The organism is Caulobacter zeae (assembly GCF_002858925.1).
In the GTDB taxonomy this organism is placed as follows: Bacteria; Pseudomonadota; Alphaproteobacteria; order Caulobacterales; family Caulobacteraceae; genus Caulobacter; species Caulobacter zeae.
In genome coordinates this window covers 57,672-115,342 of sequence record NZ_PJRS01000034.1, presented here as the reverse complement: position 1 = coordinate 115,342, position 57,671 = coordinate 57,672, and the positions used below count along the sequence as shown (strand labels likewise).

The 57,671-nt window shown below is 70.9% G+C and carries 39 protein-coding genes (2 of these 39 cut by a window edge); 11 read left to right on the top strand and 28 right to left on the bottom strand.

Annotated elements, in window-relative coordinates:
* Nucleotides 1-386: the start of a glycoside hydrolase family 30 protein gene (locus SGCZBJ_RS16870; RefSeq protein WP_101719155.1), read on the bottom strand. Its footprint begins 1,813 nt before the window's first position; the window shows 386 of its 2,199 coding nt (coding positions 1-386); its start codon is at nt 384-386; its stop codon lies off the left edge, out of view.
* Nucleotides 387-929: 543 nt separating this feature from the next.
* Between SGCZBJ_RS16870 and SGCZBJ_RS16865 the strand changes: the two genes are divergently transcribed.
* Nucleotides 930-1,655: a FadR/GntR family transcriptional regulator gene (locus SGCZBJ_RS16865; RefSeq protein WP_101719154.1), complete on the top strand. Its 726-nt coding sequence runs from the start codon at nt 930-932 to the stop codon at nt 1,653-1,655.
* A 31-nt stretch (nt 1,656-1,686) separates the two neighbouring features.
* Here SGCZBJ_RS16865 and SGCZBJ_RS16860 read toward each other — a convergent pair whose 3' ends face one another.
* Together SGCZBJ_RS16860 and dgoD are read right to left on the bottom strand one after the other, a co-directional pair.
* Entirely contained in the window at nt 1,687-2,418 is a 732-nt protein-coding gene (locus SGCZBJ_RS16860) for an SDR family NAD(P)-dependent oxidoreductase (RefSeq protein WP_101719153.1), read from the bottom strand.
* A gap of 2 nt (nt 2,419-2,420) precedes the next feature.
* Nucleotides 2,421-3,608, bottom strand: a complete 1,188-nt coding sequence (dgoD, locus tag SGCZBJ_RS16855) for a galactonate dehydratase (protein ID WP_101719152.1) — start codon at nt 3,606-3,608, stop codon at nt 2,421-2,423.
* Between the two features lie 346 nt (nt 3,609-3,954).
* On the opposite strand from dgoD, the gene SGCZBJ_RS16850 reads away from it, so the two are divergent.
* Together SGCZBJ_RS16850 and SGCZBJ_RS16845 are read left to right on the top strand one after the other, a co-directional pair.
* Nucleotides 3,955-5,382: a sugar porter family MFS transporter gene (locus tag SGCZBJ_RS16850; RefSeq protein ID WP_165799349.1), complete on the top strand. Its 1,428-nt coding sequence runs from the start codon at nt 3,955-3,957 to the stop codon at nt 5,380-5,382.
* A gap of 39 nt (nt 5,383-5,421) precedes the next feature.
* Complete coding sequence (locus SGCZBJ_RS16845; protein ID WP_101719150.1) at nt 5,422-7,881, top strand: beta-galactosidase; 2,460 nt, start codon at nt 5,422-5,424, stop codon at nt 7,879-7,881.
* 35 nt (nt 7,882-7,916) lie between these two features.
* On the opposite strand, the gene SGCZBJ_RS16840 is transcribed toward SGCZBJ_RS16845, so the two are convergent.
* The 22 genes from SGCZBJ_RS16840 to SGCZBJ_RS16740 all read right to left on the bottom strand — a co-directional run bounded on the left by SGCZBJ_RS16840 (nt 7,917) and on the right by SGCZBJ_RS16740 (nt 40,742).
* Nucleotides 7,917-8,981, bottom strand: a complete 1,065-nt coding sequence (locus SGCZBJ_RS16840; RefSeq protein WP_165799348.1) for an eCIS core domain-containing protein — start codon at nt 8,979-8,981, stop codon at nt 7,917-7,919.
* 77 nt (nt 8,982-9,058) lie between these two features.
* Nucleotides 9,059-9,940 (bottom strand): hypothetical protein, encoded by an 882-nt coding sequence (locus tag SGCZBJ_RS25280; protein WP_117590385.1) that lies wholly within the window; start codon nt 9,938-9,940, stop codon nt 9,059-9,061.
* Nucleotides 9,940-11,871, bottom strand: a complete 1,932-nt coding sequence (locus SGCZBJ_RS16835; RefSeq protein WP_101719148.1) for an ATP-binding protein — start codon at nt 11,869-11,871, stop codon at nt 9,940-9,942. Before SGCZBJ_RS16835 ends, SGCZBJ_RS25280 begins: the two co-directional genes overlap by 1 nt.
* Nucleotides 11,868-13,415, bottom strand: coding sequence for a hypothetical protein (locus SGCZBJ_RS16830; RefSeq protein WP_101719147.1), 1,548 nt, complete (start codon nt 13,413-13,415; stop codon nt 11,868-11,870). Before SGCZBJ_RS16830 ends, SGCZBJ_RS16835 begins: the two co-directional genes overlap by 4 nt.
* A 10-nt stretch (nt 13,416-13,425) precedes the next feature.
* Nucleotides 13,426-16,335, bottom strand: coding sequence for a hypothetical protein (locus SGCZBJ_RS16825; protein WP_101719146.1), 2,910 nt, complete (start codon nt 16,333-16,335; stop codon nt 13,426-13,428).
* The gene (locus tag SGCZBJ_RS16820; RefSeq protein ID WP_101719145.1) at nt 16,332-17,543 is read right to left on the bottom strand and encodes an Ig-like domain-containing domain; all 1,212 of its coding nucleotides are present in this window, start codon (nt 17,541-17,543) and stop codon (nt 16,332-16,334) included. Before SGCZBJ_RS16820 ends, SGCZBJ_RS16825 begins: the two co-directional genes overlap by 4 nt.
* The gene (locus SGCZBJ_RS16815; protein ID WP_101719144.1) at nt 17,540-19,906 is read right to left on the bottom strand and encodes a phage tail protein; all 2,367 of its coding nucleotides are present in this window, start codon (nt 19,904-19,906) and stop codon (nt 17,540-17,542) included. Before SGCZBJ_RS16815 ends, SGCZBJ_RS16820 begins: the two co-directional genes overlap by 4 nt.
* 2 nt (nt 19,907-19,908) lie before the next feature.
* Nucleotides 19,909-22,176 (bottom strand): putative baseplate assembly protein, encoded by a 2,268-nt coding sequence (locus SGCZBJ_RS16810; protein ID WP_101719143.1) that lies wholly within the window; start codon nt 22,174-22,176, stop codon nt 19,909-19,911.
* Nucleotide 22,177: 1 nt separating this feature from the next.
* Nucleotides 22,178-22,576, bottom strand: a complete 399-nt coding sequence (locus SGCZBJ_RS16805) for a GPW/gp25 family protein (protein WP_101719142.1) — start codon at nt 22,574-22,576, stop codon at nt 22,178-22,180.
* On the bottom strand, nt 22,573-24,996 hold the full coding sequence (locus SGCZBJ_RS16800) for a hypothetical protein (protein WP_101719141.1): 2,424 nt from the start codon (nt 24,994-24,996) through the stop codon (nt 22,573-22,575). The genes SGCZBJ_RS16805 and SGCZBJ_RS16800 overlap by 4 nt, the downstream gene beginning before the upstream one ends.
* Complete coding sequence (locus tag SGCZBJ_RS16795; protein ID WP_101719140.1) at nt 24,993-25,694, bottom strand: phage baseplate assembly protein V; 702 nt, start codon at nt 25,692-25,694, stop codon at nt 24,993-24,995. Before SGCZBJ_RS16795 ends, SGCZBJ_RS16800 begins: the two co-directional genes overlap by 4 nt.
* On the bottom strand, nt 25,691-26,785 hold the full coding sequence (locus SGCZBJ_RS16790; protein WP_101719139.1) for a phage late control D family protein: 1,095 nt from the start codon (nt 26,783-26,785) through the stop codon (nt 25,691-25,693). The genes SGCZBJ_RS16795 and SGCZBJ_RS16790 overlap by 4 nt, the downstream gene beginning before the upstream one ends.
* Nucleotides 26,782-26,967: a hypothetical protein gene (locus SGCZBJ_RS16785; RefSeq protein WP_101719138.1), complete on the bottom strand. Its 186-nt coding sequence runs from the start codon at nt 26,965-26,967 to the stop codon at nt 26,782-26,784. The genes SGCZBJ_RS16790 and SGCZBJ_RS16785 overlap by 4 nt, the downstream gene beginning before the upstream one ends.
* A 3-nt stretch (nt 26,968-26,970) precedes the next feature.
* Nucleotides 26,971-28,254 (bottom strand): CIS tube protein, encoded by a 1,284-nt coding sequence (locus SGCZBJ_RS16780; protein WP_101719137.1) that lies wholly within the window; start codon nt 28,252-28,254, stop codon nt 26,971-26,973.
* On the bottom strand, nt 28,251-28,733 hold the full coding sequence (locus SGCZBJ_RS16775) for a phage tail protein (RefSeq protein ID WP_101719136.1): 483 nt from the start codon (nt 28,731-28,733) through the stop codon (nt 28,251-28,253). The genes SGCZBJ_RS16780 and SGCZBJ_RS16775 overlap by 4 nt, the downstream gene beginning before the upstream one ends.
* Nucleotides 28,730-30,811 carry a phage tail sheath family protein gene (locus SGCZBJ_RS16770; protein ID WP_101719135.1) on the bottom strand — a complete coding sequence of 694 codons (2,082 nt, stop codon included), beginning with the start codon at nt 30,809-30,811 and terminating at the stop codon, nt 28,730-28,732. The genes SGCZBJ_RS16775 and SGCZBJ_RS16770 overlap by 4 nt, the downstream gene beginning before the upstream one ends.
* Nucleotides 30,812-30,815: 4 nt before the next feature.
* Complete coding sequence (locus SGCZBJ_RS16765) at nt 30,816-31,271, bottom strand: phage tail protein (protein ID WP_101719134.1); 456 nt, start codon at nt 31,269-31,271, stop codon at nt 30,816-30,818.
* 31 nt (nt 31,272-31,302) lie between these two features.
* Complete coding sequence (locus tag SGCZBJ_RS16760; RefSeq protein ID WP_101719133.1) at nt 31,303-33,171, bottom strand: phage tail sheath subtilisin-like domain-containing protein; 1,869 nt, start codon at nt 33,169-33,171, stop codon at nt 31,303-31,305.
* A gap of 21 nt (nt 33,172-33,192) precedes the next feature.
* Entirely contained in the window at nt 33,193-34,035 is an 843-nt protein-coding gene (locus SGCZBJ_RS16755; RefSeq protein ID WP_101719132.1) for a hypothetical protein, read from the bottom strand.
* Nucleotides 34,032-34,598, bottom strand: coding sequence for a Pvc16 family protein (locus SGCZBJ_RS16750; RefSeq protein ID WP_101719131.1), 567 nt, complete (start codon nt 34,596-34,598; stop codon nt 34,032-34,034). The genes SGCZBJ_RS16755 and SGCZBJ_RS16750 overlap by 4 nt, the downstream gene beginning before the upstream one ends.
* 151 nt (nt 34,599-34,749) lie before the next feature.
* Nucleotides 34,750-35,583: a hypothetical protein gene (locus SGCZBJ_RS16745; RefSeq protein WP_101719130.1), complete on the bottom strand. Its 834-nt coding sequence runs from the start codon at nt 35,581-35,583 to the stop codon at nt 34,750-34,752.
* A complete protein-coding gene (locus SGCZBJ_RS16740; protein ID WP_101719129.1) occupies nt 35,580-40,742 on the bottom strand; it encodes an eCIS core domain-containing protein in 5,163 nt (1,720 codons plus the stop codon). The genes SGCZBJ_RS16745 and SGCZBJ_RS16740 overlap by 4 nt, the downstream gene beginning before the upstream one ends.
* A 509-nt stretch (nt 40,743-41,251) precedes the next feature.
* On the opposite strand from SGCZBJ_RS16740, the gene dusA reads away from it, so the two are divergent.
* Both dusA and SGCZBJ_RS16730 read left to right on the top strand, forming a co-directional pair.
* Entirely contained in the window at nt 41,252-42,256 is a 1,005-nt protein-coding gene (gene dusA / locus SGCZBJ_RS16735) for a tRNA dihydrouridine(20/20a) synthase DusA (RefSeq protein WP_101719128.1), read from the top strand.
* Nucleotides 42,257-42,324: 68 nt separating this feature from the next.
* Nucleotides 42,325-42,996: a hypothetical protein gene (locus tag SGCZBJ_RS16730; RefSeq protein ID WP_101719127.1), complete on the top strand. Its 672-nt coding sequence runs from the start codon at nt 42,325-42,327 to the stop codon at nt 42,994-42,996.
* Here SGCZBJ_RS16730 and ybaK read toward each other — a convergent pair.
* Nucleotides 42,993-43,466 carry a Cys-tRNA(Pro) deacylase gene (gene ybaK, locus SGCZBJ_RS16725; RefSeq protein WP_101719126.1) on the bottom strand — a complete coding sequence of 158 codons (474 nt, stop codon included), beginning with the start codon at nt 43,464-43,466 and terminating at the stop codon, nt 42,993-42,995. The two genes, SGCZBJ_RS16730 and ybaK, sit on opposite strands and share 4 nt — an antisense overlap.
* Before the next feature lie 109 nt (nt 43,467-43,575).
* On the opposite strand from ybaK, the gene SGCZBJ_RS16720 reads away from it, so the two are divergent.
* Nucleotides 43,576-44,721 carry a pyridoxal phosphate-dependent aminotransferase gene (locus tag SGCZBJ_RS16720; RefSeq protein WP_101719125.1) on the top strand — a complete coding sequence of 382 codons (1,146 nt, stop codon included), beginning with the start codon at nt 43,576-43,578 and terminating at the stop codon, nt 44,719-44,721.
* A gap of 114 nt (nt 44,722-44,835) precedes the next feature.
* A complete protein-coding gene (locus SGCZBJ_RS16715; RefSeq protein ID WP_101719124.1) occupies nt 44,836-47,598 on the top strand; it encodes an exo-rhamnogalacturonan lyase family protein in 2,763 nt (920 codons plus the stop codon).
* 159 nt (nt 47,599-47,757) lie between these two features.
* Here SGCZBJ_RS16715 and SGCZBJ_RS16710 read toward each other — a convergent pair whose 3' ends face one another.
* On the bottom strand, nt 47,758-49,803 hold the full coding sequence (locus SGCZBJ_RS16710) for an ATP-binding protein (protein WP_101719123.1): 2,046 nt from the start codon (nt 49,801-49,803) through the stop codon (nt 47,758-47,760).
* On the bottom strand, nt 49,800-50,534 hold the full coding sequence (locus tag SGCZBJ_RS16705) for a response regulator (protein WP_101719122.1): 735 nt from the start codon (nt 50,532-50,534) through the stop codon (nt 49,800-49,802). The genes SGCZBJ_RS16710 and SGCZBJ_RS16705 overlap by 4 nt, the downstream gene beginning before the upstream one ends.
* A gap of 404 nt (nt 50,535-50,938) precedes the next feature.
* On the opposite strand from SGCZBJ_RS16705, the gene SGCZBJ_RS16700 reads away from it, so the two are divergent.
* From SGCZBJ_RS16700 to SGCZBJ_RS16685, 4 genes are all read left to right on the top strand, one after another.
* Nucleotides 50,939-51,958: a LacI family DNA-binding transcriptional regulator gene (locus SGCZBJ_RS16700; protein ID WP_101719121.1), complete on the top strand. Its 1,020-nt coding sequence runs from the start codon at nt 50,939-50,941 to the stop codon at nt 51,956-51,958.
* Between the two features lie 321 nt (nt 51,959-52,279).
* The gene (locus SGCZBJ_RS16695) at nt 52,280-54,469 is read left to right on the top strand and encodes a TonB-dependent receptor (RefSeq protein WP_101719120.1); all 2,190 of its coding nucleotides are present in this window, start codon (nt 52,280-52,282) and stop codon (nt 54,467-54,469) included.
* 82 nt (nt 54,470-54,551) lie between these two features.
* On the top strand, nt 54,552-56,528 hold the full coding sequence (locus SGCZBJ_RS16690; RefSeq protein WP_101719119.1) for a glycoside hydrolase family 3 protein: 1,977 nt from the start codon (nt 54,552-54,554) through the stop codon (nt 56,526-56,528).
* 13 nt (nt 56,529-56,541) lie between these two features.
* Nucleotides 56,542-57,671 carry the 5' portion of a beta-glucosidase family protein gene (locus SGCZBJ_RS16685; RefSeq protein WP_101719118.1) on the top strand. Its footprint extends 1,066 nt past the window's final position, so the window shows 1,130 of its 2,196 coding nt (coding positions 1-1,130); the start codon lies at nt 56,542-56,544; its stop codon lies beyond the right edge, outside the window.

Below are 57,671 nucleotides of genomic sequence, written 5' to 3'. Positions count from 1 at the left end.
TCCTCGCGGGTGTGCATGTGGCTGGGCATTGACCCCTGGGTCGAGTTGCCGTCGCCGGGGATCTCGGCCAGCAGGGCGCTGACCGAGGCGCCGAACTTGGGCCTGTACAGCAGGTCGAGGATCTGGCTGCGTTGCGGCTCGGGATAGTCCTTCAGCAGCACGGCCGTGGCCCCGCCGCCGTTGACCACGCCGATGCCGTCGAACCGTGCGCCGCCGGCGTCGCCGCGCAGCCTGATTGCGTGGGGCGAGGCGGATTGGGCCAGGGCCCGGCTCAGCGGCGCCAGGCACAGCAGCGAACCGGCCGCCAGCAGGTGCCGGCGGCGCGACGGGTCGAAATCGCCACGCCGATCAGCGGCCGCTTGGCCGCGCGCGCTCACGCGCTCCATTGTTCCCTCTCCCAATTCTTATGTCGTGAACGCCGAGCTGGCTCGGTGTTCGCCGGTCTCCATCGACGTTGATCGCGATGGTGCATCCCGAGTGTTTCGCGCGGCGCGGGCCGTGAAAAACCGTCTCGCCCCTGAGGGTGTATGACCAGCTTATTGCACGCTCTAAGTGAGTGGGCAAGCCATTCATAGGACAAATGCTATTGTTATCCCAGGTCTCAAGTCATGAGATAAAACAGAAGGATAACGCTGTCATTTTTGGCATTTTCTGAGAGCGCGAGCCCTATCTTCAAGAGGCGGATAGGCGATCGCACGATGCAAAATCGGCGAATTTCTGAAGCGCCAGAGATGTAGTGGTATGACCAATAAGCCTGTCCTGAACCCTGCTCCCCGGCCCGCAGGTGGTCGCTTGATCGGGCTGCGGGTTTCATTCCCTCTGGCGGGGCGGCCGGGGTGGTGTTCGGCCTTGGCCAAGAATGCTGAAAGCCGGCCCGCGTGCGGCTAGAAAGAAGCAAGCCGCCAGCCGGGAGCACAGAGATTCGGACCATGCGGGCAGCGACCCCCCACAAGAGCGTCACCGACACCATCGTCCAGGATCTCGGCGCGGCGATCGTGACGGGACGCTACGACGGCGCGCCATTCCCGACCGAGCAGGAGCTGGCCGACAGGTACGGCGCGGCGCGGACGGTCACTCGTGAAGCCGTCAAGATGCTGGTCTCCAAGGGCCTGCTGTCGTCCCGGCGCCGGCGCGGCATCGTCATCGAGAGCGAGGACAGCTGGAACCTGCTCGATCCGGACGTGATGCGCTGGATGTTGCAGCGGGAGTTCTCGCTCGACCTGCTGATCGAGTTCACCGAGATCCGCCTGAGCATAGAGCCCGGCGCGGCGGCGCTGGCGGCCAAGCGCGCCGATGGCGACCAGCGGGCCGCCATCGACCTTGCGGTCAAGCGCATGTTCGCCGCTGATCAGGGGGAAGACGATCCATTGCTGTCGGATATCGCCTTCCACGTCGCGGTGCTGCGCGCTAGCGGCAACCGCTTCTACCGCCAGCACTGCGAGCTGATCGACACGGCCCTGCGCTTCAGCATCCGCAAGACCAACGATCTCAAGGGCGTACGCTTCGCCAGCGCCGAGGATCACAAGCGCGTCGCCGACGCGATCCTGGCGGGCCACGTGCGCGAAGCCGAGACCCGCATGCGCGATCTCATCGGCGGCGCGCTCGATCTGATGCAGCGCAGCCGCGACGAGGAGCGTCGTCGGGAGCGGCGCTGAGGGCGGGAGGAGGGCGACGCGCGCCCATCGCCTAGAGCTTCGCCAGCCGCCCGCCGTCGGCGATCAGTTCCGCGCCCGTGACGAAGCGGGCTTCGTCGCTGAGCGCGAAGGCCACGAGCGCGGCGATGTCCTCCGGCTGGCCGACGTCCTGGGGATCGAGGACCTCGAGGCCCGACTTGATGTTCGGACTGTCGCGCAGCATCGGCGTGTCCACCGCGCCGGGCAGGACGCAGTTGGCGCGTATGCCGCGGGCGCGGCCCTCGATCGCCGCCGTGCGGGCCAGCGAGGTCAGGGCCGCCTTGGCCGCCGCGTAGGGGCCGACCAGGGCCGAAGTCTGGCGGGCGTGGATGCTCGAGACGTAGACGAGGCCGCCGCCGTCCTGCATGTGGTTGAAGGCCTGCCGCGTGAAATAGGCCGCGGCGTAGAAGTTCACCGCCATGATCCGCTCCCAGTCCTGGCCGGTGAGCGCTTCCAGGCCCTTGTAGATCATCGCGCCGGCGACGCTGACCACGCCGTCGACCCGGCCGAAGCGCTGGATGGCGGCCTCGAAGGCGGCCGCGGCCTCGGCCTCCACGCTGACATCCTGCGCGCGAACCAGCAGCCGCTCTGGGGCGGCCACGGCCGCCTGGGTCGCGGCCAGCGCCCCGGCGTCACGGTCGATCAGCACCAGGTTGGCGCCTTCGTCGTGCAGGCGTCGAGCGCAGGCCTGGCCGATGCCGCCGCCGGCGCCGGTGACGATGATGGTCTTGCCCGAAAAACGCATGCTCACCACTCCCGTAGGCCGCCGTCAGGGCCGCGCCACGCCGGATTGCGCCAGGCGGGCGCGTCGCGGCTGAGGCGGCGGACCTTTTCTTCGTCGATCTCGACGCCCAGGCCGGGGCCGGCGAACGCCTCGACCGTCCCATCCTTCACAGCGAAGATCTCGGGGTTGAGCATGTAGGACAGAAGATCGTGGCCGTCGGTGTTGTAGTGTATGCCCAGCGACATCTCCTGGATCACGAAGTTGGGCGTCGTCAGCGCCAGCTGCATGCAGGCGGCCAGGGCGATGGGGCCCAGCGGGCAGTGAGGGGCGATGGCGACGTCATAGGCCTCGGCCATGGCCGCGATCCGGCGAACCTCGGAAATCCCGCCGGCATGGCTGAGATCGGGCTGGAGGATGTCGATCGAGGCCGAGGTCAGGAACGGCTTTACGTCCCAGCGGCTGTAGAGCCGCTCGCCCAGCGCGATGGGCACGGCGGTCTGCAGGCTGAGCTGGGCGATGGCCTCGGGGTGCTCGCTGAGCAGCGGCTCCTCGACGAACAGGGGGCCCAGCGGCTCCAGGGCCTTCACAAGTTGCCGGGCCATCGGCTTGTGCACCCGGCCGTGAAAGTCGACCCCGGCGTCCAGGCCTTCGGCGCGCACGGCCGCGAGGCAGTCGACCGAAGCTGTGAGGGCGCCGGGGCTGTCCAGCCAGCCCAGGTCCTCGACGCCGTTCATCTTGACTGCCTTGAAGCCCTGCGCCTTGCGCACGCGCGCGGCCTCGACGACCTCGCTGGGGCGGTCGCCGCCGATCCAGGCGTAGACCGGGATCCGATCGCGGACGCGCCCGCCCAGCAGTTGGTGCACCGGGGCCTTCAGGGCCTTGCCCTTGAGGTCCCATAGCGCCTGATCGAGACCCGACAGGGCCGACATCAGCACCGGGCCGCCGCGATAGAAGCCGAGGCGATAGGCGGTCTGCCAGATGTCCTCGATGCGGTCTGGATCGGCGCCGATGAAGCGGTCGCGCAACGAGGCGAATGCGCCTTCGACGGCTTCGCTGTGACCTTCGAGCGAGGCTTCGCCCCAGCCGACCAGGCCGTCGTCGGTCTCGACGCGCACGAACAGCCAGCGGGGCGGCGCGGGGAAGGTCTCGATGGACCTGATGGCGGCGCCCGGCGTTGCTTGCGCTCTGGCGTGTGCTGGGTCGTGGAGCATGAACGTCCTCGCGGGAGTGGCGCGAGAATGCGCCGGACCCCCCTTGTCGTCGCTTGAATGGCGAGCCTGGTTGTCCTCTGTCAAGAATATATAATACAAATAAGACGGCGAGGGGATCTGGAGATCGGCTTGGAGGCGTAGTCTGGCCGGTAGGTCCGGGCTCGAAGTCCAGCCTTGGCCTCCTGCATTGCCTGAAGCTGAGTGACGGGAAACGCTACTGGGTAAAATAAGTAATACAAATAGGTTGACGGGGAAGCGACCTCGCGGATTATGACCGCGAAAGGCGGGCCCGTCGCGACTCCGACGGTTACACGCCAGAGCAAGGGGGCGCGTACGGATGCACACAATGTCGAGCGGCCGGGATGAGCAGGCTGCTTCCGGCCAGCTGAACCTCGCCTACATCTGGACGATCTCGAGCGTGGCGGCGCTGGGCGGATTGCTGTTCGGCTACGACTGGGTGGTGGTTGGTGGCTCCAAGCCGTTCTACGAGCCCTACTTCAACCTGACGAGCGAGGCTCAGGTCGGCTGGGCCAACAGCTGCTCGCTGCTGGGCTGCCTGCTGGGCTCGGTGTTCAGCGGCCTGGTCAGCGACCGGATCGGCCGCAAGAAGCTGCTGATCATCGCTGCGGTCCTGTTCGGCGTATCGTCGATCCTGACCGGCTGGGCGCAGGGGTTCTCGACCTTCGTGCTCTGGCGGATCGTCGGCGGCGTGGCCATCGGCGTCGCCTCCAACATCTCGCCGACCTATATCGCCGAGATCAGCCCGGCCGCCTGGCGCGGGCGACTGGTCACCCTCAACCAGCTGACCCTGGTGGTCGGAATCCTGGCCGCGCAGGTGGTCAACATGCTGATCGCCGGGGATGTCGGCGGCGCGATGAGCCACGCGGCCATCCGCGACACCTGGCAGGGGCAGTATGGCTGGCGCTGGATGTTCACGGCCGTGGCCGTTCCCTCGGTCATCTTCTTCTTCTGCGCCTTCCTGGTGCCGGAAAGCCCGCGCTGGCTGCTGAAGGCCGGTCGCCGCGACCGCGCCCTGGCCGTGCTGCGCAAGATCGGCGGCGAAGCCTATGCGCGCGAGGCCTTGGCCCAGATCGAGGCAGGCCTGGAGCGCGAGCGCGCCGAGACGGGCTCGGCCAACGAACTGTTCGCGCCGGCCGTGCTGGGCGTGTTGCTGACCGGCGTCGGCCTGGCGGTCCTGCAACAGTGGAGCGGCACCAACGTCATCTTCAACTACGCCGAGGAGATCTATCGCGGCGCGGGCTACGACCTTGGCGGGGTGATGTTCAACATCGTCATCACCGGCGCGATCAACCTGGCCTTCACCCTGGTGGCGACCGCCACGGTCGACCGGCTGGGACGGCGCACCCTGATGCTGTGGGGCGCGGCGGCGATCGCGGTGATACACGGCCTGCTCGGCGCGGCGTTCTTCCTGGGCATCCAGGGCCCCGTCGTGCTGCTGCTGACCCTGGGCGTCATCGCCGCCTACGCCATGTCGCTGGCGCCGGTGACCTGGGTGCTGCTGTCGGAGATCTTTCCCAACCGTGTCCGCGGGGCGGCGATGTCGATCGCCGTCTCGGCGCTGTGGATCGCCTGCTTTGTGGTCACCTTCACCTTCCCGATCCTCAACCAGCGCCTGGGCGCGGCGGGGACCTTCTGGTCCTACGGACTCGTCTGCCTGGCGGGCTTCATCTTCATCGCGCTGCGCGTGCCCGAGACCAAAGGGCGAACCCTCGAGGAGATCGAGGCCGGCCTGTCACGCCGCCGCGACCGCTGATCCGCCCGCGCCAGAACAGACACCATCAGGAAACGAGCCATGTCCCTTCGCATCCGGACCATCGCCCTGGCTACGGCCTCGGCGCTCGCAGCGGCGATCGCGGCCCAGGCCGCCGACCTGGCGGTGGATGCGACCCGTCCGCCCGCCGCCGTGCGCTCCGAGCACCTGCGCATGGGCGCCGCCACCGCGCCCGACGGCCAGACGCTGGGCGTCAACAACCGCTACCTGACGCGCAACGGCCGGCCCTGGATGCCGGTCATGGGCGAGTTCCACTACACGCGCTATCCGCCCGAGCACTGGGGCGCCGAGCTGGCCAAGATGAGGGCCCAGGGGGTCGACATCGTGGCCACCTACATCATCTGGAACCACCACGAGGAGCGCGCCGGCCAGTTCAACTGGGCAGGAGATCGCGATCTCAAGCGGTTCGTCGAGCTGGCCAGGGCCAACGGCCTGTTGGTGGTGATCCGCATCGGTCCCTGGGCGCATGGCGAGGTGCGCTGGGGCGGCACGCCCGACTGGGTGGTCAACGCCATGCCCACCCGGCGCGACGACCCGGTCTACCTGACCTATGTCGAGCGTTACTGGCGCGAGATCTACAAGCAGGTCGAGGGCCAGCTCTGGAAGGACGGCGGCCCGGTCATCGGCGTCCAGCTGGAGAACGAGTACAACATCGGCGGGCCGGGTGCGGGCGCCGGGCATATCGCCACCCTCAAGGCCCTGGCGCGCAAGATCGGCTTCGACGTGCCGCTCTATACGGTGACCGGCTGGGACAACGCGGTCTATCCCAAGGGCGAGGTCATTCCCGTCTTCGGCGGCTATGCCGACGAGCCGTGGAGCGCCAGGCAGGGCCGGCTGCCGCCCAAGGAAGTCTATGCCTTTCGCTTCGGCAGCAGGGTCGGCGGGGATCTCGGCGCGCAGACGACCTCGCGCAATGCCGGCACGATCGAGAGCGACATGGACGACACGCCGTTCCTGGGCGCGGAGTTCGGCGGCGGCGTGCCGATCATGTATCGCCGCCGGCCCTATCTGTCGCCCGACGACGTGGCGGCCATGCTGCCCGTGCAACTGGGCTCGGGCGCCAATCTCTACGGCTACTACATGTTCCACGGCGGCCGGAACCCGCAGGGCCACACCACCCTGGAGGAGGACGACCGCCAGGGCGGGTACAACGGCATGCCGATCGTCAACTACGACTTCCAGGCGCCGCTGGGCCAGTATGGCCAGGTCCATCCCGTCGCCGACGCGGTGCGCCCATATCACCTGTTCATGAAAGCGTTCGGGGCCAGGCTCGCGCCGATGGAGGTGCAGCGGCCCGCGGCCAGGCTGAGCGGCCGCGACGACGTCGCCACCCCGCGCTGGTCGGTGCGCAGCCAGGGCGACCGGGGCTTCGTGTTCTTCAACAACCACGTGCGGCAGTTCGATACCCCGGTCCAGGCCAAGACCCGCTTCGAGGTCAAGCTGCCGGGTGGTTCGGTCACCTTCCCGAGCCGTGCGGTCGACATCCCCGCCGGCGCCTATTTCATCTGGCCGATCAACCTGGATCTCGACGGGGCCAACCTGGCCTGGGCCAGCGCCCAGCCGCTGACCCGGCTCGAGGACGCCGACGGGCCGCTTTACGTCTTCTCAGCCACCAAGGGCGTGCCGGTGGAGATGGCGTTCTCGGCCGATGTCGAGGTCACGCTGAATGGCAAGCGCCTGAAGGCGGTCGACGGTCGGGTGGTCACCCCGACCCTGACCCCCGAGGGCATGCGTGAACTTTTCGTGCGTCCCCCGGGGGGCAAGCGGGTGCGGATCGTGTTGATCAGCGCCGAGCAGGCCAGGCAGGCCTATGTGCTGCCGTTCGGCGGCAAGGATCGGCTGGTGCTCAGCGCTGACCCGATCTTCGCCGACGAGGCCGGCTGGTCCGTGCGGTCCAAGGCCGATGCGGGTTTCCGGCTGGCGCTGCTGCCCGCGCTCGACGCCGCGCCCCAGGCGAGCCTGCCGCTGCGCCGCGCCAAGGGGCAGGGGCCTTTCCAGGTGTTCGAGGCCCAGGCGGCCACCAAGGCCCTGAGCGCCGAGATCAAGCCGCTGCGCGAGGCCAAGACCTTGCCGCCTTCCGAGATCGGCGGCCGCGCCAAGGCCGTGCTCCAGCCCTATGCCGAGCAGTATGGACGCTCTGGCGCATGGACGCTCAGCCTGCCGAAAGGCGCGCTCGAGGGCTTGAGCGAGGCCTGGCTGGAGATCGACTACGCCGGCGACGTGGCGCGGCTGTTCGACGGCGTCGATATGCTCGACGACCAGTTCTACTACGGCCCCAAGTGGGAGGTCGGTCTCAGCCGCTTCGGCGACCGGCTCGATCGCGATTGGACCCTGACCGTCCTGCCGCTGCGCGCCGACAACCCGCTCTACATCCAGCCCGAGTTGAAGGCGGCGATCCCGGCTGGCGGCCAGGTGGGCGAGGTGACGGGCGTTCGCATCGTTCCCGAGTACGAGCTGCGGCTCACTGCGGCGCGCAAGTGACGGCCAGGCGTTCGTCGCCCGTCCCGGCCGCCGCGCTATTTCTGCCGCCGAGGCGGCGCGCCCAAGGCCAGGCCGATGGCATCGGGCAGGAATGACAGTTTCAGCAGGTCGATCGTGATGAAGAACCCGGCCCCGCCGAGCGGCGCGGGCTGGGCGGGCTGGGGGAAGGCGGCGTAGGGCGCCATCGGACCGCCAGCCGGCCCCTCCAGGCGAGGCATGTCGGTGGTCAGGCCATAGCCGCCGGCGATGGAGATTCCGGGCATGATCCCGAAATTGGCCATGGCGAAGGGCATGGTGACCTGCCCGTCCGGCGAGACCGACAGGGTGAAGTTCAGGCCCAGGGTCATGTTGGGCTCGCCTTCGGCGTTGCGGCTGAAAATGCCCAGGAGATCGTCGGCGCGGAACCCCAGGCGCAGCTGGAACGGGTCGGTGGGCGACTTGGGCAGGTCGTACTGCAGGCCGGTGACCGGAGAGTGCGGGATCAGGCCCAGGACCTTGCCAAAGTCCACGCCCGACAGGCTTTCGCGCCCCTCGGGCTTGGACAGGGTGTAGATCAGCGGCGTGCCCAGGGCGACCGCGCCGACGCTGATGGCCGCGACGCGCTCCGCGCCGCTGGCCCGGTTCCAGATCGGCAGGGCCAGCGACTTGGCCATGCCCAGGGCGTAGCCCGTGGCGGCTTCGTTCTTGCCGAACTCCTCGGCCACCTTCTTCAATCCGTCGCCGACGGCCGTCTTCTCCTCCTCGGCCTTGGCTTCCTTCAGCGGCGGGGAGGGCGCCTCAAGCTGGATCGCCGGGCCGCTGCGCGACTGCTGGATCGTGTGCGCCAGCTCATGGCCCAGAAGCCGGCGGAACTCGTGGTCGCCGGGACGCCAGCGACCGGGCGCCAGGGCGATGTCGCGGCCGGCGGCCAAGCCATGGGCGCCGTAGTCGGCGGCCACCGGCGAGTCCGGGTGGACGCGCACGCTCGACAGGTCCGCGCCCAGCCGGCGCTCGAAATAGGCGCGTTCGGATCGCGGCAGGGGCTGGCCCAGGCCAAGGCCCAGTTCGGCGGGCGCGCGATCCGGGGTGACCTTGCCCTGGACTGAAGCGCCCCGCGCCACCTGATCGGCGGCCTCCTCTTGCCCCCGGTCCCGGGTGGCGGGGAGGCGGGGCGCGAACCGGCCGCGCGGGCGCGGGCTCATGGACCGACGGCCGCGCCGACGGCGGCGGCGGCGTCGCTGTCGCGCGTCTGCAGCTTGGCCGCGCCCTTGGCCAGGGCGACGTTCAGCGCCAGTTGCTTCTCGATCACCTTCTCCTCGGCGGCGCCGACATCGGCCAGGGCCGAGAGCCAGGTGTTGGCGGCCGAGGTCCATTTGCCCTGCAACACCGTGCCGTCCGGATCGGCGGCGAGGTCGGCGGCCAGGGCCGTGCGTTCGGCGACATAGCCGGCATAGGCGACGACGGCGGCGTGGTGGCTGGCCGCGCCCGTGGCTTGGGCGAGCTTTCCGGCCTGGCCGTAGTGTTCGACGGCGGCGCCCAGTTTCAAGGTGGTGTCGGCCGCGCTGCCCTGGATCTTGGCCAGCAGGGTCAGGGCCGCCGCGCGGGCGTCGACCAGGGCCTTCTGCTTGGTGACCAGGGCGGCCTGGGCGTTGTTCAACTGGGTCCGTTCGTTGTTGCCCAGCCCCGCGATGGCGGCGTCCAGGGTCGTGACCGCGGCCACGCCCTTGCTGTCGAGATTGGCTTCGGTGACGCTGTTGGCGGTCGCCACGGCGGTCTTCAGAGTGGCGGCCTGCGCGTCGGCCAGGGGAGGCTGGTCGCCGTCCGTGCGCGCGGCCACGACAGCGGCCAGGGCGCCGTTCCGCGCGGTCAGGGCGCTGGTCACCGTGGCGCCGTCGGCGGCGATCAGGGCCTGTTCGGCGGTGATGCGCGCGGCCAGGGACTGGACGGCGGCCGCCGCCGATCGTGTCGCGGCGGCGACCGCCGAGGCCTGCCCGCCCTGCGCCACCGCGGCGGCCAGCGAGGTCTGCAAGGCGGCCTGCTCGTTCGAGATCTGGGCCAGAACGGTGTTGATGTCGGTCATCAATGTGCTCCTGTGGACCAGGACGGCGCGGGCCGTCCTTTCTTGGCGAACTCATTGCGGATGGCGGCGGAGAGCAGCTCCGCCGTGATCTGGCCGGGGCCGTCGGCTGCGGCGTAGGCGGCGGCCAGGGCGGCGTTGCGGATCTCCCCTCCGGTCAGGTCGAAGCGCTCGGCGACGAGGTCGAGATCGACGCCTTCGTCCACGCGGTCGGGCGGCAGGTGGGCCGACCATAGCCGCCGCCGCTGGCCTGGGCCGGGGCGGGGCATGGACAGCATCAGGTCGAAGCGCCGCAGGAAGGCTGAATCGACCCCCTGGGCCGCGTTGGTCGCCAGCACGGCCAGGCCCTCGAAGGCCTCCAGCCGTTGCAGAAGGTAGTTGACCTCGATGTTGGCATAGCGGTCGTGGGCGTCCTCGACCGCCGTGCGCTTGCCGAACAGGGCGTCGGCTTCGTCGAAGAACAGCATGGCCGCGAAGCCCTCGGCCGAGGCGAACAGCTCGGCCAGGTTCTTCTCGGTCTCGCCGATGTATTTGGAGACCACCAGCGACAGGTCGACCCGGACCATCGGCAGGCCCAGCCGCGTAGCCATGGCCTCGGCGGCCAGGGTCTTGCCGACGCCGGAATCGCCCGAGAGCAGCGCGATCAGGCCGCGCGGCGCATAGGACATGCCCCAGCGGAACCGCACGGGCACGCGCAGTCGATAGCGCTGGATCAGCTCCTCCAGCCGCGCGCCGGTGGTCTCGTCCACCACCAGCCGCGACCAACTGGTGGCGCTGGTCGTCACCGTGGCCATGCGGACCGGACGGGGCGGCGCGTGGGCCAGGCGGGCTTCGGCGACGCCCGCCATGCCGCCGGCCCGCGCCGCCAGGGCCGTGATGTCGGCCCGGGTCATCCAGGTCTGGTTGGCCAGGATGTCGGCTTCCTCAGTCGTCAGGTCCGGCAGGGCCGCCCGCCAGGCCTCCGCCTGCTCCAGCGGATCGGGCGGAGGCAGGACGACGCGGGTGGGCGGCGGGTCCGCGGCCGAGGTGCGCACGTGCAGGCGTGGCGAGGCCAGCAGCACGATGGGCGCCGGCGGCAGGTCGACCGGACCGGCCAGCTCGCTGGTCGAGGACACCGCCAGGGCGCCGGCCCCGTCGGTCGCCAAGGCCACCAGCGCCAGGTCGCGCCAGGGCGGTTCGCCGACGACGACGGGCGCGTCGAACACAGTCAGGGCCTGCTTGCGGCGTCGGGCGGCGGCCGCCAGCACGCCCTTGCCGCGCTCCGGATCGCCGGCCAGGTGCAGCAGGGGGCCGCCGGAGGCGCTCAGCCTCGACGCGGTCGCCTCCACGGTGGCCGTCAGGCTGTCCGGAAGCGGGGACGGATCGACGGGACGCGCCGTCCAGCCGCCGGGCAGTTGGGCGGGAGTTGCGCCGTCCAGCAGGGCCAGGAGGGTCGAACCGGGATCGAGCAGGCGTTCGGTCACGGGCTGAAACGGGTCGGGCAGGGTCAGCAGGCCATGCCGCCAGAGCGGACCGCGCCACAGCGCCGCCCGGGCCGGCGCGGGGATGGGGTCGTCGCCCAGCAGCAGTCGCAGCGCCAGGCCGCCCGGAAGCCTGGGCTGGCCGGCGATGTCGACGATCGCTTGTCGTCCCCGGTCGTCCAGACAGGGCAGCAGCGCCAGGCCCAAAAGGTCCAGGTCGAAGGCCGACAGCCCGCAGCCGCGCGCGATCCGGCCCAGCGGATGAGACGACTGGCTCAAGTCCGCGAACAGCGCGTCGGCGGCCTCGGTCACGGTCGCGGCCAGGGGGGCGGCGTCGAGCGGGCCGGCGGGGCCGGACGTCAGGGATCGCGCGAAAGCCTCGAGCGCGGGATCGGAGCGACGCAGCAGGATGCGGGCCGCCGCGATCACGGCGAGCCGCAGGACGGGATCCTCGTGCGCTCCGGACCCGGTCACGACGCCTCCACTCCATCATAGTGGAACCGGATCGTCCGGCCGGTCCAGGGCAGCCAGCCGAGGTCGATGTCCCAGCCCGCGCGACGCAGCGCGATGTCAGCGGTGGCCAGCGGCCAGGCGATGTCGGCGCTCCAGGCTGTCCAGGACAGCCGTCCCGGCCTGAGCGCCAGGCGCGCCAGAGCGCCTTCGGGGGTGTCGCCGAACGGATCGACATCGCCGTAGAGGCGCCGTGTCGCCCCCGGCGCCCAGGCGACGCCTTCGGGGGCGCGGGCCATGAGTAGATCCAGGCGGACGTAGGCCTGCGGGTCGGGGACCTGGTCGTCGAGCGGACTGTCCGGGGGGCGCGCGCCGGCGAAGATCGCCAGAAGCGGCCGATCGCGTTCGAGCGTCACGCGCCGCGCGGCGGGCGACAGCGGCGCGGTGATCCGGTGCAGGGCGGCCAGGCCCATCGAGAGCAGGGCCTGGCGCAGGGCGTCGCCATGCAGATCGTCCAGCAGGCCCGACATGCCCAGGGGTCGCAACAGCAGCAGCAGGCCGCCGGTCATCACCGGAACGCCGGCCGCCGTTTGGGGCGGGGCGCGCTCGGCGGTTGCGGACGGTTCCAAGGCGGCTAAAGCCGCGAGGCGGGGCTCGCCGCTCGTCTCCGATGACTGCCGGAGCGGGGGCGCAAGTCCCGGTATCGCGGGACTGGCCGGCTCGGCGGCGGACACGATCTGATCAGCGTCGCTGCGGACGAGGATCGGCGTCCAGGCCGCGCCATAGGTCATCCAGGCCGCCAGCCGATAGAGGTTCCTCCGGTCGCTCGCGATCGCGTCGATCGCCGCCGCCACCGGACCCGGCAGGTCCGGTGGAGCAGGGCTTTCCTGGGCAAGGGGAGCGTGGGGCGCGGCTCGAGGCGATCCTGCCTCCAGGGTGTCGCGGACGGCGCCGCGCAGGCGCGCCAGGAGTTGGGCGGCCAGCCGTCGTTCCTGGCTGGCGCTCAGCAGACGCGGCAGGTCCGGCGTCGCGACCAGCAGGTCCAGCAGGAGGGCGGCCGCGCGCGCGGGGTCGCAATCGATCCATTCCGACAGGATGGCGGCGGCGTTGGTCGGACCCAGGGCGTCATGCCACCATGGCTCCGGCTCGCCCATCGCCGCGGCGCGCAGCCAGGCCGTCTGTGCGTTCCAGGGATCGGCGAAGACGGCGATCTCGTCCGACCCGTGTGCGCCGCCGGCCCCCGCCGTTCCCAAACCCAGGCTCGAGGTCGTTGTCTCCGCGTCGCGCAGGGCGTGCATCACCGCTTCGACGATCGCTTCAGCCCAGCAGCGCGCCAGGTTGTCGACGTCGACGCCGGCGCCGATGCGCAGGCGCAGCTTCACCTTCGGCAGACCGATCACCACGGTTTCGTCGACGCCCGCGGCGGTCAGGGCGCGGGACAGGGCGACGTCGAGCGCGTTCGGCAACCTGCGCGCGGCCATGTCCACCAGCGGCGCGACGGCCAGCGCCGTCTCGGCGTCCGGATTGACGACCCGGCTGGACAGTCTGCGGATGGTGAGCGCGACCATCGCCCGGCCGTCAGCCGCGCTTGACGAAGAAGCGCGTCGCCGACGCCGCCTTCGACGTTCCCAGCATCGTCGCCACGGTGGATGCGTGGTCGAGATAGGCCTTCGCCGCCGCATTGTCGCCGACCTCGGTCCGCACCGTCTTCACGGCCTTGGCCAGGTCGCCCTTGGCGCCGGTCAGGGCCGTCTTAAGCTTGTCCGAGACGCCGGCGGGCGCGGCGACGGCCAAGCCTTGGCTGACCTCGAGCGACCGCTTGGCCTGGGCGGCGTAGGCGGTGCGGAAGCGGGCGTAGTTCTGGGCGCCGCCCAGCAAAGCCGTGGCCTCCTCGGGCGAGCGGGAGAGGATCTCGCCGACAGTCAGCTCGCTCTTCACGCTGGGCGCCAACTGCTGGACCGTCTTCTCGCCGGTGGCGTCGCGGAGCTTGGCGTAGAGCTGGGCGGCGTCGGCGTTGGCGAAGACCGGCGTGCCTTCGGCCAGGACGGCGTCCTCGGTGGTTTGGGCCGGGGCCACGGCCAATGCCTCGGCCGTCTTGGCGCCCTGACCGATCTGCTGGACCATCGCCTCGGTCTGGTCGGCCGAGCGCGTGGCGGCGAACATCTGCACCACCTGGAAGCCCGGATAGACCGCCGCGTAGGAATCGGCGACGCGGTCCACAGCGGCTTGCCGGCGCTGGGCCGGGTCGCGGATGGTGGAGGCCAGGGCCTTGTCCTGGGCGTCGACCTGGGCCTGGAAGGTCTCGGCGCGTCCGGCCACCGCCAGGTCGGGCACGCTGAGCGGCAGGGCGCGGGACATGATCGCCTGGATGTCCGGATGCTCCAGTATGGCGTCGGCCATCACCTGCTTTTCCTGCGGCTGGGCCTTGTAGGCCATGCGCATGCTGTAGGTGGTCATGTATTGGGCCGGCGCCGCGACCGCGGCCGGGGCGCCGCCGACGCCCGTCGTCGGGTCGAGCTCCTTCTCGGGAGTGGCATAGGCCTGCAATGCCAGGTCGATCATGAACTGGAACATCTCCAGCAGCATGAACAGGGCGTCCAGCAGCACCAGGCGCTGCTTGACGTAGACCACGAAGTGACGAGGCAGCATCTCGGGCCCGGTCCGCCCCTGACGGATGCCGGCCAGCTCCATCGCCGCCAGCAGGGGCGAGGCGACCGCGCCCCAGTCGGCCGCCTGGTCCTGCGCGTCCTCGGCGACGACCCCCAGGATGGGATGCTTGCGCACCAGGCCCTGGAGGGGGACCATCAGCTTGACGATCTCGATGCGGCGATTGACCAGGTCGTCCAGTCCGATCGTGAAGAAGGCGGTGATCAGGTCGATCAGGCCGTTGCCGCCCTTGGCGCCAGCCTTGCCGCCGGCGGCGCCGCGGAGCATCTCGACCAGCTGGGCGATGATCGGGTTCAGCGCCGGCGGCCGGTCCAGCTGGACGGGATCCTTGTCGAAGACGTTGGAGAGGTCCTCCAGGATGTCGTCGTCGTGCAGGGCCACGACGCCGTAGGTGGCCACGTTGGTCGTGCGGAAATAGGTCTTGGCTTGGCTCAGGGCCGAGGCGATGTAGCCCGACACCATGCCGGCCTTGGTCCCGCCGGCCGCCAGCACCTTGTCCAGCGCCGAATTGCCCGTGTTGGGGTCATCGCTCGCCACCTGGCGCGCGGCGTAGTCGGGATCGATGGGCAGGAAGCCGATCGGCGGGATGTGCCTGAAGCCGCGCCTCAGCAGGTCGTAGTCCGCCAGATGGCCTTCGCGGGTCTGCGGCAGGACGGCCAGGCTGTCGGCCAGCATGCACTGGAACTGGTGGATGCGCGCCCAGGCCGCGGCGCGCGGCGGTGCGCCGAAGGTGGTGCGATGGGCGGTCTCGGCGGGCGTGGAGACAATGCCGCGCCGGGGGATCCAGGGGTCGATCCACAGCGCCGTGCCGTCCTCGCCCAGATAGACCATGGCCAGGGCGACGGCGGCGGTGTCGCGCCGGCCGGGGCCGGTTCCCTGGCAAAAGCCGTCGTCGGTGGCGAACGGCGGGTCCCACCTATGGATCAGCGAGTGTTCGAAGACATCGAAGAAATAGGACGACAGGACGCCGCGCAGGTCCCAGGGCGAGCGCACCGTGTCGTCCTCGGGAACGTCGACGGGGAACCGCACCAGGCTGAGGCCGAAGCCACCCTGCCAGGCGTCGCTCTGGCAGGTCGAGGGCGGGCCGTCGCCGCACACTGTGCCATAGACCTTGGCGTCGCCGCTGGGCTGTTCGGCCGCCTCGATGATCAGCAGGTAGGGACCAGGCTGAAGGGCCTGCGAGCCGCCGGTCGGGCCGCCCGGATCGGGCGCCAGGCAGACGCACGGCGCGAACTGCGCGCCCGCCCCCACCACCCGGCGCGGCTTGGCCTTCTGCAGGGCGATCAGCTGGTCGAGCTTGAAGGTGAACTTGGTGGGGACCAGCAGAGGGCGGCCGATCATGTCGAAGGCCAGGCCGGCGTGCAGGGTGATCGGCGTTTCGGTGCTCACCCCGCCCTGCCTAGGCCCTTCGGCGTGGTAGTCGGTGGCGTTGATCCCTTCGGCCGTCAGGCCCAGCCCCCAGGCCACGCCGGGCATCAGGGCCTGTGCGTCCAGCCGGGCACGGTAGTCGAAATAGGCGTCCTGCCGGCGCAGGGCCTCGGCGGTCATGAAGCGGCCGTTGAACCAGTTGGTCCGCAACAGGCTGTTCCAGCCGTTGACGTCGCCGCCGGGCGCGGCGGGGAAGCCCGTATAGTCGGTTCCGCCATAGCCCCATTTCCCCACGAAGGCGCCGAAACTGGCCTCCTCGGTGGTGGATAGCTCGGCGTCCGAATTGGACAGGCGCTTGGCGATGGCGCGCAACAGGGCCTGTTCGCTCGCGAGGTTCTGGCTTCCAAGCATGGCGTCGGCTCCCTGCGGGCCGTGGTTGGGATGGCTCTTCATGGCGTGAAGACGCCGATGACGACCGCGTCGCGGCCGCGTCCGGAAGGGGGCGCGGGCTCGTCGGTCAGGCCGGCCAGCGGCCGGTTGTGCGTGTCCAGGATGGGGCGCGCCCCGCCGCCGGACAGCACCAGCTGATAGGTGGCGCCGCCGGACCAGTCCTCGTTCACCTTGAAGGTGATCACCGGTCCGGCCACGGTCGGGACGGCCGTCGCCGGGGCGGTCCAGGCGCCGCCGTTCAGCTTGAACAGATGAACGGAGTCGGCGGTCACGGTTCCGGCCTGGATGTCGCCCGTCAGGGTGGCCGTGACGATCGCCTTGCCGGCGTCGCCGCCGGTTCCCGCTGCGACCGCCACCGTCTCCAGGGCGAAGGCCGAAGCCGCGGCCGGACCGATCAGCCGCAGGCCGGTGGCCAGGCTGGCCACGGTCTGGACGTCGGGCAGCAGGGCGCGGACGGAGGTGTCCACGGCGTCGATGTCGGTGGTCTCGGCGGGCGAGCCGACGGGTTTTAAGTCGACGACGGCCAGCAGCACCTTGGCGTCCTGCGGATACGACCAGAGCTGCTCGGGATGCGGCGGCGCATCGGTCAGCAGGGCCTGAAGCCGCGCCCGCAGCCCGACCGGCTCCTTCAGGGCCGGCCAGTCGCGCGACAGGGCATGCGGATCGGGCGGCGGCGTGGCCTCCAGGCACAGGCGATAGCTGTCCAGCACTCGGCTGTAGACCAGGGAATTGTCGGCGTCCGAGCAGGGCTGGGCGATGGCCGGCGTCTGGGCCGAGAGGCAGGCCCGGTAGCTGAGCACGGCGTAGCAGCGGCGCGCGTCGCTGTCCGGGTCGTCCGGCGGCGGCGACAGGTCCGACCAGAAGCTCTCGTTGTTGGCCAGGCCCGTGACGTCCAAGCAGATGGCCTCGGGCACGAAGATCTCGCGGCCGAGGGGATCGATCGCCAGGCCCGGCGTGCAGATCAGTTCCACCGCCGGCGGATCGGCGATGGTCTTGGCGATCACGTCCAGTCCGCAGACCACCCCCGAGCCGTGCAGCAGGGCGTTGCGCAGACGAGCGCGCAGCAGGTGGTAGCGCTGCTCGCTGACGAAGTCGTCCGCGCCCAGCAGCTGGCCGTAACTGTAGCGCGGCCGGGCGAAGGGATCGCCAGGCAGCGCGGGGTCGGTTCCCTCCAGCGGCGCGAAGGTCGCCGCGTCGACTGTGTCGGTCATGGCTTCCCGGTCCTCTCCTGGTTAAGTCGGTCGCCGGTCCGGAAGCGCGTTTCCGGCTCGGCTCGTCCCAGCGTGTTGTCGGCGCCCAGCACCGCGGTTCCCAGCAGCGCCGGCTCGAAGCAGGGCGTCTCGCCCAGCCGCGACAGGCCCACCAGGCTGCCGCCGACCCGGAAGCCGGCGTCCATCCAGCACAGGGCATGAAGGGTGTGGGCGGGCTTGTTGGCCTCGATCGCGTCCTGGATCACCGCTTCCAGCACGGGGGTCCGCGCGCGGGACAGCACCACGGTGAAGCGGTGGGCGAAGCGCCGCACGAAGCGGGCCAGCGGGTCGGTTTCCAGCGGATAGGGCGGATCGTCCGGCGGGCAGGGCTGTCCGCCCGCGGCGCGGATCATCGCCCGCCGCAGCATCAGGGCCGCGTAGTCGGCTTCCAGCTCGGCGTCGGCCGGGTCCTCGCTGGCGCCGCCCGCGTCGGCGTCGCCCAGTTGCAGCCCCGAGCCGAGGATCGGCGAAAGCTGGCCTACGAAGGCGGCGCTCTGCCGGCGCATGCGGAAGCCCTCGACGATGATCGCGGGCGCGCCGGACAGGATGGAGATCAGCCGGGTCAGGCCCGGGACGGTGCCGCGCCGCTCGTACAGCCAGCAGGCCTCGGACAGCAGCTGGCGACGGACGGCCTCGTCCAGGCGCTGGTCGAAGGTGATCGCCGCGTAGCTGGCCAGCCAGGCCAGGGCCTCGGGCGGGGCCAGCCGGGGATCGGCCAGCTGGCGCAGGACGCTGATCCGGGCGTCGATCTCGGTGATCCAACCCTCGAACAGGGCCAGGGCGCGGTCGGTCGCCTCGGCCGCCACCGGGTCGGCTCGCCAATAGGCGGGCAGCACCTCCAGCAGGGATGGACGCGGGTAGCTGGCCCGCACGGCCAGCACGGCGGGGCTGCACCGCTCGGCGCCGGTCAGCCGGACGCGAAGCCACAGGTAGCGGCCGGGCGGCGCCTTGATCAGGCCCTCCAGGGTGACCTGGGGCCAGGGCGCGACGGCGTCGGACCGGACCTGCGCATAGGGTTCCTCGGAGGGGCGGGTGATCCGTTCCGGCGGATCGGGGATGTCGGCCTGGGCGCCGCGAACGTCCAGTTCGCCCAGCGGCGTCCAGCCGGCTTCGTCCGCGGTCAATGACCCCAGGGGCGGCCAGGGATCCTCGATGTTGACCGGCGTGGCCGGCGTGCTGACGTCGGCCGGCGGTCGGGGCGGCCGCCGCACCGGGAACGGCGGCAGGCTGTCGGCGGTCTTGGTCTCCAGCGTGACGGTCGCGCCCGGCGGAATGCAGGCGTCGATGAACACCCGATGCCAGGGGCAGGCGAAGATCTCGCTGTCCAGGGCGTAGGTCTCGACGCAGCCCTCGGTCTCGACGGGCGCCTCGCGGGCATAGAGGGCGCGGGCGCCGTCGGCGGTGCTGGCGAAGACCTGGTCGCCTTGCCGCCACACGGCTCGCCCGTCCACGCCCCGTACGCCGAAGCTGGAGATCATGGTGGGGCCATCGGCGGGCGACAGGCCGTAGCTGACGAAGCGTGTTTCGGTCGGCGACCCGGGAGCGCCCCTCGGCTCGCCGACCATGATGGTGTTCGGACCGATCACCAGCAGGAACACCGGCGCGGTTATGGCCGGCAGCGCATGGACGGTCAGGCCGTCGGGCGTCACGATCGCCAGCTTCGGGCCCGGCAGGAGGACGACCAGCAGGTCGAATTCGGGATCCGCCGCCAAGGCGATTGCGGGGGCGGGCAGCGACGCGACGCCCCAGACCCCGCCGAACGGCTGGACCAGCAGCCGATCACCGTCGGTCACGGCCGCGCACCAGTCGCTGCAGACCACCTGGTCCGGCGCGGAGGCGCCCGGCGGGGTCTGGGTGTCCAGCAGGGTCAGGTCGGGCGACAGCACGCGCAGCCGGGGCGGGGCGCGATCAAGCAGCCAGACCCGCCCGGCCGCGTCGCGGGCGATGTCGACGGGCGCGGCCGGATCGGCCGGCGGCGTGGTCGGCTGGAAATCGAACGGTCCGGGCGTGGGCCGGCGCACGCGGGCGCGGGGGAGAGGCAGGGCGCGCCAGGTTCCGGTCGCTCCGCCCTCGAGGGCCAGCAGGCCCCGCGCCGGATCGGCCAGCAGCACCGCCGCCTCGGCGCAGAGGTCGGGCGGGCAAGGCACGACGGCGGCGCCGCCGCGCGCCGCCAGCCAGGGTGCGGGATCGGCCGCCTTGGCCGGCAGCGTCGCCTTCGGGGCCAGCATGACCCGGGCGGGGGCTGGGGCGATACGCGTGCGATCGAAATCGCAGCGCCGCCACATCGCCGGTCCGGTCAGGTGCGCGAAGGCGGGCTGGCGCATGGCTAGCACTCCTCCTGTTCGACCGGCACGGCCACGCCGCCGACGGGCGGATCGGGATCGGGGTCCAGCGAGGGTGCGGTCGGGCCGATGGCGACGCCCACCTTGCGGATGACGGGCAACTGCCATTTCTGGAGCGGCACGCTCTGGGTCACCGCGTCCCGCACGCCGTCGGGACCGATCGACACGCCCTGGACGACCACATCGTTGACGATGGCCACGCCCTGCACCCGCAGGGCCGCGGCCTCGGCGTCGCGATCCCGCACCGCCCGCCCGAACGGCCAGCCCTCGCCGTCGGGACCATAGGGGGGCAGGGGGGCGAAGTGCTGCCTCAGGGCCAGCTCGACCCAGCGCCGCAGTGTCTCCTCGCCGACGCCGGCCTGGGCGTCCACGGCGATGGCGATGTCGACGTCGACATACTCGGGCGGGGTGACATAGAGCTCGGTGGTCACCAGCCGGCGCGGCTCCAGCCAGGCGCAGACCTTGCGCAGCACCTCCCGGTCGGGCGTGGGCGTGTCGGGCGTCACCAGGTCCTGGGCCGGCAGGACGATCAGGGTGACCACGCCGGGAATGCCGTCGGCCCGCTCGAAGGGCTTGTGGCGCGGCAGCACCTGGGCGCGGCCGATCATCGCCCCGGGCGTCTCCAGCGCGATGTCGGCGAAGTCGTCGGCGCACACGGCCCGGTCGCGGGCGCGCAGGACCTTGGGGATGCGGGCCTGGGCCTGGGCCGCGGTCTCGGCGTCCTGGCCGCCCGCCGCTGGCAAGGGGTTGGTCGCCCGCAGCGGGGCTCCCCGCACGCGCGAGACGCCTCCGGCCCCGACATTGCCCTTGGCGCCGCCTCCGTAGCGATAGGCCAGCACCCGGATCGCCTGGCCGGGCAGGGGCATGCGGCCATGCACGCCGTCGCCGAACGTCACCGTCCCGTCGGTCGGCTCCAGGGCGTAGAACGGGTCGTCCGGTCCGGCCAGGGCCAGGTCGTCCGCCCGGGTCCAGGCCGCCCAGCCCGCCTCGGTGCGCACCTGGATGACCTCGCTGTCCTGGATCACCGGCGTCTTGGACAGGTTGACGGTCTGGCCGGCGCGGCCCTGGCCGGCGCCCAGCATTTCCGGAGACGCGGTCACCGCCTGTTCGGCCATGACCATGTTGGCGTCGACCAGCCGCACCTGGATGGGCGGATCGGCGTCGTCGATCCGCCGCACGCGGATCCAGGCCAGGACCCGCGCCGCCAGGTCGGGATCGTCCAGCCGGGGCGGCAGGCCGCCGACGCCCAGCAGGTCCTCGTCGGGAATGTCGAAGCTGCCGGCCCGCCAGTCGCCGAACGGCAGGGACCCGTCGCCGCCGGCTTCCGGAATCCGCAGACGCAGCGTCCCGGCCTGGCCCAGCCCGTCGGTGTCGTCCGCCTCGACCGCGAGGCGGCGATAGGCGATCTTGTCGACACGCCGGGCCGCGCCCGAGAAGCCGCCGGTCGAGATGTCGTAGCGCACGGGCCAGCGCGCCGGTGAACTGTCGGCGTCGGGGCAGCGCAGGGCGTCGGCGGGGCCGCACAGGGCGTCGTCAGTGCGTACGCCCAGGCTGAGCACCTTGCCGGCGATCTTGCGCCGCACCAGGTCGAGCGTCGCGGCGGGATCGCCGGTGTCCAGCGCCTTCAGCACCGGCGCCGGCGCCAGCAAGGCCAGCCACAGCGCGCCGTCCACCGTGGACGAAGGCGCGGTCGAGGTCGCAGGCGGCAAGGCGCCGCCCTTGGGCGCGGGCAGCGGCGTTGTCTTGTAGGCGGTCAGGGCCGGGGCCACGCCCAGGTGATCTTTCAGCAGCTGTTCGACCGAGGCCTGTCCCTCGGGCGGGGCAGCGCCCTCGTAGGGGCGCTTGACGTAGCCGGCCAGTTCGACCGGCAGGACGGTGATCTCGTCGGTGGCCTGGAACAGCACGTCCCCGGCGGCGAATTGCAGGCGCGGGGCGGTGGGCGAGAAGTCGGGCGTCACCGGATCGACCGCGCCCTTCTGCAGGTCGACCCGCACCTGGACCCGCGCGACGCTCGCCGGCCGGGGCGGGATGTTCAGCAACTGGAGGAACGCCAGCTTCGACGCTTCGGGCGCACGGTTCAGCCGGTACAGCAGGTTGTCGCCCAGGAAGGCGAACAGTTCGAGCAGGGCGATGCCCGGGTCGGTGGGATTGTAGTCGGTCCATTCCGGCGAGTGGACGGGGATGCGCCGGATCAGCTCGGCCCGCAGGTCGGCATAGCCGCGATCGTCGAGGCGAGGAGGGGTCAAAGCCATCTCAAGCCGCTCCTGCGTCGAGATAGAAGGGATAGACCAGGCTGCGCGGACCGGGATCGGGCGGGACCTGGTAGCGGACGCCGATGCGCAGCAGCGTCGGCTCGCGCGGATCGGCCACGACGCTGACGTCCTCGAGGCGGATCCTGCCTTCGTCGCGCGACAGGGCGTCGGCGACCGCCTTCTGGATCTGGGCCCGGGTCTCCAGGCTGTTGGGCTGGAACAGGAAGCGCCGCAGGCCCGCGCCGAAGACGGGGCGGCCGATCCGTTCGCCCGGTTCGGTCAGCAGCACCGCGCGTACGGCCTGGTCGACGGCGTCGACGCCCGCCACCCAGTCCCATCCCTGGCCGGTGACGGGGGGGAAGCGCAGGCCCACGCCCAATCTGTTGGATCCCGCGCTCATGATTTCTTCGGGACCGGTATGGGGATGCAGAACTTCAGCAGCAGCATCCAGGCGAAGCCGGGCAGGGCGATCAGTATGCTGAAAATGATGCTGAACAGGATGAAGGCGCAGATCGTGATCACCGGGATCGCGAAGCTGCAGATCCAGCCCACGCCCCAGGCGCGCGAGGTGTCCTTGGGGTCGTCGCCGACGTTGTAGCCGGAGTTCGGCGGGGTGTTGAACCCGGCGAACGGCTTGGCGCGGGCCTTGGCGATGCGGGGGATGTCGCGCACGAGCTTGGCCAGGTCCGGCAGTTGGATCGTCACCGGCTTGGCGCCCAGGATGTCAGTGGGCTCGGCGATGGTGAAAGGCTCGGACCGGCCGGTCCAGACCAGCTTGGCCTGCTCGCAGGGCGTGTGGCCCGCCACCCGCGCCCAGCACCATACGGCGAAGACGTTGTCGTGGTCGTAGCGCAGCCGGTGCGCCCTGGCGCGACCCCGGGACTCGGCGACGGCGACGGGTACGCTGGCGGCGTAGCTGGCGGCCACCGTCTGGCGCATCGTATCGAAGGTTGCGGCCTCGGGCGTCGGGCCGGGAAAGACCAGCAGGCCACGCGCGGGCTGCTCGAACAGGTCCAGGCCGAAGGTTCGAAGGCGGTGGATCGGATCGTCGGGCAGGCTGAACGGCCCGGTGATCGCGGGCGCGACCTCGTCGACGATCAACTTGGCCAGCCGGGTCTCGTAGGCGCTGCCGCCGGCGGCCCCGGCCTCGTCCAGCGGGCTGAACAGCGCCTCCAGCGCCAGGGCCGCGCGGTGCACGGCGTCGGCGTTGGCCGGCTGGGCGCGGTTCAGCGGCGACCAGATTGGCACGGCCTCGGCGGGGCTGGTCACCGTGTCCAGCCCGTAGACCGCCTCGATCTCGACCGAGAGGGCGCCGGTCGTCGCGGCGGGCGTCTGGTAGGTGACGCCCTTGAACGTCAATGGCGTCACGGCCGCGAGAGTGGCGGTGTCGGCCTCGTCGAACATCTGGGCGTGCAGATTGGCCAGCAGGGCCAGGCGGAAGGCGCGCACCCGCAACAGGGCCACCGCCATGACGCCGCGCGCGATTACGCCCAACTCGGCATCGGTGCTGGGCGCGCCGGTCGGGATCAGCACCCCGTCGATCGCCCGGCGCAGGCGATCGCGGATCAGCACCCGCCAGTCGGACAGGCGCGCGCTGAAGCTGAGAGTGACGGTGGGGTTGCCGCTGGCCCATTGAGCGGACTGCTCGGCGTTGGACCAGAAGGCGGCGGGGGCGCTGGTCGGGCCGATCACGCCCGCCGACGGCGCCAGGGCCGCGAAGCCGTCGGCGATCACCTTGCGCACCACGTCCCGCAGGGTCGCGTCCAGGGTCGAGCTGGGGATCATGCCGAACGACAGGATGGCGTTGCGCGATGCGGCGACCTGCGCGTTGGTCGGCGCGCTGGGCGTTACGGTCAGGGCCAGCAGATTGGACAGCGCCGCGCGGATGGCGGCGCGCTGACCAGGCGCGTCGGACCAGGCCGAGGTTAGTCGGGCGTCGGTTTCGGCGGCCATGGCCGCGGCGATGTCGGCGGCCAGGGCCGGAGGCGCCTCGTCCTGGACCTGTTCGGCGGCCGAGAGCACCGGCAAGAGGCCGTAGAGCGTGGTGTGGGCGGCCGCGCCGGCCACCGTGCCGGGCAGCAGCGACAGCCGCGCGCTGTCCAGCGCCTTGGGCAGGGGCGTCTCGGCCTTCAGCTCCAGGCGCGCCTTCAAGGCCGCGTCCTGCCCGCCCCAGGCGGCGTCGGGGATGGCTTCGGGATCGGCCGGCAGGCCGCCCGCCAGCTCGAGCCAGACGCCGCGCTTGCCGTCGACGCTGATCCAGTCTTCCCATCGCTCGCCGGCGGGGTCGCGCACCAGCCGGCGCACCACCGCGCCCGAACCCAGGATCCGGGACTTGGCGACCCGGGGCCAGCCCTGGCGCTCGCACAGCAGGTCGAACGCCACCAGGGTGAAGCGCAGGTGCAGCGGCAGGTAGAGCTTGCGCAGCCATGCCGGGTCGCCATGCGGTATCCCGTCGGCGTCGAGCACCCCCGCCGCCTCGGTCTCCGGCTCGACGGCCAGGGGCGGGGCGCGCCGCACCGAGGTCGGATGGAGCCGGGTCCCGACCGCGTCCAGCATCGAGGCCGGCGGCTCGGCCCAGTCGCGCCAGGCCAGCAGCCGAGGCAGGCGCTCGGGCGCGGCGGCGCCGGCCAGGAAGTCGTCCATGAAGTCCGCCCCGTCGAACGACAACAGGGGCGGGCTCACCGCGACGGCCGGATCGCTGGTCGGCGGCGCGGCCGGGTCGCGCAGGAAGAAGGGCGGCGCGGTGACCAGGATCTCGCGCGAATCCCTGCGCGTGGCCGGCACGGTCAGCCGGCGCGCCGGGGCCGGGGCGGCGCTCACCACACGTTCCCGGCGCCGGGGGTGTAGGAGGACGAGACCACGCTGTTAGTGATCACCGTGTCGGCCTTAACCACGCCCGAGAATTTCGACATCGCCGCGTCCACGGTGACCATGGAGGCGGTCACCTTGACCATCGCGGCCTGCACCTCGCAGTTGGCGTTGGCGATGATCTTCACGTTGCCTGCCGCGTCGATGACCACGCTGGCGCCGTTGGAGTGGCTGACGGTGATCTTGCCGCCGCTGGCGTCGTCCAGGGTCAGCTCGTGGCCGCCCTGGGTCTTGACCTGGACCTTGGTCGCGCCGTCGGTGTCGTCGAAGGTCAGCTTGTGGCCCGACCGCGAGGTGAAGCTGCGCACGTCGTTGTTGGCGTTCATCGTCTCCGGCGGCGTGTCCTCGCCGTTCCAGAGCGATCCGATCACCACCGGCCGGCGGGGATCGCCCGCCTCGAAGGCCACCAGCACCTCGTCGCCGGGCTCGGGGATGAACCAGGTTCCGCGCGAGGCGCCGGCCAGGGCCGTGGACAGCCGCGCCCAGGCCTGGGCGGACGGGCCGTCGTCGTCGCCGACGAAGGGCAGCTCGATCTTCACCCGGCCCTGCTGATCCGGGTCCTGAACATCGCGGACCAGGGCCGGATAGACGCCGGCCAGGCGAGGGCGGGCGAACGGCAGGACGACGCCCTTGGGGTCGCGCGCGATCATGATGGATCTCCCAGCTCGGCGCGGCAGGCTTCGAAGTGGGTGCGGTAGCCGTAGCTCATGTCGAAGGCGTGCCGCACCGAGGTCAGCTGGTAGACGCCCGAGAAGAAGGCGCCGATGTCGACCAGCTCCACCCGGCTTCCGACCTTGAGGTTGGGATCGCCGTTGGCCACGCCCCGGCCTCGCACGAAGTTGCGGGCCCGGCGCTGCATGGCGCCCTTGGCCAGCGCGCGGGCCTCGTCCGGCGTGGCCGGCGCTTCCAGGTGCAGGTCCTCGACGACCTCGGGCCAGATGTCGGCCAGGATTTCCGGTCCCGTGCGACCGCCCGATCCGGCCACGGCGCGGGCGTCGTCGCTGCCCGACTGCTCGTGGATCGCCTGCTTGGCGGAGACGTCCCAGCCGTGCACCCGGACCTTGGTCCGCTGATGCGCCAGGTCGGCCAGCACGGTAAAGCGCAGCAGCTCGTTGTAGTTGGACATGCGGATCGGCGGATCGGCCGCGGCGCTGCGCGCCTCCACAGTCAGGGCCCGGTCGTCGAGGACCAGCAGGCCGTCGCTGACCGCCGCCCGCTCGCGCAAAAGCTCCAGGTCGCTCTGATTGACCTGCAGGTGCTGCACGTAGCTTGGTCCGTCGACCTGGGCGGTGGGGGTCAAGCCCGCGTCGGAGCCTACCTGCTGCAGCATGTCGGCGTCGCTGGCGTTCTCGAACACCCGGGTGCGCCGTCGCATGCGCAACGGCGCCAGGGCGTCCTCGGCGTGGAGCACCAGCTCGGGCTCGCGCGCCTCTGGAAACTCGCCGCCCAGGGCGGTGATCACGCCCTTGAACACCGTGATGGGCGCGCCGGCGGGCTGGAAGGCGATCTCTATGGCCTTGCCCAGGTCCAGCACCTGGCGGTCGAAATACAGGAAGTCGACGGGCTTGCCCTCGGACGGGCGGTCCAGATTCAGGAAGACGGCTTCCAGGCTCGACAGGCCTGTGTCGTCGGCATGGGTTTCCAGCCGGAAGCAGCCCCGGCCGAGCGCAGCGATCTCCCGACCATCCACCTTGAAGATGGGCTGGCCCGAGGACAGGAATTGCCCGCCGTCGGCGCTCATCGGTCCACCGCCAGGCGCAGGTAGCGCTCCAGTTCCTCGACCAGCAGTTCACGGACGATGGCGCGCAGTTCCTCGACCCGCACCTCCTGGGCGGGCGCGGGCCCCGCCTCGGCTCCGCCGCCCCGATCCTTCGACGGATCGACCACGAGCTCGCTGGAGATTTCGCCGATGGTGACGCCCATGGCTCAATGCCCCCGACACTGGCGGCAGCCGCAGCCGCCGGATCGATGCTTGGGCGCGGCGCGGGCCAAGGGCGTCGTCGCCCGTCCGGGCAAGGCTTCCCAGCTGGGCCGGCGGCGGCCGTCCGGGATGGACTGGGGCGTCATCCGGGCGCCGGAATAGACGGTTCCGTCGATCGGCATGGGCGCGCGGGGCAGGGCGGGAGGCGGTGAGCCGCGCACCGGCAGGGCGGTCGGCGGGGGCGCGCTGGCGCCGCCCGGGGGCGTGGGGCCGCCAGGCTGGCCGCCGGCCGCGCCGCTGGCGCGCAGGGCGTTGACCGTCTTGGCCAGGCCGGCCGCCGAAGTGCCCGGCTTGGGACCGTCCGGGGCCCAAGGCGAGCTGGGCTGGGTCGCGCCGGCCGGGGCGCGGACCGGCGGCGCCAGTCGGCCCAGCCCGGCCTGGCCGACGTCCGATACGCCGCTGGTCGCCGACAGCGCCGCGCTGCCGAACACGTCCAGCGCCGCGGAGGCGTCGAGGCTGAACCCGGCGTCCAGCGACACGCCGAAGTCGACGGACACGCCCAACTGGGCCGAGAGCGAAAAGCTGGCGTCCAGCGACAGGCCCAGGCTGGCGCTGGCCGAGAAGCCCAGCGATAGCCCGCCCGAGTCGAGGTCGAACAGGCTGTCGGCGTCGGCCGCCGTCGCCGCCTCGCGGGCGTTGGCCGGGGCCGGATCGGCCGTCGCCCTCGACAGGTCGTCGGCGTCGACCACGTAGTTGAAGTTCTGCTCGGTGAGGGTGAGCTGGACCTTGCTGCGCAGGGGCACGCCGGAGGGGGCGAAGAAGTCGAACGTCTCCTGGTGCGAGGTGATCACACCGTCGAACAGGATGTTGCCCCACTGGAACTGTACGCGGCAGGGCGACTTGTCGGTCTTGCCGCCACCGCCGCCGCTGCTGCTTTTGCCGCTCCCGCCGCCGGGCTGGGGGACGGCCGCCAGCAGGTCGGCGATGGGCTTGGTGCGGCGGCGCACGTCCAGGGCGGTGTCGTCGTTCAGGTCGCCGTCCTCGACCACGTCGTTGTCCTTGGGACGGGTGGTGTCGAAGATCGCCTCGAAGGCCAGGGTCGCCGAGGAGGCGCCCACGCTCTGCACCTGCTGGCGCCCACGGCGGCCGCGATCCTGTTGCTGGCCCGTGGTCACCTTCAGGGTCAGGGTCTCGGGATTGAAGTCGAACTTGATGACCTTGTCGGCCTGCAGCGTCGTGCCGGCCGTGTTGTACGGCGTCAGCTTGGCGCGTTTGAGGGCGGCGGTCATGCGGCCCCCCGCGAGAGGCCTTCGTGGACGATGTGCAGTTCCTCGATCGGCGCGTCCTTGGGGTCTACGGCGTTGAGGTCCGCCGATTTGACCTTGGTGACGATGCCGCTGACGAACGACCAGCTGGCCTGGTCGCCGGACGCCTCGCCGTCGGCTGGACGCATGTGGATCGCGCCGCTTACATAGGGCAGGGGATAGCTCCCGTCGGTGCAGCGCCCGATCCATTGCCAGAACGCCGCGTCCAGCGAGACGCCGCGCTTCAGGACCAGGGGCGTCGCCGTGGTCTTGCCGACCAGCTGCCGTGGCCCGGCGTGATAGCCGCCCTCGCGGAAGGTCACCGGCTCCAGGGTCAGCTCTAGGCCGGTCACCTCGCTGAACGCCCCCTTGGCGCCTTGGGCCAGGCCGGTGTCGCCGCCATACTGCGAGGCGTAGATGTCGACCAGGAAGTTGAAGCGGGTCAGCAGGGCGTCTTCGCTCATCCGAACGCCCCCACGCTGGGGTTTTCGCCGCCGTCGCGGATCAGGCGGAAGACCAGGAACTCGGCCGGGACGGCGGGCGCCACGCCCACCAGCATGATCGCCCGGCCCTGGTCCAGGTCGTGCTGGCTCATGGTCGTGTCGTCGCAGCGCGCGAAGTAGGATCGCGCGGCGGTGTCGCCGGCCAGGGCGCCGGCGTCGAACAGACCGCGCAGCCGCGTCGTCGCCGTATGGGTCATGGCGCGCCATAGGGCAGGGTTGTTCGGCTCGAAGGTCGCCCAGGCCAGGTCCAGCGCCAGTTGCGCCTTCAGCCAGTCGATCACCCGGCGGACATTGATGTGGGTCCAGTCCGGATCCAGGGCGGTGGTGCGCGAGCCCATCAACTGCACGCCCTTTTCCGTCCTGCGGATGACGTCGATGCGTTCGGCGTGCAGGAAGCCGGCCTCGGGCAGTCCGGGATCCTCGGCCAGGCCGAAGACGCCCGCCAGGGTCTGGGCGCCGGGCGAAGCCCAGACGCCGGCCTGCCCCTCGACACGGGCGATCAGCCCCGCCGCCGCCGCCGAGGGGGGAGCGATGATCGCCGCGCCCTGGGGATCGCCGACCGGCGCGGCGCGCAGCCAGGGGGCGAACAGGGCCGCGCGGTCGGACGCCAGGGCGCGTCGCCAGCCGATGATGTCGCCGGCCGCCAGGCCGGGCGGCAGGTCCAGCAGGGCGATGCGGCCGCCTGTCGCTTCGCAATGCCGGGTCAGCCGGTCCTGGGCGGTGCGCAGGTTGTCGAGGCTTGCGCCGAGTTGCGGATAGGGCAGGACGGCCGAGGCGTTTGGTTGAGGCGCATGGATGCAGGCGCCGAAGCAGGGCGTTTCGTCGGCGAGCGCGGGTTCGGGCGCGTCGTCCGGCGGGGTCGGATGCAGCAGGTCGGGCATGGCGACCAGGGCGACCGGATCGGTGGGTTGGGTTTCGTCCCAGACCGCCAGGACATCCAGGCCGCCGGGGCGGTCGGCGAAGGTCAGCAGGCCGGTCGCGGCGTCGCTCGGCTCGCCCGGCGTGGCGTCGAAGAAGTGGTCGCGGGTGGTCGTGGCGCGGGCGTCATCGCCGCTTTCGGGCGCGACCAGGTCCAGGGCGTGGAATGTCAGGCCGTCCGGCGCCGTCAGCAGGGCGGCGCTGGGCGTCAGGGTCGCGTCGCGCAGCAGCAGGCTGGGCCGGAGGAATTCCGAACCGGCGGGATCCTCCTGGTCGCCCCAGGCGGAGTCGGGCTCCTCGCCGCCCGACAGGCGGGGCGCCAGCAGGGCCTCGCTGGCGGCGCGGCGGCCGATCAGGCGCGGCAGGAAGTCGGGATGATCGGGATGCAGGGCGGCGTCGTCCCAGCGCTCGACCAGGGCGCCGCCCAGGTCGACGTCCAGGCGGACCAGGAGCTCCTCGGCCCCCGCCAGCAGGGCCGGGTCGGAGAAGGCGGGGGCGAGGGCGGCGTCCAGCGTCACGGCGGTGACGCCGCGCCGGGGCGTCGCGGCGGCGGCGATGTGGACCACCAGGCCCGCGGGCGGCGATCCGCCGACCAGGCGCAGGGTGACGCCGGGCCGGGCGCGATGGGCCGGGGCGATCAGGCCTCCCTCGGGCCAGGCGGGATCGCCGACCGGGGCCAGCCGCAGGGGCAGGGCGCGTCGCTTCACCGTCGTGCGCAGGCTCAGGCGGTTGGCCCAGGCGCCGGGGTTGCGGGCGGCGATCGCGCCGTCGGCGGTCAGGCCCGGCAGGGCCAGGCGGGCGGTGCGCGCCTTGGCGGCGTCCAGGCACCGCACGACGACGCACTGGCGTCCGCCATTGGCGAAGAACGCGCCCACCGCCTGCGGCAACAGCATGCCGTCGGCCGCCGCGCCGAACTGGGTCCGGAAAGCCGGCATCGACGTAACCAGCGTCGGGGTGTTGACCGGGCCGCGCTCGGCCAGGCCGACAAAGGCGGCCGTGCTCAGCCGCACCCGTCGCGGACGTTTGGGGCGCTCCAACTGCTCGTACAGGCCCGGCGGCGAACCGGCCCTGTAGGGCGCGCCCGCGAACGCGCCGCCGTCGTTTCGGTGGGCGATGTCCATGGCGTCACGCGTAGACGATGTCTTCGCAGACCACGACCAGCTCTTCCATGGCCACGTCCGTGGCGCCCTTGGCCGCCAGGGTGGGACCGGTCCACTTCTGGGGGCGGGCGTTGGTCAGCTGCCAGGTCGCCACCGTGGCGCTGCGATCCTCGCTCAGCAGTTCGATGACGATGCTGGCCTTGGCGGCGATGGTCCCGTCCTTGGCGGCCTTGAGCCACTGGAACAGGTCCAGCGAGCCGACCAGGCCGCGCTTGAAGGTCACGTCGCCCGCCTTGTTCATCAGCGGGATCTTGCGGACGTGGTTCACCGGATCGCTGCCCACGCGATAGTCGGCGTGGGTGATCTCGGCGTTCATGCCCGAGACGTCGGAGAAGGCGGCCTTGATCTCCGCCCCGGTGCCGGGGGTGATGGTCACGCGGAAATTGAAGGGACCGTAAGGGTCGTCACGCTGAACAGCCATGGCGCGTCTCTTTCAGTCGGAGAAGGGGCGGTCAGATGATGGAGGCCTCGGCCGTCCACTGACCGATGCGGAAGATGACGAATTCGGCGGGCTTGGTCGGGGCGACCCCGATCAGGCAGATCAGCCGCCCGTTATCGAGGTCGGACTGGCTCATGGTGGTGCGGTCGCAGCGGACGAAATAGGCCTGCTCGGGCTTGGTCCCCATCAGGGCGCCGCTACGCCAGGCGTCGTAGAGGAAGCTCTCGATGGTCAGCCGGATCTTCAGCCACAGCTGCTCGTTGTTCGGCTCGAATACGGCCCACTGGGTGCCTCGGTCGATCGAGTGCTCCAGATAGATGAACAGCCGCCGGACGTTGACGTAGATCCATTCCAGGTCGCTGCTCATGGTGCGCGCGCCCCAGATCAGGTTGCCGCGTCCCTCGAAAAACCGCAGGCAGTTGATCCCCTCGGGGTTCAGCACGTCCTGCTCGCCCTTGTTGACGCTGCGGCTGAACCGCAGGGTGCCGAACACGGTCTCGTTGGCGGGGGCCTTGTGGACGCCGCGCTCGATGTCGGTGCGGGCGTAGGCCCCGATCACCGCTCCCTCGGGCGACAGCTGGATGGTGTCGCGCGGGCCGCTGGTCGCGGGGACCACCAGCCAGGGATAGTAGAGCGCCGCGTAGCTGGAATCGTGCATGCCGCGCACCTCGCGGATCGAGGAGGCGTCGGCCCCCTGGTCCCCGGCCAGAACGGCGAAACGGTATTTCAGGCTTGTGCAGTGGGCGATCAGGGCGTCGCGCACCGCCTGGCGGTCGTCGGCGTCTGCCAGGGCGGCCGAACCGGGCGCGGCGACGATGGCGATGTCGTCCCGGTCGGCCAGGGCCGCCAGGCCCCTGGCGTCGTGGCCGCTGCCGCCGCCGGAGAAGACGGTGGCCGTGGCGGCGATCCCGTCGCCGCCGCCGGTCAGGGCGAAGGGCGAGCCGTCGACCAGGGCTCGCAGCAGCCCGGCGGCGAATTCGGCGCGGTCGGTGGCGGTGTCCGACAGCAGCGGGATATCGAACCAGATGCGGTTGGACCGGTCGGATGGCGCCTCGACGGGGATCGACCAATCCTCGGTGCGCAGGACCGTGCCGACGAACTGGGCGCTGTCGGGATGGGCCGACAGGTTCTGCAGGACATCGGTCCGCGAGCCGGTGGTGCCGTCGCCGTTCGGTTCGACCGACAGGGCGAGCGAAACCTTCTGGGCGAAGGTCACGGTCGCAAGGTCGACCACGCCGGTCTGGGCGGTGAGCACCGGCCGGTTGTTGCTGTCGAACGACACGGCGGCCAGCTGGGCCGGGTCGGTGGTCAGGAGATCCCCGGGGGAGCCGGCGGGGGCGGTGCTGCCGCGCACGATGCGGTTCTTGGCCGCCGCGCCGGTGGAGACTTCCAGGACGTCGCCCGGCTGGACGCCGGTGACCGTGGGGGTTCCGCTCTGCACGACGCGCAGATTGCCGCTGCGCAAGGCCTGGGCGCGCACGCGCAGATTGCCGGCCAGGCCGGGATAGCGGGCGCGCAGCACGACGTTCCCGGCCGAGGTGACCAGGGGCGCCGAGGCGGCCGTGATGTCTTCGAGGGTCCCGCCGCCGGGAGGGCTGGCGATGCGGCTGATATAGACGCGGGCGCCGCCGTTCATGAAGAACAGGCGCACGGCGTGGGCCAGGTGGTTGATCGTCGGCGTACCGCCCAGCAGCAGGTCGGCGTCGTCGCCGAAATAGCGCTGGTAGTCCTCGAAACTGGTCACCAGGGTCGGGGCGCCGGTGGTCGGGCCGAACCGACTTTGGCCGACGAAGCCGGCGGTCGAGGTGGCCACGCCCTCGATGGACTTGGCGCGATAGCTGGTCTCTTCGACATAGACGCCAGGCGATAGATACTCGGGCATGCACGCGTCTCCTCTAGGGGGCTAGGGCAGGAGCTCGATGTCCCAGCGGGTGCGTAGGCCGGCCTGAACGGGCAGGTCGGGGTGGGGACCGGCCAGCACTGCGCCGGCCGAGTTCCGAAGTCGGTGATTGCGCGCCTGGAAAGGGCCGGCGGGGTCGGTGAGGTCGAGGTCGTCGAGGTCGGCGGGCAGGGCGCCGACGAAGCTGGGTCCCGCCATCGCCGCCGCCAGGGCCGCCTTGGGCGCGTGTAGGGCAAGGGCGCGGGGGAAGACGAACTTGGGCGGCTCGGCCAGTGACCCGGGCTTTTCGGCGGGCAGCACCAGCACATAGGCGCCGTCGCGCGCCGAATAGGCCACCACCTCGCCGCCGCCGGCCGTGGCGCAGGAAATCCGCGCCAGGGGGACGGGCTTGCCGGTCGTCTCCCGCACCACGCCCCACACCGCGGTCAGGCCCGGAGGGAGCGCCGTCGAGGGCGCGCGGCGCAGGACCAGGTCGATCAGGGTCGGGCGCGGCGTGGAAGGCGGCGGCGCGCCGCGCTCGAGGGCCGTGCGGATGGCGCCGCGGTCGGGGACCTGCACGACGGTCGCCCAGGGCATGAAGCGCTGCGCCGGGTCGGAAATCTCGATGCGCCGGGGTCCCGGCGGCAGGCGCAGGAAGCCGTAGAGCCCGGTCTCGGCGTGGAAGATCGGCGTCTCCGCCGCGTCCACGGCGACCACCCGCAGGTCCTCGATGACGGGCGGGCGGCCCGCGACGCCCTCGGCCATGTAGAGCAGCGGACGCACGCCCAGCACCCCGACGGCGACCACCCTGTCGGGCGCGCGTTGGGCGGCCCAGACCAGCGGATGCTGCTCGAGCAGGTCGTTCATGACACCCCGCCCGCCAAGACCAGGGTGCGGGTGTCGGTCATCGGGGCGTCGGTCGTCTCGGTCGGCGGCAGCCGCACCGTCCGCGCCAGATAGGGCACCGATAACTGGTAGGAGGCGTCGATTCCATCCCACAGCCGCCACATGTCGTCGACCGACACCGAGTCGATCGACACCTTCAGGGCGTCGTGCGGTTCCCATGCATAATCAGGCGACAGCAGCGGCCCGGAGACCACCGCGTTGCGGTCCAGGATGTCCATGCAGTCGCCGAGCATCACCTGCTCGCCGGCGGCGGAGGACTTGCCCCACACGGCCAGCAGATAGCGCAGTTCCAGGCCCAGCGCCGTGCGGGCCGGGGCGGTGGGCGCGATGCGCGGCAGGGTCACGTGGCGGCGCGTCTGGTCGACGTCGATGCGGTAGAGGATCAGGGCGATGGTGTTCTGCAGATCCTTGGCGATCTCGCGCGGCGCCATCAGGTTGACGCTGTAGTCGCCGATCCGGCCGCTCTCGGTCAGCCGAGCCGTCAGCAGATCGACAAGGGTCTGGCCGCAGCCCGCGATCGACATTCTACCGTCCCTCGCACCTTGGTCCGAGCGTTCCCGCGCCGGAGACGCGGGTTGGTGTCTGTTTTTTGGAAAGCTACCCGGTGACCGTAGACATGCTCACCATAGGTTTCAATTGATAAATTACGCTACAAAGTTGACTAACGTCGCAAGGTCAGAAAATCGGCAGGAAGCGGCCGTCGCAGGCCGGGCATCGCACCGCCGCCCGCTCCGGGGCGACGACGTCCGCGTTGGCCAGGGCGAAGTGGAGCAGGTCGAGGAAGAAGAAGGCCCCGACGGACATGCCGTCGACGACGTCAGGCGTCGTCTCCAGCGCGACGGCCAAGCGCAAGGTGGCCGAAAAGGCCGGGCTTCGATGCCGGTGCTCGCGTCCTTCCGGCGGTTGATCCCCCTCCGGCGCCCATAGACGCCAGCCCTCCTGTTCGCGGATCCGCGCCTCAAGGGTCTGTAGGGACCGCAAGGCGCGCAGGCCCGGTGCGTCCGGGTGGATGACGTCGAAGCCCCGGGCGCGCGGCCAGCCTTCCGGTCGGCCGCCCGACGGCAGGGGCGAGGCCAGGAGCGGCGGTTTGAGCAGTACGCCCTGGTCGGTGAAGGCCCAGGGCGGAAGCCTAAGGGCCAGCCAATAGAAGGTCAGGTCCAGCTCGGCGCGACCGTGGTCGCAATGGGGGCATAGCGCCAGGACCCGCCCCTCCAGCGCCAGGTGGTCATAGACCGTGTTTCGCACGTGCAGCAGGGCGCCCAGCCGTTCGGGATCCTCGACGATGGCCGCCAGTTCCGCCGCCGACGGCGGATGGCCCGCGAGCGTGTCGATCAGCGCCTCCAGCTCCAGCATCAGCACCCGCCCGGCCTCCTGGGGCGTGTGTTCTTCTGGTGGCAGGACCAGTCGGACGATCTTGGCGACAGTGGGCGTGCGGAGCCGGACGCTCGCGCGCCGGCCCGATCCCATGTCGAGGTCGAAGGCGTAGAGAGCTTCAAGGGCCGGGGTCATCGGGCGGGGACCGTGTCTTCGCTAGTCGGGGCGGGCGTGGCCGCCGCCGCCGGCTGGGCGGCCTGAAGCTCGGCGAGGGTGACCGAGCGGAGCTGACTGCGGAACAGGGTGCGTCCGCCCGAGCCCAGGCGACGGACCGCCGCGGCGTTCAGCGGCACGGCCTGCACCGCCCTCTGGTGCCCCCCGCCCGTGAAGAATTCGCGCTCCGAGCCGGGCTGGATGCCGACGAGCACGTTGTCGGACGCCGACACGTAGCCCCTTGGGATGCTGACGATCAGCAGGTCGATCTCGTCGATCGATCCTTCGACGCGATAGACGCCGCCGACGACGGACTGCGGATCGTCACTGGCGTGCAGGCCCTCGATCTTCTGGAGCTGGTTGGTGATGGTCGTCATCTGGCCGGCCTGGTCCTCCAGGTCGCCGCTCGCCAGGGCCGCCTGCTCGTTGGCTGTCAGGGGATGAACGCTTTCGGGTTCGCCCAGCAGGCCGGCGACCCGGTGGATGTCGCGCTCGTGGCCGGCGGCGTTCAAGGTGTCCAGCTCGGGCAGGAACACCAGGCCCAGCTGTTGGCTGCGGCGGCTGATCGCCGCCTGCACGCGCAGCGGCAGTGGCGAGGCGCCGCCTATGGGCGCTTCCTCCGACTGCGGCGTGCGGGGCAGGCGTGCGAACATGCTCTGCAGCCCGGTCTCCATGGCGCGTAGGCGCTCCAGATAGGCGGCGTAGTCGTCATGGTCGCGCACGAAGACGCGGTAGGAATCGATCGCGCCGGTGTCGCGATAGAGGGCGATCGGATCGGGGTGGGGCGGCGCGTCGGCCAGGGCCTGGGTGTAGGCCGCCAGCGCCGCTTCGATGACCGCCGGGGTCATGGCGCCGTCGTCCATGGCCAGGGTGGCGTCCGCGCCGCCGGCCTGGCCCACGCGCATCATCCGGCTCTCCAGCACGGTGAGGCGGGACTCGGCGTCGCAGAGCTTTATCTCGTAGGCCTCGCGGCCCGGCGCGCCCGGCGACAGCATGGGCGTGCTGCGCAGGCCGTGCTGTTGTGGATAGAGGCGGTAGCGGGCGTTGCGCATCACCTGCTCGACCTCGGTCTCTTTCTGGCGCACCGACTCCCAGTCGACATGGCTGGCCGACAGCAGGTCGGACAGTTCGGTCAGCTCGGTGTCCAGCCGGCTCCACTGCGGCAGGCCGTTGATCTGGTCGGCCGTCATCTGGTCCATCGACAGGCCGGTGTCGATCCGGGCGAAGGCGGCCAGGGCGGTCCGGGCGGACTCCGTGTTGCGATCGTCGCCGCGATGGGCCTCGACCCGCATCTCCAGGAACTGCCGGCGCAGGGTGTCCAGTTCATAGAGGCCGGCATAGTCGCCTGCCGCCCGCGTGTAGGCCGCGTCGAAGGCGGTGAGCAGTTCGGCCTCCTTGGCGACCACGCGCGCGCGATAGCCGGCGATGTCGGTGGTGGCGCTGGAGCGCACGGCTTCGGGATCGGCGGCGCCCATCGACCGCAGCTCGGCCGGCTCTCGGCGCGCCAGCTCCATGGCGCCGATCAGGGCGGTGTAGTCGGTGATCAGCGGCCGCAGGTGCTGGGTGGCGGCGGTCACTTCCGAGGGGAGGAATTCGGTGACGCGTTCGATGGCGTCGAACACGCCGGCTCGCTCTAACAGCGACATGATCGGCCCGGTCAGGAACATGATGCCGAAACCAGCGCCGACGACATAGGGGTTGCCCGACCGCATCATGACCTGGCTGAGCGCCATCAGGCCCAGGGTGACGCTCTCCTCGATCGCGCTGTGGGCCACTGACTGGGCGCGCTGCGCGTCGGTGTCGTAGTCGCCCAGCGCCGTCTGGGTGACGTTCAGGACCGACATCACCACGAACACGCCGGGGCTGACCGGCTGGGCCTGCATCATCCGCACGCCGATGGCCACGTTGCCGGCGCTGTGCACCGAGCCGACCAGGGTCTGTGCGGTGGTGGCGCGGCCCGTGGCCTGGGCCTCCAGCAGGGTGGCCTCGCCCCGGATCGTCTGGAACACCATCAGCGCGCCCAAGGGGCGTCCCGCCGTCTCGGCGGCGCCCCTGACGCGATCGGCCGCGGTGGGGCCCGCGCCCGGAACCACCACGACACGGTTCTCGACCAATCGCCCGGTGCCGGGTTCTCGCGAGAACACGACCTCGCCCTCTCCGGTGTTCATCAGCGACCGCAGCTCGCGGTCGGTATGCAGCAGTTCCTCTTCGAGCACGGGGCGGCTGGCTTCGGGCGCGGTGGCGCGCTGGGCCTCGAGCAGGCCGCGATAGACGCCGAGCTCGGCGGCCAGGTCGGCGCGCAGCGCGGGCGGGGCGTCGGCGGCCTGCATCCGTACGCGCAGGGCGTCGGCGCGCTGGACCGATTCCAGCATGCTCCGCGCCGGGGCGTCGATCGTCGAGCCGGCCTGCTGACGCAGGACCACCAGGGCGGTGTCGCTGATCACCGGCGTCGCACTGGGTCGGGACGGCGTGAACTCACTCAGCAACGGCGTCTGCAGGGCCGTGCGCAGCCTGGCCTCGGCGGCGGCCATGGCCTCGGGCAGCGGCTGGGCCGGATCGGGCGCGACGGAGGGCCGGGTGCTGTCGTGGGCGCCTCGCCAAAGGGTGTCGCTTGCGACGCGGATATAAGCGTCGCGAGCGGTGATGATGGCGTTTCGGGCCGTCTTGACCTGTTCGATGGCCACCCTGCGCGCCGCGTCCCGCGCCTTCTTGCCGGGGCCCGGCGCGGACCGGCGCTTGGCGACCTCAAACTGCTCGCGCAGGTTCCGGAGAGCTTCTTCTGCATGCATTAGCAGCGGGTCGGTTGGGCGCAAGCCTTCGGCGGGCAGGCCAGAAACGCCGCTGACCTTCTGGCCGCCGGCTGTGGTGGCCTCGATCAGGCGGATATCCCGTTGCGAGGCGGCCAGGAACACCTCGAAGCCCAGGCTGCGCAGGAACCAGACCATGCCGGGATTGACCATCGAGCGGGTCAGCGCGTCGTGCTGCGCCGACACCACCACCATGTCCGCCGGCGCGGCGCCGCCGGGCGTACCGGCGGCCGCGCGCTGGGCGCGCTGGATGTCCCGGATATTCTGGACCATCCTGACGAAATTGTTCAGTTCGGCGGCCCCGGCGACATGCGGGGCGCCGTCGGCCACCCAGCCCGACTGCATGTGGTGGGTCATGTTCCAGGCTTGGAACCGGGCGGGATGGCCGATCTCGGCCAGCGCCCGCTCCAGGGCCGAGCGGCCGGCGCGGGTGCCGTCGAGGCTGCGCCGCAGGTCGTCCGTCCGCACATCGGGCACGACCATCAGCCTGTTGCCGCCTGGAAGGTCGATCACGTAGTTGGTCGAGGCGGTGTCCACCACCTCGTCCGGGACGCGCGCGGTGGGGTCCGAGGCGGCTGCGGCCTGCTGCCGTTGCAGGTGTCTCCCCGTGCCGCGATCGACGAAGGACGTGTCCGACACTTCGCCAGGGCCGCCTTCGCGGCGCAGGCCCTGGACCACCGGATTGGCGTCGGCCGGGCCAAGAGCCGGCAGGGCGCCGAGCGGGGCGCTGGTGGCCACCAGCCGGCCGCCGTCCGGCACCAGCAGGTCCACCTGCGTGGGGTTGGCGGCCAGGTTGCGCAGCTGCGTGGCGATCGAGGCGCTGCGGGCGATCTGGAACGCGGCCTCCCGTGCGGCGACGTCGGCGATCCGGCTGCCCTCAGTGCTCTCCCAGGCCGAGCGCTGGGCGTCGAAGGCGGCGCCGGCGCGGCGGGTGACGCCGTCGGTCTGGGCCGTGGCGATCTGCGCCAGCAGCTGGCGGAAGCGCGGATCGGCGAACTGCAGGGCGTTGACCCGAAGCCGGCCGATCGGAAAGCGCCGGGCCAGCTCGGGCAGCAGGCTGGTGTGGTCGGCGTGGAGGTGGGTGATCATCACCTCGGCGATCGGGTGACCGTTCAGGATCCCGCTGACACGGTCGGCGATGGCGGCGCTGATGTCCGAGCCGCCGTCGGTGCCGACCCCGGCGTCGATCAGGCGCACGCCCTGGGCCGTCTCCAGAATGGTGGTCGCCCCAGCGCCGACGGCCAGGTGGTGATAGTTGCTGACGATGACGAAGGTGTCGGTGACCCGCACCACCTCCAGCGCCACCCCGTCGATGGAGACGGGCATCGAGAACGGCGCGGCGTACGGCAGGCTGTGGGGCGAGGTGGACGGGCTGGAGGTCGCCCCGCTCGTCCCGGCGTCGTCGCGGTCACGCGGCCGGCAGACCGGCGCCCCGCCCGATCCTCCAGCCCCGTCGGTCAGGGCCAGCGGGATGGCGTAGTAGGTGATCGCCGTGCTGGAGAGGATCGGCTCCTCCAGCTGGATTGTCACGGGCGCGGCGCTGACGCCGGACATCGGCGCGCTGCTGACCTCCACCTGGGAGGGCAGGGTGGATGGCGCGGCAGGGGCGGGCTCGGGACCGATGAAGCTGTAGCCGCCAGCGTCGGGCGCCTGGCAGACGCCGTCCGGAACCTGGCGGCGCAGGGGCGCGCCGGGCGCCGCGTCGGCTTGCGCCAGGTGCGCGGCCTCGTGCGCCATCAGGCGCAGGTCGCGCGGGCTCTCGCCCGGTCCCAGCCAGATCTGGTCGTTCCGGGCGAAGGCGCGGGCGCCCAGCGCCGCGGCGGCGCTGCGGGCGGGGGCGTCGTCCAGCACCTTCACATGGCTCATGTCGCGGCCCAGGGCCTGTTCGATCGGCGCGCGGATCTCCGGCTTCAGGCCCCCCGCGCCGTCGGCCGGGGCGTCCGGCGGCGGCGTGGGCGCATCGAGGCGTCGCGCGCGCATCGCCGCGTCGGCGACCTGGTCGGCTGCGGCTTCCTGCGGATCGGCGACGCCGCCGACCTGGATCGCCTCGGGCGGTCCCAGCCGGCGATCCAGATAGCCGGCGCGCTGGACGGCGGCCTCGGTGGTTGGCGCGGCGCCTGGACCAGGTTTCAGCCGCAGGGGCGATCCGGACACCGCCTTTCGGCCGGCCGCGCACTGGCCGCAGGGTTCGGCCGGCGCGCAGGCCCGGCACGGCTCCAGGCCCGATCCCGGCGTCTCCCGGGGCGCCTGCCGGAACGGGTGAGGCGGGCGCGTCTTCGCCGCGTGGCCGTCTTCCCGCGCCTTCGGACGCGGCTCGCGGGCCGAGGTCGCCATGGCCTAACGTTCCCGCGCGCGTTCGGGCAAACGCTCCGACGCGCCGCCGGCAGGCTGGCTAGGGGTCCTCGGCTGTTCCAAGCTCGCACGGCTCCCCTGCGGTCTTGTCCCTGGGGTCTTGTCGAAGCAATCAGACTGAAGCCGCTCTCGGCGCCTGGGCGTCAATGGGGAGCTGGCCGGCGTCGCACGTCGAATGCCCAGGCGAGGCGCTCCTTGCGACAGCCGTCAGCTTAGCATCGAACGCAGTTTGTTCAATTCTTGAGAGTGATGTTGATCGATGCGCCCTTTGCGAGTGTCCGCGGGGTGCGGTCGGCCGCGCGGCTCGGTCGAACGGCCGCAAAAGAATGCACGCGGCCGGCCGAACAATTCCGGAACATGAGTGCGGGCAGCCTCATTTTTGGCATGTAATTGCGCACGGAATTCGTCTAAGTCATTGAAATCCCTGGGTCGTCACTCCAATCCCTTGTTGGAGTGATCCGGTCGGTGAAATCCTATAAAATCAAAGACTTATGACGAAATTTTCCGTTGCGCCCATGATGGATTGGAGCGACCGCCACTGCCGGTCGCTGCACCGCGTGCTGTCTTCGCAGGCCTTGCTCTATTCGGAGATGGTCACCACCGGCGCCGTGCTGCACGGCGATCGCGAGCGGCTGCTCGGTTACGACCAGGATCAGCATCCCGTGGCGCTGCAACTGGGCGGGTCCGAGCCTGCCGACCTGGCCGCGGCCGCTCGCATCGGCGAGGACTATGGCTACGACGAGATCAACCTCAATGTCGGCTGCCCGTCCGACCGCGTGCAGAGCGGCCGGTTCGGCGCGTGCCTGATGCGCGAACCCGACCTGGTGGCCGAATGCATGGCCGCCATGGCCGCCGCCGTGAAGGTTCCCGTGACGGTCAAGTGCCGCATCGGCGTCGACGACCAGGACCCGGAAGAGGCGCTGTTCACCCTGGTGGACAAGTGCGTCGCGGCCGGCGTCACCACCTTCATCGTCCATGCGCGCAAGGCCTGGCTGCAAGGCCTGTCGCCGAAGGAAAACCGCGACGTCCCGCCGCTGGACTATCCGCTGGTCTATCGGCTCAAGCGCGAGCGGCCGGAGCTGACCATCTCGATCAACGGCGGCGTGCCGGGCGTCGATGCGGCGCTGGAGCACCTTCGGCATGTCGACGGCGTCATGCTGGGTCGCGCGGCCTATCATGAGGCAGGCCTCTTGGGCGCGGTCGATCGCCGGGTGTTCGGCCTGGATGTTCCCGACGTCACGCCCTTCGAGGCCGTCGAGCGCTACCGCCCCTACATCGAGCGCAGCCTGGCCGAGGGCTGGCGCCTGGCCGGGATCACCCGTCACATGCTGGGCCTGTTCCACGGCCTGCCGGGCGCGCGCGCCTGGCGCCGGATCCTGACCGTCGAGGGCGTGGGCGAGGGGGCCGGGATCGAGGTCGTCGACAAGGCCCTGGAGGCGGTCTGCCGCGCCGTCGAGGAGCGCGAGGCCAGGGCGGTCGAGCCCGCTGCTGGCTGAGCCTTAGGAACTCCCGAGCCGTCTTGCGGGTTTGCCGCCCGAACAGGACTTCAAGGGATCGTTTTGAGATGAAGATGCGGATTTTCGCGGCGACGGCGGGCCTGGCCCTGCTGGCGGCGGCCGGCGCCCACGCCCAGGACGGCGGCAATTTCGCCGTCGGCGCCAATGTCGGCACGCCGGGCCTGGGTCTGGAAGCGCAGTTTCGCCTGAACGACAGCCTGGTGGTGCGCGGCGGCGGCGACTGGCTCGATTTCGACCACGACGAGACCTATGGCGACGTGGCCTACAACGGCAAGATCAAGTCCAAGACCGGCGGCGTCTTCCTCGACTGGCATCCGATGCAGGGCGGCTTCTTCGTCTCGGGCGGCAGCTATTTCGGCAAGCGCAAGCTGAACCTGTCGGGTACGCCCACCCGCGACACCCAGATCGGCGGCGTCACCTTCACGCCCGCCCAGATCGGCACGATCACCGGCGACGTCGAGCTGTCGGACGCCCAGCCTTTCGTCGGCCTGGGCTGGGACAACACCTTCACCCGCGACGGCGCCTGGGGCTTTCGCGCCATGGCCGGGGTGTCGTTCAGCGACAGCCCGAAGGTTGATCTGACCGCTTCTGGCGGCACGCTTTCGAACGATCCGACCTTCCAGCAGCGCCTGCGCGAGGAAGAGGCCGAGGTCCGCGACGACGCCAAGGACTTCAAGTACTTCCCGGTGGCGCAGGTCGGGGTGACCTATCGGTTCTAGGCGACCAGCGCCGCCCGGATCGCGCCCGCCGCCGTCATTGCGTCGGCTGGGGCCAGCAGCACCTGCAAACCCCGCTGGCCGCCGTTGATGTAGACACGCTCCAGCACGAAGGCCTCGTCCTCGATGGCGGTCGGGACCTTCCTGCGCTGGCCGAAAGGGCTGACCCCGCCCACCTTGAAGCCGGTCAGGCGCTCGGCGTCGGCCGGCTTCATCATCGCCGCCGCCTTGCCGCCGAAGGCCGCCGCCAGCTTCTTCATGCTCACCTCGCGGTCGGACGGCACGATCACGCAGACCGGCTTGCCGTCGACCTGGGCCATCAGGGTCTTGAGCACCTGGCCCGGATCCACGCCCAGCGCCTCGGCGGCCTGCAACCCCACGCGCTCGGCGTTGGGGTCATAGTCGTAGGTCGCCACCTCGAAGGCGACGCCGGCCTTGCTGAGCGCCAGGGTGGCGGGCGTGCTCTTGGACATCTGACTTCCCCTCGACCGCGCGCCGGCCCTCGACTGCGCGCCGGTTGATGGCGCAAAGCCCAGAACAGGTCTAGCAGTCGCTCGCAGTTTTCCGACGGACCGCCTCACGATGACCCGCGCCGAGATCGAACCCTTCCACGCCATCGGCATCAGCCGCCTGGCGCACCAGCTGAAGGGGGAGGGGGCGCAGGTCATACACATGGAGTTCGGCCAGCCCTCGACCGGCGCGCCCGCGCCCGCCATCGCCCGCGCCCACCAGGTGCTCGACAGCGACGGCATGGGCTATTGGGAGAGCCCGGCGCTGAAGGCCCGCATCGCCCGCCATTACCAGGAGACCTATGGCGTCGGCATCGAGGCCGAGCAGGTCGTCCTGACCTGCGGCGCCTCGCCGGCCCTGGTGCTGGCCCTGTCGAGCGCCTTCACGCCCGGCGACCGCATCGCCCTGGCCCGGCCGGGCTATGTCGCCTATCGCAACAGCCTGAAAGCTCTGCACCTGACGCCGGTGGAGATCGCCTGCGGTCCGGAGAGCCGCTACCAGCTGACCGCCCAAGCCCTGGCCGCCCTCGAGCCGGCCCCGGCCGGCGTGATCATCGCCAGCCCCGCCAACCCCACCGGCACGATCATTCCGCCCGAGGAGCTGAAGGCCATCGCGGACGTCTGCCGCGAGCGCGGGATCCGCATCGTCTCCGACGAGATCTATCACGGGCTGTCCTACGTGGGTCCCGCGCACTCGATGCTGGAGTTCGAGCCGACGGCCCTGATCGTCAACAGCTTTTCCAAATACTTCAGCATGGTCGGCTGGCGGCTGGGCTGGCTGGTGGCGCCGAGCGACCTCGTGATCCGCGCCCGCGCCTTCGTCGGCAACCTGTTCCTGACCGCGCCGTCGCTAAGCCAGCACGCGGGCCTGGCCGCCATGGACGCCCGCGAGGAGCTGGAAGGCCATGTCGCCGTCTATCGCGCCAATCGCCAGCTGCTGCTCGACGCCCTGCCGTCGCTGGGCCTGACCGCCATCGCCCCGCCCGACGGCGCTTTCTACATCTGGGCCGACATCGGCCACCTGACGGACGACAGCCTGGCCTTCTGCGAGCGGCTGCTGCGCGAGACGGGCGTGGCCACCGCGCCCGGCCTGGATTTCGATCCGGTCGATGGCCGCCACTTTATCCGCTTCAGTTTCGCGGTCTCGACACAAGAGGTGCGTGAAGCGCTCCGACGCATTCAACCGTGGTTTGCAGCTCAGGCGCAAAATTCCAGATAATGCGTTGACTATCCATTATGTGAGAATAAAGCTGCGCCCGTTCCGGTGATGAAAGGGTGGCGACGGCTGCTCGCGCGGCGTCTCGACCGCCCCGGTACGGGAGGGCGCACCGCCATGGATCCTTTCAATCGTCGCGATTTCCTGCGCACCGCCGCCCTGGCCGGCGCGGTCGCCCCGATCGCCGTTCAAGCCGCCCAGGCCGCGCCCAAGACGCCCGCCAATATCGACGCCGAGGGCGTGCGCTGGCTGGACGGCGCGCCGCCCGCCGCCCACGAGGGCCAGACCTTCGGCCTGCCCTGGCCGCGCGGCGCCCAGAAGGCCAAGGCGACCTTCGCCATCACGAGCGCCAACGGCGAGGCCGTGCCGGTCCAGACCTGGCCGCTGGCCTACTGGCCCGACGGTTCGCTGAAGTGGACCGGCCACGCCATTCCGGCCGACGCCGGCCGCGCCGAGACCCTCAAGATCGTCGCCGGTAAGCCCGCCGCGCCCGCCGCCGCCGTCTCGGTGCGCGAGACCGCCGACGCGGTCGAGATCATCAGCGGCGAACAGTCCTGGACCATCCCGCGCAAGGGCGCCGACATCATCGCCCGCGCTGCCGTGGCCGGCCGCGAGACCGTCCGCAACGTGCGCCTCGTCGCCCTGACCCAGGACAAGCCCGACTTCGAGAGCGGCCCGGTCACCGAGACCCGCTTCGAGGGCGAGATCGAAAGCCTCGTCGTCGAGCAGAAGGGCCCGGTGCGCGCGGTCGTGAAGCTGGAAGGCAAGCACCGCGGCGCGGGCCGCGCCTGGCTGCCCTTCACCTTGCGCCTCTACGTCTATGCCGGCGGCCGCTCGCTGCGGATCATGCACAGCTTCGTCTTCGACGGCGACGAGAACCGCGACTTCATCCGGGGCCTGGGCCTCGTCGGCCAGGCGCCGATGACCGACCCGCTCTATGACCGCCATGTTCGCTTCGCGGGCGAGAACGACGGCGTCTGGGGCGAGGGGATCCGCCCGCTGACCGGCCTGCGCCGGGATCCGGGCAAGGCCTGGCGCGACGCCCAGGTCGCCGGCCAGAAAACGCCGGGGCTGGAGGGCATGGCCCCGACCGTCTCCAAGCGCCTCGACCTGATCCCGGCCTGGGGCGACTTTACGCTCAGCCAGCCCAATTCCGACGGCTTCTCGATCAAGAAGCGCACCAAGCCGGGTCACGGCTGGATCGACGCCATCACCAGCGGCCGGGCCACGGGCCTGGGCTATATCGGCGGGGCCAGCGGCGGCGTGGCCTTCGCCATGACCGACTTCTGGAAGCGTTGCCCGACGCGCCTGGATATCCGGGGCGCCCACACCGACACGGCCGAGTTCACCGTCTGGCTGTGGTCGCCGGACGCCGCGGCCATGGACCTGCGCTTCTATCACGACGGTCTGGGCATGAACGATCACCCGGCCGAGCGCGAAGGCCTGGAGATCACCTACGAGGACTACGAAAAGAACTGGGGCCGCCCGCTGGGCATCGCCCGCACCAACGAGATCACGCTCTGGGCTCTGCCCTCGACGCCGTCGCGCCCCGACTTCGCGGCCATGGCCGCCCGCCTGCGGCAGACGCCGCGCCTGGTCGCCACGCCCGCCCGCCTGAAGGCGGCGCAGGTGTTCGGCGACTGGAGCCTGGTCGACCGCTCCACCCCGACCCGCCGCGCGCTGGAAGACCAGAACGACGGCCTGCTGGCCTTCTACATGCTCGATGTCGAGCAGCACCGCTGGTACGGCTTCTGGAACCACGGCGACGTCATGCACACCTATGACAGCGACCGTCACGTCTGGCGCTACGACATCGGCGGCTTCGCCTGGGCCAACTCCGAGCTTTCGCCGGACCTGTGGCTGTGGCTGTCGTTCGTGCGCTCGGGCCGCGCCGACGTCTTCCGGCTGGCCGAGGCCATGACCCGCCACACCGGCGAAGTCGACGTTTGTCATATCGGCCCCTACCGGGGCCTCGGTACGCGGCATGGCGTGCAGCACTGGGCCGACAGTTCCAAGCAGCCGCGCGTCTCCAACGCCGCCTATCGCCGCTACTACTACTACCTGACCGCCGACGAGCGGGTGGGCGACCTGATGCACGCCCTGATCGACTCCGACGAGAGCCTGACCCGCGTCGACATCGGCCGCAAGCTGCCGGGCGCCCAGCCCTCCCGGCCGCCGGGCGTCGTCGACATGGGCTTCGGCACCAGCTGGAGCGCCTTCGCCGCCGCCTGGCTCACCGAGTGGGAGCGCACCGGCGACAAGCACTGGCGCGACCGCATCGTGGCTGGCATGGACACCATCGCGGCCATGAAGCAGCAGTGGTTCGCCGGCGGCACGGACTTCGATCTCAAGACCGGCAAGTTCCTGGGCAAGGGCGAGACCGTCAGCGTCTCGCATCTCAACGCCGTGTTCGGCGCCGTCGAGGTCCATTCCGAGCTGTTCCAGCTGATCGACAACCCGCGCTACCGCGAGGCCTGGCTCGACTACTGCCAGTTCTACAACGCCTCGGACGCCGAGTTCCGGGCCAAGACCGGCGCCCCGGCCAAGGGCCGCAACCTCAAGGAAGGCCATTCGCGCCTGACCGCCTACGCCGCCTTCCACCGCAAGGATCCGGCCCTGGCCCAGCGAGCCTGGCGCGAATACTTCAGCGGCGACGCGGGCCTGGGCGTCGGCACGATCGCCAGCAAGCGCCGCGTCGATGGTCCCGCCGTCATCGAGCCGATGGAGGAAATCCCGCGCATCTCCACCAACGCGTCCTCGCAATGGGGCCTGGCCACCATCCAGAACCTCGCCCTGATCGGCGACGTCCTGGAAGAAGCCCGCGCCAACCTGCCCGTCGCCGGCAAGCGCGGCCAGGACCTGGGCAAGGACACGTTCTAGGAAGGGCACGGCTCCAGACCCTCCCCCCGAAGGGGGAGGTGGCCCGTAGGGCCGGAGGGGAAGTGTCCTGTGAGGACAGCAGGCCTCCAACGACAGCAGACCTTTCCCCCTTAGTCGCTTCGCGACAGCTCCCCCTTCAGGGGGAGCATCTTGGGTCCGCTACTCCGCCGCTTCCAGCATCGCCGGCGGTTCCTGCGCGCCGCCGCGCTGCACGGCCAGGGGCAGGCGGACTTGGGCCATCAGGCCCTCGCCGGTGTTGGACAGCTTGATCTCGCCGCCATGGGCGCGGACGGTGGTGCGCGAGGTGGCCAGGCCAAGCCCCACGCCCTGCTTGGTCGAGGTGCGAGCGGCCACGCTGCGGTAGAACGGCGTGAACACCCGGCCCAGCTCGTCCTCGCTCATGCCCGGGCCCCGGTCGCGGATCTCGGTCACGGCCTCGTCGCCGTCGACATAGAGGCGCACCCGGGCGCTGTCGCCGTACTTCACCGCATTGTCCACGAGGTTGGTGAACACCCGTTGCAGGCCCAGCACGTCGATTTCGACCTGCGGCGCGGTTCCGGGCTCCAGCACCACGTCGCCGCCGGTGATCTCGGCGTCGTCGACCACGCACTCGATCAGCGAGCGGAGGTCGACATGCTGGCGGGCCCCGGCCTCGGCGCTCTCGCGCATGAAGGCCAGCACCGAATTGATCATCGCCTCCATCTGGTCGATGTCCTGGCCGATCTCGCGGCGCAGGGCGGGCGAGGCGCGCTCGAGGCGGAAGCGCATGCGGGTCAGCGGCGTGCGCAGGTCGTGCGAGATGGCCCCGATCATCGCTGTGCGGTCGTTGATGAACCGGGTCAGGCGGGCCTGCATCTGGTTGAAGGCGCGGGCGGCGCGGCCGATCTCGGCCGGGCCGTGGGCGGCCAGCACCGGCGAGGACGGGTCGCGGCCCAGGGCCTCGGCGGCGTCGGCGAAACCGACCAGCGGCGCCACCAGGCGTCGGGCGAAGAGGTAGCCGACCGGTCCGACGATGGCGAACGAGACCAGGAACCACAGCAACACCCGGCGCTGCCAGCTGTTGGGGAAGCCCTCGGGCTTGGGCTGAAGGGTCACCCAGCGGCCGTCGGAGACGCGCACGGCGGCCACGAAGTCGCCCTCGATATAGGGCGCGGGCGCCAGGCCGAAGAGCCCGCGGGCGACCGGGGCGGGCAGGGCGCGGCCCTGCGGCTGGGGCTTGGCCTGCGCGACGACCGGCTTGGGCGCGGCCCGCGCCGCCAGGCGCGGAGCGGCGGACACGGTCTCGACCACCGGCTTGGCGCGCGGCGTCAGGGGCGGCGGCGTGACGACCGCGTGGGTGACCATCGGCTCGGGGGCGGGCGGCGGCGCGGGCGCAGCCACCGGCTCGCGCGGTTCGGAGACGGCCACGAAGGTCGAGGTGCGGAAGGGGGCGGTGAACAGCGGGTCGCTCGACAGCCGTTGCGGCAGGCGCGGGATCACGCGCGGCGGGCCGGGCATGGCACCCTCGGGGCGAACGCCCTGACCGGGCGCGCCCTGGAAGCCCTGGCTCGGCCGCGTGGGGCGGGCGTCACCGATCGCGCCGCCCGGGGAGCGATAGTCGGCCCGCGTCGCGCCGGACGGCCCGCGTCCCGGGCGCCAGGTTCCGCCGGACATCGGCACGTTGGGCGTGGCGGTGATCGGAAAGCCGACCGAGCCGGGACCCACCGAGGGGCGCATGCCCGCCATCGGCGGACGCTGGAACCCGCCGGGACCGGTCATCGGCTGGGCCTGGGCGTAGGAGGTGAACAGGAAAGTCAGGGGCGAGGGGGCGGCTTCGGCGCGCAGGCGCGGGGCGCCGCCGCCGGCGCCGGCGAACGGCGGCGGGGCGTAGAACAGCAGCCGCACGTCGTCGGGATCAGCGTTCAGCAGCCGGGCGAGGTCGGCGCTCGACCGCTCCGAGGCCACCCAGCCGGGGCTGTTCAGGCTCGGCGGCTCGTTCTCGACCGTGCGCACCAGCGGGCGGCTGGAGCCGGTGTCGATGGCCGCGCCCTTCAGGCCTGCGGCGATGTCGGCCAGACTGTGCTGCTCGGGCGGCTTGGGCGGCAGCAGCAGGGTAAGAGCCAGGGTGGCCAACTGGGCGACCACCAGGCTGCCGACCAGCAGGCAGACGATGCGCAGGGCGATCGGCGCGTCGGGGCGGCGCAACTGTGCGATCAGGCGCTTCATTCGATCACCACCTTGGCGTCGAGCACGTAGCCGACGCCGCGATAGGTCTTGATCAGTTCCTGGTCGCTCTGGGCCTCGATCTTGCGGCGCAGGCGGCTGATGTGCAGGTCGACGCCCCTGCCCACCGTTTCGGCGGCCTCGCCGCGGATGACGGTCAGCAGGTCCTCGCGCGACACCACCGAGCGGGCGTTGTCGAGCAGCAGCGACAGGATGGCCAGCTCGCCGCGCGTCAGCAGCAGCAGCATGCCGCCCGGCGCGGTCAGCTGCCGGGCCGACAGGTCCAGGCGAAAGCCGGCGAAGGCGTAGGTGTTGCGCTTGGGGTTGCGGCCTTGCGGCCCGGCGGCGGCCCGGCGACGCATCAGGGCCTTGACCCGGGCCAGCAGCTCGCGCGGCGGGATCGGCTTGACCACGTAGTCGTCGGCCCCGAGCTCAAGGCCCAGGATCCGGTCGACGGCCTCGCCCATGGCGCTGAGCATCAGGATCGCCGGACCCTCGGGGCGGGCCAACTGCCGACAGAGCGACAGGCCGTCCTCGCCGGGCAGGTTGACGTCTAGCACCACCACGTCGACGGCGTGGGCTTCCAGGATCTCGCGGGCGGCCTCGACGGCGCCGGCCTGGCGCACGGCATAGCCCTGGGCGCCGAGATAGGCGGCCATCTCGCGGCGCAGGACGTCGTCGTCCTCCACGAGCAGGACGGTCGCGGTCTCGGTGATCGAGGCGTCGGGGGTCATCGGCTCCCGGTTATGACATGGCGAGGACGTCCGCGTCCCGGCCGCGGGCTGGACGAGGGGGCGGCGGCGCGCGTCATGACGTCGCGGCGGCGCTTGGGGAGCGCCTGGCGGGGCGACTGGCGCGGGAGGCGGGCTCAAGGTTCCGCTCCATGGTTGCGGCGCGGACATGACTTGTCGACTCGAACACCCGGCGATGAGCGCCGAAAAGTACGGAATCGTTGCGGATCCTGGCCCATGGATCAGCTTTGCCGGTGTAACGCGTCTGCAATTTGTCGCTATGTATCCGCCTTGTATCGTTCGGCGCGGCCGCCGATACGAGAGGCGCGGACTTGCGGGGAACTTGGGCGGACCGCTACCACAGGGCGTCGCGCGGAGCACCGGGCGTGAAGGGCCGAGCGGAGCGCATGAGCGACATCACCATCGTCGATATCGCCAAGCAGGCGGGCGTCTCGATCAAGACGGTGTCGCGTGTCATCAATCGCGAGGAGGGCGTGGGTCCGGCCACGCGGGCGCGGGTCGAGGACCTGATCGAGAAGCTCGGCTATCGCCCCAACGTCTCGGCCCGCTCTCTGTCGAGCCGCCGCAGCTACCTGATCGGCGTCGTCTTCATGCGGGTGGGCGCCTACCACTATGTCGGCGAGGTTCAGGTCGGGGCGATGCGCGCCTGCCGCCGGGCCGGCTATCACATGGTCATCGAGCAGGTCGACGATCCGGGGCAGGCGAGGGGGCCGGGCCTGGAGCAGGCCCTGAAGGCCGGCCGCTTCGACGGCCTCGTCCTGACCCCGCCGGTCTGCGACGACCCCGAGATCCTGGCCATCATCGAGGCCCAGGGCCTGTCCTACGTGCGCGTCGCCCCCGACCGCGACTTCGGCCGCTCGCCCTACGTCTTCATGGACGACCAGCAGGCCGCCCACGACATGACGGCCCGCCTGTGGGACCTCGGTCACCGCCGGATCGGCTTCATCGACGGGCCTGCCGACCACGGCTCGGCCCGCCGCCGTCGCGAGGGCTACATGACCGCCATGGCTGAGCGCGGCGCGCGCGTGAAGCCCGAATGGATCGCGCCCGGCGACTTCATGCCGCTGTCGGGCCTGGAGGCCGGCGACCGGCTGCTGGGCCTGTCCGAGCCGCCGACCGCGATTTTCGCCGCCAACGACTCCATGGCCATGGGCGTGCTGTCGGCGGCCTCCAAGCGCGGCCTGTCGGTCCCCGGCGACCTGTCGGTGGTCGGCTTCGACGACGGCCCGCTGGCGGAGTCGTCCTGGCCAGGCCTGACGACCGTGCACCAGCCGATCGCCGAGATGGCCGAGGCGGCGACCGAAATGCTGATCGAAGGATTCGGCGACCCCCGCTTTCGCAGCCGGACAGCGGCTCGGCAGCTCGACTACCACATCGTCGAGCGCGGATCCTCGACCTCGCGCTAGCGGTAACTCGCGGGCGGGTTGAGGTAATTTATGTGCTTTGTCGCGCCTGATAGTGGAATATTGATCCAGTAATTTCCGCCTTCTTTAGTGGTAAAATCCAGACAGCGGTGTCTTTTGAAAACGGCATAGACAACGTTGTCGTATCGTGGTGTCAATTTACGACAACGTTGTCGTTATCGGGACATTCCGAGGCGGAACGGAACTCAAACCCCGGGACAAGGGGTGGAGGAAACATCGCCCGACGTCCGCTGCGGCGCCGGGATCCTGGCTGGAACGACGCGTCAGCGCCGCCTTCCGGTCCGCGCAGGAAAGGGGAACTACATGCGCACCGTGCTCTTTACGTCGGCCGCCCTGGCGGTCGTGTGCTTCAACGCGCCCGTCGCCTTCGCCCAGGACGCTCCGGTGGCGCTGGACGAGGTGGTCATCACCGCCCAGCGGCGCAGCGAGAACCTGCAGAAGACGCCGCTGACCGTCTCGGCCGTCACCGGCGACAAGCTGGAATCTCAGGGGGTCAAGACCGTGGTCGACCTGGCCAGCCAGGTTCCGGCGCTCCAGATCACCTCCAGCGGCTCGGGCGCGGCCCAGGTCTTCCTGCGGGGCATCGGCAGCACCAACACCACCGAAGTCGGCGACCCGGCTGTCGCCTACCACATCGACGGGATCTACCAGGCCCGCTCGACCTCGGTCGGCGCGCTGTTCTACGACATCGACCGGGTCGAGGTGCTGCGCGGCCCGCAAGGCACGCTGTACGGCCGTAACGCCACGGCCGGCGCCATCAACGTCATCACCAAGAAGCCGGTGCTGGGCGAGTACGAAGGGGCGGGCTCGATCGAGGTCGGCAACTACAGCGCCGTCACCACCTCGGGCCTGATCAACGTGCCGATCGGAGACACCCTGGCCGTGCGCGCCTCGTTCCAGCAGAGCCGCCACGACGGCTACGTCAACGCAATCAACCAGGGGCCGGGCACCGGCGGCAACGACCGCTACGACCAGGACGACAAGTCGGCCCGCGTGCGGGTGCTGTGGAAGCCCAGCGACAACTTCTCGCTGATCCTCAACGCCGATTACCTGCACCAGGGTGGCGCGGGCGGCGGCGATGGCACCTACGGCACTACGCGCGTCACCGGCGATCCGTGGTCCTGCTACTGCTCGACCAACCTCTATCGCAACAACCGCTTCTTCAGCACCGGCGCCGAGGCCAACTGGGACCTGGGCTTCGCCAACCTGACCTATCTGGTCGGCTACAACTTCTCCAAGCTCGACCGCACCGGCGAGAACGCCAGCACCGGCGCGCCGAACTACTTCCTGGGCAAGGACTATACGTGGTCGCACGAACTGCGCCTGGGCGGGGATGCCGGCAAGCTGAAGTGGGTGGTCGGCCTCTATCGCTTCACCGAAGACAACAATGTCGACTTCCGCGTCTTCCTGGCGAACAACTCGTACCTGTCGTTCATCCAGCCCGAGATCACGGCTGAAAGCATCGCCGTCTTCGGCCAGACGACCTACGAGGTCACCGACCGGTTCCGTGTCACCGGCGGCCTGCGCTATACCGAGGACAAGAAGGGCCGGGTGGGCGGCACCTACCTGACCAACTCGGCCGGGGCGATCGTCTCGACGGTGGTGGCCAACGTCGCCGACGCCAAGTGGGACGCCACCAACTGGAAGCTGGGCGCCGACTTCGACCTGACCTCGACCTCGATGCTCTATGCCAACGTCGCCACCGGCTACAAGGCGGGCGGCTACTACGACGGCATCGCCGACAACGTCTACGCGCCGGAGAAGATCACCTCCTACGAAGCCGGGGTGAAGAACCGCTTCCTCGACAATCGCCTGCAGGTGAACGCCACGGCGTTCCTCTACGACTACCGGGACTTCCAAGTCAGCGCCCTGGGCACCATCGGCGGGCAGGACGCCACGGTCACCCTCAACGCCGACAAGGCCAAGATCTACGGCCTGGAGTTCGAGACCAACCTGGCGCTGACCGAGCATGACCGGATCGACGCCACCCTGGGCTGGCTGCACGCCGAATACACCGACTTTGTGCTGCCGCGCGGGGACTCGTTCTCGAACAACAACGCCAACGCTTCGGTGGCGGCCTGCTACACGGCCAACTACGCGGCGGCGGCTCCGCGCTCGACCGACTTCTCGGGCTGCCGGATGGCCCGCACGCCCGAGTGGACCTTCAATCTCGGCTACCAGCACATCTGGGAGCCCAGCTTCGGCGGCACCCTGACCGGCCGGATCCAGACCCACTACGAGACCAGCAAGAACCTCGAGTACCACGGCTTCGCGCAGAACAAGGAAGGCGCCTTCACCAAGACGGACGTCAGCCTGACCTACGCCAGCCCCGACGATCGTTGGACCTTGCAGGGTTTCGTCCGCAACCTCGAGGACGACGACGTGCGCACCGCCTCGGCGCCGAACTCGACCACGGGTCTGGCCACCAACGGCGCTGGCGAGTTCTACGCCCCGCCGCGCACCTACGGCCTGCGCCTCGGCGTGACCTTCTAACCACCTCACTCCCCCTCGCGCCCGGCGGATCCTGCCCGTCGGGCGCACCTTTGTTTTCTGTGTAGCCAAGCGAGTTTAGCCGATGATCCTCACACGACGCCTTTTGCTCCTGGCTGCCTCCGCGACCGTGCTCGGCGGCGGCGCCCACGCCGCGCCCAAGCAGCCCGAGCTGGGCGTGCGCGACGGCAAGACGATCACTGTCGACGGCCTGAAGTTCCGCGACCTCGACCGCGACGGAAAGCTGTCGCCCTATGAGGACTGGCGGCTTTCTCCGGAAGTCCGCGCCGCCGACCTGACCGCGCGCATGACGCTGGACGAGAAGGCCGGCCAGATGATGCACGGCACCCTGCCGGCGACCGGCCCCATGGGCGTGGCCGGCATCGGCTCGGGCTATGACATGGACAAGGCGACCCCGCTGGTGGTCGATCGCCACGTCACCACCTTCATCACCCGCCTGGCCGGCGCGCCCAGCTTCCTGGCGGAGCAGAACAACGCCATCCAGGCGATCGCCGAGAAGGGCCGCCTGGGCGTGCCGGCGACGATCAGCACCGACCCGCGCCACCACTTCCAGTTCACGGCCGGCGCCAGCGTCGCCCCCGGCGGCTTCTCGCAGTGGCCCGAGGCCCCGGGCCTGGCCGCCATCGGCGATACGGCCCTGACCAGGCGCTTTGGCGACATCGCCCGCCAGGAGTATCGCGCCGTCGGCATCCACCAGGCGCTGTCGCCGATGGCCGACCTGTCGACCGAGCCGCGCTGGTCGCGCACCAACGGCACCTTCGGCGAGGACGCCGACCTCGTCGGCAAGATGACCAAGGCCTATGTCCAAGGCTTCCAGGGCGGCGACAAAGGCCTCTCGACCGGCGGCGTCTCGGCCGTGGTCAAGCATTGGGTCGGCTACGGCGCCTCGGCCAAGGGCTTCGACGGCCACAACAGCTACGGCCGCTACGCCGTCTTCCCCAAGGGTCAGTTCGACCTGCACGTCAAACCGTTCGACGAAGCTTTCGCCGCGGGCGTCGTCGGGGTGATGCCGACCTACGCGATCCTCCAGGACGTGGTGCTTGAGGGGCAGCCGCTGGAGCCGGTGGCCGCCGGCTTCTCCAAGCAGTTGCTGACCGACCTGCTGCGCGGCAAGCACGGCTTCAAGGGGATCGTGCTGTCGGACTGGGCCATCACCAACGACTGCGGCGAGACCTGCCGCAACGGTTTCCCGGCCGGCGTCACCCCCAGCTTCGAGGGCTTCTCCACAGCCTGGGGCGTTGAGGACCTGGCCAAGGTCGACCGCTACGCCAAGGGCGTGAACGCGGGCCTCGACCAGTTCGGCGGGGTCGAGGACACGGCCGAGCTGGTTCAGGCGGTGAAGGCCGGCAAGATCACGGAAAGCCGCATCGACGAGTCCGTGAAGCGCATCCTGCTGGTCAAGTTCGAGCAGGGCCTGTTCGAGAACCCCTATGTCGACCCCAAGGCCGCCGACGCCATCGCCGGCGCCAAGGCCTTCGTCGCCGAGGGGCGGGCGGCCCAGAGCGCGGCCCTGACGCTGCTGGAGAACAAGAACGGCCTGCTGCCGCTGAAGGCCGCCGGCCGCAAGGTGTGGCTCAAGGGCGTCTCGCCCGACGTCGCCAGGGCCTATGGCCTGACGCCGGTGACGGATCTGGCCCAGGCGGACCTGGCCATCATCCGCGTCGAGACGCCGTTCGAGACCCTGCACCCGAACTACACCTTCGGGGTGCGGCAGCACGAGGGCGACCTGTCGTTCAAGGACGGCGCGGCCGACTACGAGGCCATCAAGGCCGCCTCGGCCAAGGTCCCGACCATCGTCAGCGTCTATCTCGACCGCCCGGCGATCCTGACCAATGTCCGCGACAAGGCCGGCGCGCTGATCGGCGATTTCGGCTCCAGCGACGAAGCGCTGCTTGATGCGTTGACCGGAAAGGCCAAGGCGCGGGGCAGGCTTCCGTTCGAGCTGCCCTCGTCGATGGCCGCGGTCGAACAACAGGCGGAAGACGCGCCGCACGACAGCGAAAAGCCGCTCTACCCGATCCACTACGGCCTGACCTACTAAGGGGACCGCCATCATGATCCGCATGACCACCGCCGCCAGCATCGCGGCCCTTTGCCTGGCCGCCGGCGCGGCGCACGCCCAGACCGCCCGGCCGTGGATGAACACCAAGCTCTCGCCCGACGAGCGCGCGGCCCTGCTGGAAAAGGAGATGACCCTCGACGAGCGCATCGGGCTGGTCCACGGCCCGATGTCGATGCCGATCTTCGGCATCAAGAAGCCCGACGGCGCGATCGGCTCGGCCGGCTACATCCCCGGCATTCCGCGCCTGGGCGTGCCGGCCCTGGAAGAGAGCGACGCCAGCCTGGGCGTCACCAATCCGCTGGGCGTGCGGCCCGGCGACGGGGCCACGGCCCTGGCCTCCGGCCTGTCGCTGGCGGCGACCTTCAACACCAAGCTGGCCTACGAGGGCGGCGCGGTGGTCGGCCGTGAAGCCCGCGCCAAGGGCTTCAACGTTCAGCTGGCGGGCGGCGTGAACCTGGCCCGCGACCCGCGCAACGGCCGCAACTTTGAATATCTGGGCGAAGACCCCTGGCTGGCCGGCAACCTCGTCGCCGCCCAGATCAACGGCATCCAGGCCCAGGGCATCGTCTCGACGATCAAGCACTTCTCGCTGAACGGCCAGGAAACCAGCCGCCACTTCGCCAATTCGGTGATCGACGAGGCCGCCCACCGCGAGAGCGACCTGCTGGCCTTCCAGATCGCCATCGAAAAGAGCCAGCCGGGCTCGGTGATGTGCGCCTACAACCTCGTCAACGGCGATTACAGCTGCGGCAACCCGCACCTGCTCAACGACGTCCTGAAGGGCGATTGGGGCTACAAGGGCTGGGTGATGTCGGACTGGGGCGCGGTCCACGCCACCGACTACATCGTCAAGGGTCTGGACCAGCAATCGGGCGAGCAGCTGGACGCCAAGATCTGGTTCGGCGAGCCGCTGAAGGCCGCCGTCGAGAAGGGCGAGATCCCCGCCGCGCGCCTGTCGGACGCCACGCGCCGCATCCTGCGCTCGATGTTCGCCGCCGGCCTGTTCGACAAGCCGGTGACCCCGGGCGGCGCCATCGACTATGACGCCAACGCCGAGATCTCGCGCGCGGCGTCGGCCGAAGGCATCGTGCTGCTGAAGAACCGCGAGGGCCTGCTGCCGCT

Bases quoted from the DNA above. Each gene is read 5' to 3' on its own strand.
- SGCZBJ_RS16865 (WP_101719154.1), top strand. From the start codon at position 930: ATGCGGGCAGCGACCCCCCACAAGAGCGTCACCGACACCATCGTCCAG.
- SGCZBJ_RS16850 (WP_165799349.1), top strand. From the start codon at position 3,955: ATGTCGAGCGGCCGGGATGAGCAGGCTGCTTCCGGCCAGCTGAACCTC.
- SGCZBJ_RS16705 (WP_101719122.1), bottom strand. From the start codon at position 50,534: ATGACCCCCGACGCCTCGATCACCGAGACCGCGACCGTCCTGCTCGTG.
- SGCZBJ_RS16785 (WP_101719138.1), bottom strand. From the start codon at position 26,967: ATGGGCGTCACCATCGGCGAAATCTCCAGCGAGCTCGTGGTCGATCCG.
- SGCZBJ_RS16775 (WP_101719136.1), bottom strand. From the start codon at position 28,733: ATGAGCGAAGACGCCCTGCTGACCCGCTTCAACTTCCTGGTCGACATC.
- SGCZBJ_RS16765 (WP_101719134.1), bottom strand. From the start codon at position 31,271: ATGGCTGTTCAGCGTGACGACCCTTACGGTCCCTTCAATTTCCGCGTG.
- SGCZBJ_RS16830 (WP_101719147.1), bottom strand. From the start codon at position 13,415: ATGGTCGCGCTCACCATCCGCAGACTGTCCAGCCGGGTCGTCAATCCG.
- SGCZBJ_RS16710 (WP_101719123.1), bottom strand. From the start codon at position 49,803: ATGAAGCGCCTGATCGCACAGTTGCGCCGCCCCGACGCGCCGATCGCC.
- SGCZBJ_RS16845 (WP_101719150.1), top strand. From the start codon at position 5,422: ATGTCCCTTCGCATCCGGACCATCGCCCTGGCTACGGCCTCGGCGCTC.
- SGCZBJ_RS16740 (WP_101719129.1), bottom strand. From the start codon at position 40,742: ATGGCGACCTCGGCCCGCGAGCCGCGTCCGAAGGCGCGGGAAGACGGC.
- SGCZBJ_RS16715 (WP_101719124.1), top strand. From the start codon at position 44,836: ATGGATCCTTTCAATCGTCGCGATTTCCTGCGCACCGCCGCCCTGGCC.
- SGCZBJ_RS16860 (WP_101719153.1), bottom strand. From the start codon at position 2,418: ATGCGTTTTTCGGGCAAGACCATCATCGTCACCGGCGCCGGCGGCGGC.
- SGCZBJ_RS16750 (WP_101719131.1), bottom strand. From the start codon at position 34,598: ATGTCGATCGCGGGCTGCGGCCAGACCCTTGTCGATCTGCTGACGGCT.
- SGCZBJ_RS16690 (WP_101719119.1), top strand. From the start codon at position 54,552: ATGATCCTCACACGACGCCTTTTGCTCCTGGCTGCCTCCGCGACCGTG.
- SGCZBJ_RS16745 (WP_101719130.1), bottom strand. From the start codon at position 35,583: ATGACCCCGGCCCTTGAAGCTCTCTACGCCTTCGACCTCGACATGGGA.
- SGCZBJ_RS25280 (WP_117590385.1), bottom strand. From the start codon at position 9,940: ATGACCGACATCAACACCGTTCTGGCCCAGATCTCGAACGAGCAGGCC.
- dusA (WP_101719128.1), top strand. From the start codon at position 41,252: ATGACGAAATTTTCCGTTGCGCCCATGATGGATTGGAGCGACCGCCAC.
- SGCZBJ_RS16695 (WP_101719120.1), top strand. From the start codon at position 52,280: ATGCGCACCGTGCTCTTTACGTCGGCCGCCCTGGCGGTCGTGTGCTTC.
- SGCZBJ_RS16825 (WP_101719146.1), bottom strand. From the start codon at position 16,335: ATGAAGAGCCATCCCAACCACGGCCCGCAGGGAGCCGACGCCATGCTT.
- dgoD (WP_101719152.1), bottom strand. From the start codon at position 3,608: ATGCTCCACGACCCAGCACACGCCAGAGCGCAAGCAACGCCGGGCGCC.
- SGCZBJ_RS16760 (WP_101719133.1), bottom strand. From the start codon at position 33,171: ATGCCCGAGTATCTATCGCCTGGCGTCTATGTCGAAGAGACCAGCTAT.
- SGCZBJ_RS16755 (WP_101719132.1), bottom strand. From the start codon at position 34,035: ATGAACGACCTGCTCGAGCAGCATCCGCTGGTCTGGGCCGCCCAACGC.
- SGCZBJ_RS16780 (WP_101719137.1), bottom strand. From the start codon at position 28,254: ATGACCGCCGCCCTCAAACGCGCCAAGCTGACGCCGTACAACACGGCC.
- ybaK (WP_101719126.1), bottom strand. From the start codon at position 43,466: ATGTCCAAGAGCACGCCCGCCACCCTGGCGCTCAGCAAGGCCGGCGTC.
- SGCZBJ_RS16700 (WP_101719121.1), top strand. From the start codon at position 50,939: ATGAGCGACATCACCATCGTCGATATCGCCAAGCAGGCGGGCGTCTCG.
- SGCZBJ_RS16795 (WP_101719140.1), bottom strand. From the start codon at position 25,694: ATGATCGCGCGCGACCCCAAGGGCGTCGTCCTGCCGTTCGCCCGCCCT.
- SGCZBJ_RS16805 (WP_101719142.1), bottom strand. From the start codon at position 22,576: ATGAGCGCGGGATCCAACAGATTGGGCGTGGGCCTGCGCTTCCCCCCC.
- SGCZBJ_RS16815 (WP_101719144.1), bottom strand. From the start codon at position 19,906: ATGCGCCAGCCCGCCTTCGCGCACCTGACCGGACCGGCGATGTGGCGG.
- SGCZBJ_RS16810 (WP_101719143.1), bottom strand. From the start codon at position 22,176: ATGGCTTTGACCCCTCCTCGCCTCGACGATCGCGGCTATGCCGACCTG.
- SGCZBJ_RS16770 (WP_101719135.1), bottom strand. From the start codon at position 30,811: ATGGACATCGCCCACCGAAACGACGGCGGCGCGTTCGCGGGCGCGCCC.
- SGCZBJ_RS16790 (WP_101719139.1), bottom strand. From the start codon at position 26,785: ATGAGCGCCGACGGCGGGCAATTCCTGTCCTCGGGCCAGCCCATCTTC.
- SGCZBJ_RS16820 (WP_101719145.1), bottom strand. From the start codon at position 17,543: ATGACCGACACAGTCGACGCGGCGACCTTCGCGCCGCTGGAGGGAACC.
- SGCZBJ_RS16730 (WP_101719127.1), top strand. From the start codon at position 42,325: ATGAAGATGCGGATTTTCGCGGCGACGGCGGGCCTGGCCCTGCTGGCG.
- SGCZBJ_RS16720 (WP_101719125.1), top strand. From the start codon at position 43,576: ATGACCCGCGCCGAGATCGAACCCTTCCACGCCATCGGCATCAGCCGC.